Genomic DNA, 57671 nt, shown 5'->3' on the forward strand with positions numbered 1-57671 from the left:
GACGCTTGGCGAGGATGACGACCTCTACACGCTGCTGCCCTGGCGCTGGAAAGATACTCTACCGGCCTGATTCAGGCCGGAACAGATGGGGTTAGTGGACCGTTTACCGAGCAGGTGCTGATGGCGGCATTGTCGGCCCTCTGTGACTGCGGCCTGCTGCGCGAGGAGGTGAACGAGCGCGGGGTCAGGCTCTGGTCGCTCACCCCGGAAAGCCTGACGATTACCACGGTGGTGGAGGCGGTGGAGTGCCAGGGCTATCGACCCATGCATGTGCCCGCTGCCCACGCCGAAGCCTGGCTGGGGCTCCCGCTGATCAGCGCGGCGCGCCCTGAGCTGGTGTATGAAAACGTGGTGCCGGTGCGAGATTCGCTCTATGGCAACCTTTACCGCCACGGTGAGATTCATCGGGTGATTGCCCACGAACACACCGGCTTACTGGCCGCCAGCGAGCGCATCCGGGTAGAAAACAGCTTCATCAAGGGCGAAAAGCCCTGGGAATATAACCTGCTCTCCGCCACGCCGACCCTTGAGATGGGTATCGATATAGGGGATCTCTCCAGTGTGCTGCTCTGTTCGGTGCCGCCGGCCCAGGCCAACTATCTGCAACGGGTCGGGCGAGGCGGCCGTCGGGATGGCAACTCCTTTGTGCTGACGGTGGCCAACGGCCGGCCCCATGACCTGGTGTTCTATGCGGATCCCAGCCGTATGCTGGATACCCCGGTGGAGCCGCCGGCGGTGTTCTTGAAAGCTCGCCATGTGCTTCGCCGGCAGCTGCTGGCCTATGCCATGGACTGCTGGACCCGCAAGGCCCGGGGCGATAACCAGATTCCCCAGGCCATGCAGCCGGTGCTGGATGCGGTGGAGAAGACCCAGGAGGATCGGTTCCCCTACACGCTTTTGAATTTCCTGAAGCATGGCATGCAGGAGATCTGGGACGGCTTCGCCAGCCATGTGGCCACTGAGCTCCGTGGCGAGGACCTGGAGCTACTGCGCCAGTACCTGTTTGGCGGGCCGCAGCATCAGGACGATCATCTGCAGCTCTATGTGCTGGGGCGACTGAAACTGGTGGCGGATGAGCGCCAGCGGATGGCCGCCACCGTCAAGGAGCTGGACAGGCAGTTGGAGAAGATGCGAAAGCGGCCTCAGGATGAACACACCCAGGCGGAGCTCGTCGAGCTCGAGCGGGAGGTGGCCGGCTACCGCAGCCTGCGCATTCGGCTGAACAAGCGCGAAACCCTGAACTTCTTTACCGACGAGGGGCTATTGCCCAACTACGCCTTTCCGGAGGAGGGCGCGACCCTGCGTTCAGTGATCTTTCGCTCCGAGAAGGGCGCCGGTGGCGATGGTGCCGAGCGGGAGTTCGTCAAGCGGGAATACGAATACCAGCGGCCGGCTCAGGCGGCGCTCACAGAGCTGGCGCCGGAGGCCGTCTTCTATGCCGGCAACCGCAAGGTGAAGGTCTCCCGGGTAGAGACGGCCAAGGGGCGCAATATTCAACCGTGGCGCTTCTGTCCGCGCTGCCACTACTCGGCGCCGGCCGATGACCCCAAGGCAGGCTTCAGCGACAAGACCTGCCCGCGCTGTCATACCAATCGATGGGGCGATGAGAGCGCCCGCACCAGCATGTTGAAGATGACCCAGGTGTATGCGTTTACCAATGCCAGAGATGCCCAGTTGGACGACCGCTCCGATGACCGCGAGCCGGTGTTCTTCAACAAGCAGATGTTGATCGACTTCAATCCCGCCGATATCTCCATCACCTGGGTACTGGACGACAAGGAGCGACCGTTCGGATTCGAGTTCATCCGCAGCGCCCGCTTTCTTGAGGTGAACTTCGGCCGTCGGGAAGGCGACGAGATGTTCTTCGATGTGGCCGGTGAGCATATCCAGCGGGCCGGCTTCCCGATCTGCCGCGAGTGCGGCTCGGTGCAGTCCCGTGCGGCGGCTGCCGGCAAGGAAGAGGCAGCACACCTGAAGTCGTGCAGTTATTCCCGCGGGCCGAAGACGCTTGCCAGCGGCAAGCAGGGCGATTTACATCAGGACAGCGGCATCGAGAACTGCCTCTATCTCTACCGCCAGTTTGCCTCGGAGGCGCTGCGCATCCTGCTGCCCCGGCTCTCCAGCGGCGGCACCGAGGAGCAGGTGAACTCCTTTGTGGCGGCGCTGCAGCTTGGCCTGAAGCGCCGTTTCGGCGGCAAGGTAGACCACCTGCGGGTGGCCTATCAGAGCGAGCCGATCGGAGAGACCGACGAGCGACGCCACTTCATCGTGCTCTACGACTCGGTACCCGGCGGCACTGGCTACCTGCATGAGCTGCTCAGCCGCGCAGAGAACATGCAGGAGGTGTTCCGCCAGGCCTATGAGGTGATGCAGGCCTGCGACTGCTATGACCACACCATGGATGGCTGCTACCGCTGCCTGCTGGAGTATCGCAACGCCTACGGCATGGAGAGCACCAGCAAGTCGCTGGCGCTGGAGATGCTCAAGGACGTGGTCGAGGGCGAGCATGAGTGGGTGCAGGACGATCAGGGGCTGAGTGCGCTCGGCGGCAACCCCTGGATCGATAGCGAGCTGGAGGCCCGCTTCCCGGAAGCGCTGGCCCGCTTCTCCGGTCACGAGTGCGTGGGTAAACAGAAGGTGCGGGTCTCCCAGGATGTGATTCGTGGCAAGCACGGCTATCGGCTGACGATCGGCGAGCTGGCCTACGAGATGGAGCCTCAGGCGGACCTGGGGATGGCCCAGGGCGTGCAGTTCGCCAGTCGCCCGGATTTCGTGCTGTGGCCTGTGCGCAATGGTCTGAAGCCCGTGGCCGTATTTCTGGACGGCTACAAGTTCCATGCGGAGAAGGCCAGCGACGACCTGCTCAAGCGTCAGGCGCTGATGCACGCCGGCTTCGTGGTGTGGAGCCTGAACTGGTATGACGTCAACAAGGTGATGGGCGACAAGGCGATGGACGTGCCGTTACCGGCAGGCATGACCTCGCCCGAGCAGAACCACGCTGCCATTGCCGGCCTGGCTAAGCTCGCCGGGGTGGCCAATCCGGCGCTGCACCACAACAAGACCCCCTTCGAGCTGCTGGTGGCCTTCCTGACCCAGCAGCAGCCCGACGAGCTCGAGAAGCAGGTGCTGCTGTTCGTGCTGCAGTGCCTGCCTGCCGGCTCAATGGCCGACCCCGCGGTGAAACAGCAGGGGGCCGAAGCGCTGCACGGCCTGCCTGCGGCCTTTACCGATCGCACACCGGAACCGGTGGCGTTGGCCGGCGCTGTGGCGCTGAACGACGATCAGGGTGCGGCGGGCATCATCCTGCGGCTGTTGGCGGCCCCGGGGCTGCTCAAGACCTTCGACCTCGACGATGCCATGGTCTCGGTCTGCTACGAGCTGCGCCAGGGCAGCGAAGAGGCTGCCCGCTACCAGTGGCAGCGCTTCTGGGGGACCATCAACTTCCTGCAGTTCCTGCCACTGATGTACGCCTGGACCCCCGACTCACGAAACAGCGGGATAGCCGCCGGCCTGCTTTGGCCCGAGAAGCGCAGTGCGTCCGCGGGGCCGGCGCAACAGGCGAAAGAGCCGACGTGGTATGCGCTGCTCGACGGCGTGCTTGCCGAGGCCCTGCGGGCGTTTGAGGTCAGCTGGCCGGAGCCCCCCCTGGTGGGTGATGACGTGGTGAATGCCGATGAGGAGATCATCGGTCAGGCGGAGCTTATCTTCGAAGCGCACCGGCTGGCCTTCTTGCTGCCAGACGACGAGGAGCAGATGGCCATCAGGCCACAGCTGGAGGCCGAGGGCTGGCGCGTGGTGACGGACGTGGATGAGCTGGTAGCAGTAATCAACGGATTGGACTCAGGAGCCTGATATGGTCAGCGTGGCATTCTCGGACAAGTATTTCGACAGCTTGTTGAAGCTCACCCCGAACGAGCAGAGCCAAGCCAACAAGGCGGTAATGCTCTTCCAGCAGGACCCTCAGCATGGCGGCCTGCACTACGAGAAACTGACAGCCTTCAAGGACAGCAAGCTGCGTTCGATTCGGGCCAACCAGGATGTGCGCATCATTCTGGCCGCGGCAGAGAAGGAAGATCTTTACCTGATGCTCTATGTGGCTCACCACGAGCCAGCCTATACCTGGGCGGCCAAGCGCAAGTTGGAGATCAACCCCAATACCGGCAGCCTGCAGGTGTTTACCGTCGAGGAGCGCCGAGAGGAAGCAACGCCGGCACCGCCGTCTGCACCGGAGCGGCCGGGGCTCTTCGATACCATTCGCGACCGCCAGCTACTGCAGTTGGGAGTGCCGGAGGAGGCACTGGGGTTAGTCCGCAGCATGAGGATCGAGGCCGATCTGGAAACCGCTCACCTCAACGAGCAGATTCCTGCGGATGCCTACGAGGGGCTATTCATGCTGATGGCCGGGGCCAGCTTCGAGGAGGCCTACGGCGAAGTAGTGCCTGCGGCCCCCGAAGCGGTGGATACCGAGGACTTCGGTTCAGCACTGGCGCGCCCGGAGTCCCGCGCCCACTTCACCGTGGCCGACAATGAACAGGCACTGCAGGACGTTCTCAATCAGTCCATCGAAAAGTGGCGGGTCTTCCTGCACCCTGCGCAGCGGCGCCTGGCCGAGGGCAGGAAGAATGGCCCAGTGCGAGTGCTGGGCGGCGCCGGCACCGGCAAGACGGTGGTGGCCATGCACCGGGCAAAGTGGCTAGCCGAGCAGGTAGCCGGCTCTTCGACGCCAGGGCAGGAACAAAAGGTGCTGTTCACCACCTTTACCCGCAACCTGGCGGCGGATATCAAGCAGAACCTCCATAAGATCTGCTCGAGCCAGGCGCTCGAGCGTATCGACGTGATGAACCTGGATGCCTGGGTGGTCAGCTTCCTGAAAAAGCAGGGCTACGATTACGGTCTGCTGATGGATGCCCAGCAGCAGAAGCGGCTGTGGGAAGAGGCCTACTCGGAAAAGCCGGCCGCTATCGATCTGGGGCTGGCCTTCTTCCAGGAGGAGTGGGCCAGGGTCATCCAGCCCCAGTCCATTGGTAGCCTCGACGACTACAAGAAGGCCTCGCGAATCGGCCGGGGCACACGCCTGAACCGCCAGCAGCGCGTGGAGATCTGGCCGGTGTTCGAGCGCTTTCGCCATATTCTGGCCAGCAACTACCTCAAGGAGACCGATGACGCCTATCGCGATGCGCGACAGCTGCTCGAGACCAACCCCGAGCTGCGTCCCAACCTCTGTTCGGTGATCGTGGACGAGGCTCAGGATATGGGCTCCCAGGCCTTCATGCTGCTGCGTGCGCTGGTGCCACCAGGCCCCAACGATCTGTTTATCGTGGGGGATGGGCACCAGCGCATTTACGGAAAGAACAAGGTGGTGCTGGGTCAGTGCGGCATCGATATTCGCGGTCGGAGTGCCCGGCTGAAGGTGAACTATCGCACCACCGATGAGACCCGCAAACTGGCGGTCAGCATCCTGGAGGGTGTGGAGGTAGATGACCTGGACGGGGGACAGGACTCGCAGCAGTTCTACCACTCCCTGATGCACGGCCCGGTCCCTGAGGTGCGCTGTTTCGATTCACTGGACGAGCAGGCGCAGGCCATTCTGGAGGCCATGCAAGGCAACGGCCTGGCGCCCGAAGCCTGCTGCGTGATCGCCCGTACTCGCCGCGAGGTGGGGGAGTTGAAGGCCGCCCTGGAGAGCCGCCAGCAGCCCTGTCATCAGTTGGATGGTCGCAGCGCCGCCACCCCGGACGGTGAGTTGAACCTGGCGACCATGCATCGGGTGAAGGGCCTGGAGTTCGATGCGGTGTTCGTGGCCTCGGTGAACCGCGGCCTGGTGCCACTGGCGCCGGTGATTCAGTCCGCCGCGGATGCCGTGACCCGCCGCCAGCGCGAGAACGAGGAGAGAGCATTGCTCTACGTCAGCCTTACCCGCGCCAGGAAGCTGGCGTTTGTCTATGGTTACGGGCAGATGAGCGAATGGTTTTGACACCTGCACGCCGGCCATAAGCTGACTGACTTTCTCACCAACCGGTGACCATTGAACTGTGGTCACCGGGCCAAGAGGGTGCGTCTGACGACAACCCCGCCTCCTCGCTGTACAATGTGGCCAACCTTTATTCTCGCGCTCGCTTGGGTACCTGCCCAGCCTTGTAACTGGGTGCGTACATGAACCGGATCTTGATGCATGTCTAATAGCGAAAGCCGTAGTAAAATCAGTCATATACGGAATTTCTCGATCATCGCCCACATCGACCATGGCAAGTCGACCCTGGCCGACCGCCTGATCCAGAGCTGTGGTGGGCTTTCCGAGCGCGAGCAGAAGGAGCAGGTGCTCGATTCCATGGACCTCGAGCGCGAGCGCGGCATCACCATCAAGGCCCAGTCGGTGACCCTGGACTACCACGCCCAAAACGGCAACACCTACCAGCTCAACTTCATCGACACCCCCGGCCACGTGGACTTCTCCTACGAGGTCTCGCGCTCGCTGTATGCCTGCGAGGGTGCGCTGCTGGTGGTGGATGCCGCCCAGGGCGTCGAGGCCCAGTCGGTGGCCAACTGCTACACCGCCATCGAGCAGGGGCTCGAGGTGCTGCCGGTGCTCAACAAGATGGACCTGCCTCAGGCGGATCCGGACAAGGTGGCCCACGAGATCGAGGAGATCATCGGCCTCGACGCCACCGATGCCTGCCAGGTCTCCGCCAAGAGCGGCCAGGGCATCGATGCTCTGCTCGAGCGTCTGGTGCGTGATATTCCGCCGCCCCAGGGCGACCCCGATGGCCCGCTGCAGGCGCTGATCATCGATTCCTGGTTCGACAACTACCTTGGGGTGGTCTCCCTGGTGCGCATCTTCGACGGCACCCTCAAGAAGGGCGAGAAGATCCGCATCAAGTCCACCGGCCGCGACTGGGGCGCCAACGAGGTGGGCATCTTCACGCCGACCCGCAAGGAGACCGGCGTGCTGCGCGCCGGCGAGGTGGGTTTCATCGTGGCCGGCATCAAGGAGATCCAGGGCGCGCCGGTGGGGGACACCATCACCCACGCCAAGACCCCGAACGTCGAGCGTCTGCCGGGCTTCAAGAAGGTCAAGCCTCAGGTCTATGCCGGCATGTTCCCGGTCAGCGCCGACGACTACGAGGACTTCCGCGACGCCCTGGAGAAGCTGGCGCTCAACGACGCCTCCCTGGCCTACGAGCCGGAAAACTCCGACGCCCTCGGCTTCGGTTTCCGGGTCGGCTTCCTCGGCACCCTGCACATGGAGATCGTCCAGGAGCGTCTCGAGCGCGAGTACAACCTGGACCTGCTGACCACGGCGCCGACGGTGGTCTATGAACTGGCGCTCAAGAACGGCGAGGTCGCCTATGTCTCCAATCCCTCCAAGCTGCCCGACATGGCGGACGTTGAGGAGATGCGCGAGCCGATCGTGCGGGCCAGCATTCTCGTGCCTCAGGAGTTCGTCGGCAACGTGATCACCGAGTGCGAGAACCGTCGCGGCACCCAGAAGGACATGCAGTTCCTCGGCAGCCAGATTCAGTTGGTCTACGAGCTGCCGATGTCCGAGGTGGTGATGGACTTCTTCGACCGCCTGAAGTCGATCTCCAAGGGCTATGCTTCCCTGGATTACGGCTTCGAGCGTTTCCAGGAGGCCAAGCTGTCACGCCTCGACGTGCTGATCAACGGCGAGAAGGTCGACGCGCTGGCGGTGATCATCCATCGCGACCACGCCCACGGTCGCGGCCGGCTGCTGGTCGAGAAGATGAAGGAGCTGATTCCGCGCCAGATGTTCGACGTGGCCATCCAGGCGGCCATCGGCGGCCAGGTGGTGGCGCGCTCCACCGTCAAGGCGCTGCGCAAGAACGTCACCGCCAAGTGCTACGGCGGTGACGTCAGCCGCAAGAAGAAGCTGCTGGAGAAGCAGAAGGCGGGCAAGAAACGCATGAAGCAGGTCGGCCGGGTGGAGATCCCCCAGGATGCCTTCCTTGCGGTACTCAGGGTCAACGACTGATTTCAAACGCTAGGAACACATAACCCCATGGACTTCTCCCTACTGCTGGTGGTGGCCGTTGCCATCACCGGTTTCATCTGGCTGCTGGACCTCCTCTGGTGGCGCCCCGCCCGCCGCCGTGCCGCTGCCACCGCCGAGGCCGGCACCACCGAAGGGCTCGACCCCGCCGCCCGCGAGAAGGTGCTCAAGGAGCCCTGGCCGGTGGACTACTCGCGCTCCTTCTTTCCGGTGCTGCTGGTGGTGCTGGTGCTGCGCAGCTTCGTGGTGGAGCCCTTCCAGATCCCGTCGGGCTCCATGCGCCCGACCCTGGAGGTGGGCGACTTCATCCTGGTCAACAAGTTTACCTACGGCCTGCGCCTGCCGGTGGTTCATACCCGCATCGTCGACTTCAACGAGCCGGAGCGTGGTGACGTCATGGTGTTCCGCTTTCCCAACGAGCCCGCGGTGAACTTCATCAAGCGGGTGGTGGGCCTGCCCGGCGACACCCTGAGCTATGAGGGCAAGCAGCTCTACGTCAACGGTGAGGCGGTTCCCAAGCGGCTGCTGGAGGAGGGCCCGGCCGCCGCCCCCGGCGAGCTGCTGCTGGCCGAGCAGCTGGGCGGGCTCGAGCACCGGATCTACAATAATCCCCGAGACCCGGGCCCGCAGATGCGCGAGGTGGTGGTGCCCGAGGGGCACTACTTCACCATGGGCGACAACCGCGACCACTCCAATGACAGCCGCTACTGGGGCTTCGTGCCGGAGGAGAACATCGTCGGACGTGCCTTCGCCGTGTGGATGAGCTGGGATGGCGGCCTGCCCAGCTTCACCAGCGTACGACGCATCCAGTGAGCCGCCGGGCCCCAGGCGGCTATGATCGCCCCCCGCGGCCCACCTCGGCGCCGACAAGCTATCAGACAACAGGATATCCGTGAGCAACTCCCTTAACGCCTTCAGCCGACGCCTCGGCCATGCCTTCAGGGATCCCGCCCTGCTGGAGCTGGCCATGACCCATCGCAGCGTCGGCGGGCAGAACAACGAACGCCTCGAGTTCCTCGGCGACTCCATCGTCAACTTCGTGATCGCCGAGGCGCTGTTCCGGCGCTTTCCCGACGCCCGGGAAGGGCAGCTCTCCCGGCTTCGCGCGCGCATGGTCAAGGGCCAGACCCTGGCCGAGCTGGCCCGCGAGATGGAGTTTGGCGAGCACCTGCGCCTCGGCTCCGGCGAGATGAAGAGCGGCGGGCATCGCCGCGAATCGATCCTGGCCGACGCCGTGGAGGCGGTGATCGGCGCCATCTACCTGGATGCCGGCATGGAGCCGGTGCGCGTTCGCGTGCTCTCGTGGTACGCGGCGCGGCTGGAAGATACCAGCCTGCAGGACACCCAGAAGGATCCCAAGACCCGCCTGCAGGAGTTCCTGCAGTCGCGCCAGCTTCCGCTGCCCCGCTATGACGTGGTCAACGTGGAGGGCGAGGCCCACGCCCAGGTCTTCACCGTGGATTGCCACGTGGAAATGCTCGACCAGCACACCACCGGCGAGGGCGCCAGCCGGCGCCACGCCGAGCAGCAGGCCGCCGAGAAGGCCCTGGCCCTGCTTGAACCCGTCAGGGCCAACGCACAGGGAGCACGACCATGACACAGACCTGCGGCTTCGTGGCCATTGTCGGTCGTCCCAACGTCGGCAAGTCGACGCTGATGAACCGTATCCTCGGCCAGAAGATCTCCATCACCTCGCGGCGTCCCCAGACCACGCGCCATCAGGTGAGGGGCATCAAGACCGAGGGGGAGGCGCAGTTCATCTACGTCGATACCCCCGGCATGCATATCATGGCCAAGGATCGTAACAAGGCGATCAACCGCTTCATGAATCAGGCGGCGACTCAGGCTCTGCGTGATGTGGACTGCGTGGTGTTCATCATCGACCGCACCCGCTGGAGCGAAGAGGATCAGATCGTCCTTGCGCGCCTGGAACACGTGACGGCACCAGTGATCCTGGCGGTCAACAAGGTCGACCGCCTCCAGGACAAGGCGAGCCTGCTGCCCTGGCTGGAGGAGGTCGGCGCCCGACGCGAGTTCGCCGCCATCGTGCCGATCTCCGCCAAGCACGGTACCAACGTGCCGGAGCTGGAGGCCGAGGTGGCCAAGCACCTGCCCGAGAGCGTGCACTTCTTCCCGGAGGAGCAGATAACCGACAAAAGCCAGCGCTTCCTGGCCGCGGAACTGGTGCGCGAGAAGGTGACGCGTCAGCTCGGCGACGAGCTGCCCTACCAGATGACCGTGGAGATCGAGGAATTCCGCGACGAGGGCAGGGTGGTGCACATCAGCGCCCTGATCCTGGTGGAGCGTCAGGGCCAGAAGAAGATCCTGATCGGCGAGAACGGCGAGCGCATCAAGAGCATCGGCCGCGAGGCGCGCCTGGACATGGAGCGTGCCTTCGACGCCAAGGTGATGCTAAATCTCTGGGTCAAGGTCAAGCGCGGCTGGTCCGACGATGAGCGGGCCCTGAAGAGCCTGGGCTATAACCTCGACTGAGGCGCCATGACGCCCGAACCCGCTTTCCTGCTGCATAAGCGCCCCTATCGCGAGACCAGCGCACTGGTCGAATTGCTGACGCTCAACCATGGCCGGGTGAGGGCGGTGGCCCAGGGCGTGCAGCGCCCGGGCTCTCGCTCGCGGGGGCGGCTGCAGCCCTTCGCGCCGCTGCATGTCACCTGGGTGGGCAAGGGCGAGCTCAAGCGCCTGCGGCTGATGGAGAGCCGCGGGGCTACGGCGCTGTTGGCTGGTGAAGGGCTGTTGTGCGGGCTCTATGCCAATGAGCTGCTCACCCGCACCCTGCCGGTGGAGCTACCGGTGACCGAGGTGTTCGCCTTCTATACCGCGATGCTCGAGGCGCTGCCGCGCCCCGATGCCCGCGGCGGTGGCCTGCGCCGCCTGGAGGTGGCGCTGCTCGAGGGCCTGGATGCCATGCCGCGCTTTGTCACCGATGACGGCGGCGAGCTGGATCCCCAGGCGCGCTATGTGCTGGACGCGTCCACGCGGGCCTTTCGTCCAGGGCAGCCTGGCCTCGATGGCCGCACCCTGCGCCTGCTGGGTGCCGGCGACTGGGATGCCCCCGGGCTCGCCGGCCCGGCCAAGGCGGTCACCCGGGCGGCGCTGGCCCCGCTGCTGGGTAGCCGCCCGCTGCGCTCCCGGGAGCTGATGGCCCAGCTTGCCGAGCGCCGCAGGGCCGGGTCACACTGAACGCCTTTCACCTCTTGCACTGGCCATCTCGCCTACTCCTGATCTCTCGACTCTCGGAGACCCTCATGCATCCCCCCCGTATCCTGCTCGGCGTCAATATCGATCATATCGCCACCCTGCGTCAGGCCCGTGGCACCCGCTACCCGGACCCCGTCCAGGCGGCGCTGTTGGCCGAGGAGGCCGGCGCCGACGGTATCACCGTGCACCTGCGCGAGGATCGTCGGCATATCCAGGAGCGCGACGTGCGCCTGCTCGTCGAGGTGCTCAACACCCGGATGAACCTGGAGATGGCGGTCACCGAGGAGATGATCCGCCTGGCCGAGGAGCTGCGTCCCGCCCACGTCTGCCTGGTGCCGGAGAAGCGCGAGGAGTTGACCACTGAGGGTGGCCTGGACGTGGCGGGGGGCTTCGAGGCGATCCACATCGCCTGTCAACGCCTCGCGGCGGTTGGCTGCGAGGTGTCGCTGTTCATCGACCCCGAGCCGTCACAGATCGAGGCCGCGGTGAAGACCGGGGCCCCGGTGATCGAGCTGCATACCGGTGCCTACGCCGAGGCCGCGGGGCCAGGGGCCGCCCACGAGCACGCGCGGCTCAGTGCTGCCACCGAGATGGCGCTGGAGCTTGGGCTCACCGTCAACGCCGGCCACGGCCTCAACTACCATAACGTGGAGGCCATCGCCGCCATTCCTGGCCTGCATGAGCTCAATATCGGCCATGCGATCATCGCCCGGGCGTTCTTCGTGGGGCTCAAGGAGGCGGTGGCCGAGATGAAGCGGCTGGCCATCGCCGGACAGGAGGCAGGCTTCGTCGCCTCCCTGGAGGAGCATGACCATGATCATCACCACTGACCCATGATCCTCGGCATCGGCACCGATATCGCCCGGGTCGAGCGCTTCGAGCGGGCGCTGGCGCGTCACGGCGAGCGACTGGCGCTGAGGCTTCTGGGCGAGCTGGAGCGTGAGCGCCTGGCGGGCCATCCGGTGCCGGCGGCCTTCCTGGCCAAGCGTTTCGCCGCCAAGGAGGCCTTCGTCAAGGCGCTGGGAACCGGCCTGCGGCTGGGCATGCGCTGGACCGAGGTCCAGGTCACCAACGATGCCCTAGGCCGGCCTTCGCTGCTGCTGTCGGGCCAGGCCCACGAGCTGGCGATGGCCGCCGGGGTGCGCTCGACTCACCTGTCGATCAGCGACGAGACGACCCTGGCGGTGGCCTTCGTGGTTCTGGAGGGCTAGGTGATGGTGGTCTGAGTCTCCCCCTGCGCCCAGGCGCGCAGGTCCGCCATGGCATCGAAGAGGTCGTTCATCAGCGGCGTCACCGCGTCCCGGCCGCGGGTGCGCAGGCGGGTCTCCAGGGATTCGGCAATCAGCCCCAGTCGCGGCGCCCCACAGTAGCGGCAGGCACCGTTGAGGCCGTGAATGCCATCCAGCAGCGCCTCGTCGTCGCCCTCGGCCAGGGCGCGGCGCAGCTCGGCTTCATTCTCTTCGAGCCCCGCCGCCAGGCGCTCCAGCAGTTCCCTGGCCAGCGACGCCCTCCCGCCCGCCAGCCGTGCACCGAGTTCCAGGTCCACGGTGGGGAGCTCACCGTCATCGGCGGTCAATGTGGGCGCAACTTCCAGCAGCGGTGACGGCGTCTCGTTCTCCTCCGTCAGCATCACGCCCAGGTGACGATGCAGGGTGTCGCGCAGCTGGTCGCCATCCACCGGCTTCACCAGCACGTCATCCAGTCCGTTGGCCAGCAGCCGGCGGCGCTCCTTCTCGAGCACGTGGGCGGTCACCGCCACCACCGGCGTGGTGCGCCAGCGGCCTCCCAGGCGTCGCAGCGCCCGAGTGGCAGCGACGCCGTCCATGCCGGGCATACGAATATCCATCAGCACCAGATCGAAGGCCTGCTCTTGCGCCAGGACCAGGGCTTCCTCGCCGCTGGCAGCCAGGCTGACCTCGATCCCGGGACCGACGATCAGCTCGCCCAGCAGCAGACGATTTGATTCGGTGTCATCCACTGCCATCAGGCGTAAAGGCGGCGGCGCCCCCGTCTGGTTCGTCGGTGACGGGCACGCGCTCTGGCCCAGGACCCTCGTCACGGCGGCGGTCAGGGTGGTACGAGCCACCGGCTTGGCAAGGATCTCGCCGCCATGGGGCAGCGCCAGACTGGGCAGGTCCATGGGGTTGGCGTTGGCCAGCAGCAGCGCCGGGCAGGCCAGCTCGGCCAGACGCTGCTGCCAGCTCCCGGCTTCGTCCGCGGTCAGGGGCGTGTGCGGCAGGCTGGCGACCAGCAGGGCAGGTGGGCCGCTCTGGAGAGGGGGGGCAACGGCCTCCACCGGCCGGGCGCCCCAGCGGGTGAAGAGATGGCGAAGGGCCCGTCGGGTGGCGGGGTGGGGCTCCTCGATCAGCACCGTCTGTCCGGCCAGGCGCAGCTCGGGTGGCCGCTCGGTGGTCTCGCTACCCTCCAGGGGAAGGGTGAAGGAGAAGGTGGTGCCCAGGCCGGGCTCGCTCTGCACGCTGATCTGGCCGCCCATCTGCTCGACCAGCTGTCGGCAGATGGTCAGGCCCAGCCCGGTGCCGCCAAACTCCCGGGAGTGGCTGGGCGCGGCCTGCTGGTAGGCCTGAAAGAGGTGGCGCTGGTGCTCCGGGGAGAGGCCGATGCCGGTATCGGTGACGCTGATGCGCAGGGTCACCCGGCCGGGGTCGGCCTGTTCCATCATTACCCGGACCACTACCTCGCCCTGGCGAGTGAACTTCACCGCATTGTGCACCAGGTTGGTGAGCACCTGCTGGATGCGCATCGGGTCGCCGTTGAGCACGCCGGGCACGTCGTCATACACCAGGCCCAGCAGCTGCAGTTCCTTCTGGTGGGCCAGGGGCGCCTGCAGGCCCAGCACCTCGTCCACCAGGAAGACCATGTCCAGCGGCAGGCGCTCCAGCTCCAGGTGGCCGGCTTCGAGCTTGGAGAAATCGAGCACGTCGTTGACCAGCATCAGCAGGTTGCTGGAGGCACGCTGGACGTGCTCGAGCCACTCCCGCTGACGGGGCTCCAACCGCGAGCGGTCGAGCAGGCGGCAGAAGCCGATGATGCCGTTCAGCGGGGTGCGGATCTCGTGGCTCATGTTGGCCAGGAATTCCGACTTGATGCGGTTTGCTTCCACGGCGCGGCGATGGGCGATATCCAGGTCGATGTTCTGGATCTCGATGGTCTCCATGGACTCCTGGAGCTCGGCAGTGGCCTGCTCGATCTGACGTTGCGTCTCGAGTCGGGCCTCGGTCAGATGATCGCCCAGGGCGTTGACCCGTTCGGTCAGGCCGGCCAGCTCGCCCCGGGAGGGGGGGAGAGGGAGAGGGCTCTCGCCTGTGGCCAGTCGGGACAGGGCATCATCCACGGCGGCCAGAGGGGGGTGCAGGCGCCGGTAGGCGCTGAAGGTCAGGCCACCCAGCAGCAGGGCAGCAATGCCCAGCAGCAGCGCGGTGAAGCCGATCTGGCGATAGTGGGCCAGCACCAGGGGGCTCGCGTCCACGTCGAGCACCAGCCAGGCCGGTTCGGCGCCCGGCAATGGCGTCTGGAGCCGCCATTCGGTGCCCTGCTGCTCGAGGTGCAGGCCCTCGTTACGCGGCGCGCTGGGCGGCGAGCGCAGCCGGCCCAGCTGCAGCAATGTCTCGCCCTGGGCATCCATGACGCCCAGGGCGCGGACCTCATCGAGCTCCAGCAGGCGCGCCGCGGTAGCCTCCCGGGAGATGGCGTCATCGGCTTCACCCAGCAGGGGCGTGATAAGGTCGACGGCCTGCTCCAGGCGGGCCTGAAGCTGCTCGGCGTGCTGTGAGCGGTGCAGCGACAGGGTCGTCGCGGCAAGCAGCAGCATCAACAGCCAGGGCACGATCAGACCGGTCAGCAGCAGGCGGAACTTCAAGGACATCGGCAAGCTCTTTGCAGGTAGCAGCCTCCAGTATGACACAGCGGGAGGGGATGCCTGTCCACCCCGCGGTGGCATGGATATAATGGCTGAAAACCCGTTTCCACAAGGAAGGTTGCATGCATTTTCCCACCCTCGAGGAGGTCGTCGGCCACACGCCGCTGGTCCGCCTCAAGCGCATCACCGCCGGGCGCAACAACATTCTCCTGGCCAAGCTGGAGGGCAACAATCCCGCCGGCTCGGTGAAGGATCGCCCGGCCCTCTCGATGCTCGAACAGGCCGAGGCGCGCGGCGAGATCACTCCCGGCGACACTCTGGTGGAGGCGACGTCCGGCAATACCGGCATCGCGCTGGCCATGGCGGCGGCCATCAAGGGCTACCGCATGGTGCTGATCATGCCCGAGAACGCCTCGGAGGAGCGCAAGCAGGCCATGGCAGCCTTCGGCGCCGAGCTGATCACCGTCAGCAAGGCGGGCGGCATGGAGGAGGCCCGCGATGTCGCCGAGGCCATGCTGGCCCGCGGCGAGGGCAAGCGCCTGGACCAGTTCGCCAACCCCGACAACCCGCTCTCCCACTACCTTGGCACCGGCCCCGAGATTTGGGAGCAGACCGGTGGAACGGTCACCCACTTCATCAGCTCCATGGGGACCACCGGCACCATCATGGGGGTCTCGAAGGCGCTCAAGGAGCGCAACCCCGAGGTGCAGATCATCGGCCTGCAGCCCGAGGATGGCGCCAGCATCGCCGGCATCCGCCGCTGGCCGGCGGAGTACCTGCCCAGCATCTTCGATGCCAGCCGGGTCGACCGGGTGCTGGACATCGGCCAGCACGAGGCCGAGGTGCACATGCGCCGCCTGGCCCGGGAGGAGGGCATCCTCGCCGGGGTCAGCTCCGGCGGCGCCCTGGCCGGCGCCCTGCGCGTCGCCGAGGAGGTGGAGAACGCGGTGATCGTGTTCATCGTCTGTGATCGCGGCGACCGCTACCTCTCCACCGGCCTGTTCGCCCCGGAGACTTGAGATGGCGATGCTGGGCAAGCGGCGGCCGACCCGCGAGCGTTCGGGGGTGTCGGGTTTGCAGGGGCGTCAGGCGCCTCGAGAAGCGCCCGACGACCGTGGTGCCGGCGAGAATGAGCCCCGAGGCATCACCATCGAGCGGCTGACCCACGATGGCCGCGGGCTGGCCCATGACGCCTTGGGCAAGACGCTGTTCGTGGAGGGGGCGCTGCCCGGGGAGCGGGTCGAGGCGGCGGTGCATCTCACCCGCAAGCGCTTCGACGAGGCCCACGTCCGCGAGCTGCTCGAGGCCTCGCCGGAGCGGGTCACGCCCCCCTGCGCCCATGTCGACCGCTGCGGCGGCTGTGACCTCCAGCACCTGGCCGTGCCCGCCCAGCGCCGCCACAAGCAGGTGGTACTTCTCGACCTGCTGGCCCGCCAGGGCATCGAGACGCCTGGCGAGCCGCAACTGCTGGCCGGGGCCGATCACGGCTATCGCCGCCGGGCGCGCCTGGGCGTCAAGGTGGGCGCCGAGGGCCAGCTGCATCTCGGCTTCCGTGCTCGCCACAGCCACCGCCTGGTGGATATCGATCACTGCACTATCCTGGTGCCACAGCTCGACGCCCTGCTGGCGCCGCTGCACCGTCAGGTGGCATCACTCGACGCCCCCCGCCTGGTGGGCCATCTGGAACTGCTCGACAGCGACCAGGGTGCGGTGCTGCTGGTACGCCAGCTCAAGGAACATGCCGCCGACTGCGCACGCTGGCTCGCCTTCGCCGAGGAACATCGGCTGCACCTGGCCTGGCTGGCGGGGCGCGAGTCACCGGCGTTGCAGTGGCTGACCCCGACGCCGTCGCTGAGCTGTCGAGTGCCATCGGCCCCTGACGCATCGGGCGCCGCGGGGGAGCTGACCCTGGGCTTCGCCCCGGGGGACTTCCTGCAGGCCAATGCCGAGGTCAACCGGCTGATGGTAACTACCATCCTGACCTGGCTCCATGGGCTGGAAGGGACGGCGCTGCTGGACCTGTTCGCCGGGGTGGGCAACTTCAGCCTGCCGCTGGCGTCCGCCGGGGCCAGGGTGACGGCGGTGGAGGGCAGCCCGGCCATGGTCGAGCGACTGGCAGACAATGCCCGGGCCAATTCACCGGGGGAGCACCTGGCGGTGACGCCCCGCCAGGCCGACCTCAACGATGCCGCAGCGGTGAAGGCCCTGCTGACCGAGGTAGCGCCGGATACCCTGCTGCTGGACCCGCCACGCGATGGCGCCGACGTCGTCTGCGCGGCGCTGGCGGTATCGCCGGTGCGAAGGGTGCTCTACGTCTCCTGCGACCCGGCCACCCTGGCGCGGGATGCGGCACGCCTTGTGCATGGCGGTTATCGGCTGACGCGGATCGCCGTGGCCGACATGTTCGCGCATACCTCACACCTGGAATCGATGCTGCTGTTCGAGCACCCGCGGACAGAACAGCGGCGGCAAGGAGCAACTCCCGATGGTTAAAGTGCGTGAGGACCAGCCCCTGACCGAGACGGGGCGCGTCGATATCGAACGCTGGATCGAGCGGCTTCAGGAGGACGTCAAGCTGCGCGACCCGGGCCAGCTGCGCGAGGCCTGCCTGCTGGCGGAGCGCCTGGATCGCGACGCTGACAAGCCTCATCGCCGCTGGCTGGCCGATGGCTCCAGCTTCCGCATGGGCCTGGAGATGGCCGATATCCTCGGTGAGCTGAGGCTCGACCAGGCCACCCTGGAGGCCGCGGTGCTCTACCGAGCCGTACGCGAGGGGCTGGTCGACCTGGAAGCGATCGCCAGGCAGTTCGGGCGCGAGGTCACCACGCTGATCGACGGCGTGTTGCACATGGCGGCGATCAGCGCCTCCCAGACGCCCAGCCACGAGATGGGCCAGCACGACCAGCAGGACAACTTGCGCAAGATGCTGGTGACCATGATCGACGACGTACGCGTGGCACTGATCAAGATCAGTGAGCGCACCTGCGCCGTGCGTCAGGTGAAGGACGCCCCCCGCGAGAAGCAGCTGCGTGTGGCCCAGGAGGTGTTCGACATTTACGCGCCCCTGGCCCACCGGCTGGGCATCGGCCACCTCAAGTGGGAATTGGAGGACCTCTCCTTCCGCTATCTCCACGAGGATGACTACAAGGCGATCGCCCGCCAGCTGGCCGAGAAGCGCGTCCACCGTGACCGCTACATTGCCGAGGTGGTCGGTGCCCTCAAGGAGATGCTCAAGAGTCAGGGCATCACCCGGTACGACGTCGACGGCCGCGCCAAGCACATCTATTCCATCTGGCGGAAGATGAAGCGCAAGCGCATCGACTTCTCCCAGGTGCATGACATCCGCGCGGTGCGCATCCTGGTGCCCGAGGTGGCCGACTGCTACACCGTGCTGGGGCTGGTGCACTCGCGCTGGCACCACGTGCCCAACGAGTTCGACGACTACATTGCCAACCCCAAGAAGAACGGCTATCAGTCGCTGCACACGGCGGTGCTCGGCCCCGAGAGCAAGGTGCTGGAGATCCAGATCCGCACCTTCGCCATGCACGAGGAGGCCGAACTCGGCGTCTGCGCCCACTGGCGCTACAAGGGCCATGACACCAAGGCCAAGAGCACCAGCTACGAGGAGAAGATCGCCTGGCTGCGCCAGGTCCTCGAGTGGCAGGAGGAGGTCGGGGACTTTGGCGACCTGCGCGAGGGGCTCAACAGCGACGTGGCCCCGGATCGCATCTATGTCTTCACCCCCGATGGCCACGTCATCGACCTGCCGCGGGTGGCCACGCCCATCGACTTCGCCTACCGGGTCCATACCGAAGTGGGCCACCGCTGCCGGGGCGCCAAGGTCAACGGGCGCATCGTGCCGCTGACCTTCAAGCTCAAGACCGGCCAGCAGGTGGAAATCCTCACTGCCAGCAAGGGCGGGCCGAGCCGCGACTGGCTCAATCCCAGCCTCGGCTATGTGCGCACCAGTCGGGCCCGGGCCAAGATTCAGGCCTGGTTCAAGCACCAGGCCCGCGACCAGAACCTCGAGGAGGGGCGCGCGCTCTTCGAACGCGAGATGAAGCGCCTTGACCTGGAGGACATGGACCTCGAGGCCCTGGCCCGCAAGGTCAATTACCAGAGCCCGGACGACATGTACGCCGCGCTGGGGGCCGGCGACCTGCGCATCGGCCAGGTGCTGCACCAGGCCCAGCAGTTGTTTGGCGAGCACGACGACCAGGAGCAGCTCGACCGCCTGCTGGCCAAGCCCAAGCGCTCGCCGGACAAGGGCGGGCAGAGCGATATCACCGTGCTGGGGGTGGGCAACCTCAAGACCAGCATGGCCAACTGCTGCCATCCGGTGCCGGGGGAGCCCATCGTCGGCTTCATCACCCAGGGGCGGGGGGTCACCGTGCACCGTCAGGACTGCCCCAACATCCTGCAGCTGCGACTCGAGGAGCCCCAGCGTATCATCGAGGTGGAGTGGGGCGAGCGTGCCCGCACTCAGTATCCGGTGGACATCGAGGTGCAGGCCTGGGACCGCTCCGGCCTGCTACGCGACGTCACCGGCGTACTCGGCAACGAGAAGGTCAACGTGCTGTCGGTCAATACCCAGACCGATACCGACGACGGCATCGCCCGCATGGCGATCACCCTGGAGGTGGACGGCCTGGAGACCCTGGGTCGGCTCTTCTCGCGTATCCAGCAGCTCTCCAATGTCATCGAGGTGCGCCGTCTGCGCAGCGGCGGCAAGGCGGGCAAGCGCAAGGGGAAGGGCAAATGAACCGACGTCACGACCTCGACGACCTGCTGACCCTGATGGCGGTGCTGCGCGACGCCGAGCAGGGCTGCCCCTGGGATCTCCAGCAGGATTGGGATTCGATCGTGCCGCATACCCTGGAGGAGGCCTACGAGGTCGCCGACGCCATCGAGCGGCGCGCCTGGCATGAATTGCCCAGTGAGCTGGGCGACCTGCTCTTTCAGGTGGTCTACTATGCCCGGTTCGGTGCCGAGGAGGGGCGCTTCGACTTTCACGATGTGATCCACGCGCTCACCGCCAAGATGTTGCGCCGTCACCCCCATGTCTTTCCCGAGGGCACCCTGGGGTCGCGTCGCCCGCCGGGCGTTTCCGCTGAGGAGATCGAGTCGGCCCAGGCTGAGCGTGACAACGTAAGCAGCCGCTGGGAGAGCCTCAAGGCCGAGGAGCGGGCCCAGCGTGCCAGCGCGGACCCCGCTTCAGTGGGAGAGGGCGCCTCGGCGTCGGTGATGGATCGCGCTGCGGCGTCGGTGTTGGATGACGTCCCGCGCACCCTGCCGGCGCTCTCCCGGGCCGCCAAGCTCTCCAGGCGCGCCGCTCGGGTCGGCTTCGACTGGCCCGATGCCCGCGGCGTGATCGCCAAGATCCGCGAGGAGCTCTCGGAGGTCGAGGAGGCGCTGGCCGTAGGCGACCGCGACCACGCCGCCGAGGAGGTGGGCGACCTGCTGTTCGCGGTGACCAACCTGGCGCGCACCCTCAAGGCCGACCCCGAACAGTGCCTGCGCGCGACCAATGCCAAGTTCGAGCGCCGCTTCCGCTATCTGGAGGCGGCCCTGGCCGCCGATGGGGTGGCGCCCGAGGAGGCCGGCCTCGCCCTGATGGAGCGCCACTGGCAGGCCGCCAAGACCATCGAACGCGCCGTTACTGAATCCGCCACCACATCCGTACATCCCGCCGCGGCGGGAGAGCCTCCGGGAGACTCTGGGCCATGAGCCACGACCTGCACGAATCGCTGCGTGACAACGTTCGTATCCTGGGCGACAGCCTCGGTCGCACCATCGCCGATGACCTGGGGGGTGGCTTCGTCGACAAGATCGAGGCCATCCGCGGCTTCGCCAAGGGTGGCCGCCAGGGCGACGACCAGGCCCAGCGCGAGCTGATTGACTACCTGCGCCGCCTGCCCGACCGCGACCTGCTGCCGGTGACCCGCGCCTTCAACCAGTTCCTCAACCTCGCCAACATCGCCGAGCAGCACTACCGGGCGCGCTTTCGTCGCGTGGAGGACTACCGCCCCGGCAGCCAGCCGGTGCTCAGCGAACTGCTGGCCCGCGCCCGGGAGGCCGGCAACACGCCGCGCAAGCTGGTGGAGACCCTGGCCGCCATGCGTGTGGAACTGGTGCTGACGGCCCACCCCACCGAGGTCATTCGGCGTACCCTGATCAAGAAGTATGACGCCATCGACGACTGCCTCACCGCCATCGAGTCCTCCGGCGACTATCCCGAGCGCGGCATTCGGGCCAAGGGGCGCCTGGAGGAGTTGATCGGCCAGGCCTGGCACACCGACGAGATCCGCCACGAGCGTCCGACCCCGGTGGACGAGGCCAAGTGGGGCTTCGCGGTGATCGAGAACTCGCTGTGGCAGGCGGTACCCGACTTCCACCGGGACCTGGATAACCTGCTGCTGGAGACCGCCGGCGAGCGCCTGCCGCTGGACGCCGCGCCGATCCGCTACGCCTCCTGGATGGGCGGAGACCGCGATGGCAACCCCAACGTGACCTCGCGGGTCACCCGGGAAGTGCTGCTGCTGGGGCGCTGGATGGCCGCCGACCTCTACGTGCGCGACCTCGAACAACTCAAGTCCGAGCTCTCCATGTGGAAGGCCAACAGCGCCTTGAAGGCCGAGGTGGGGGATGCTGGCGAACCCTATCGCGAACTGCTGCGCCGGCTGCTGACCCGAATGGAGGCGACCCGCGACTGGGCCAAGGCAAGCCTGGACGGCAAGCCCTTCGACGAGGGGCCGGTCATCGAGAGCCGTGACCAACTCTTCGCCCCGCTGCTGACCTGTTACCGCTCGCTGTGCGACGTGGGCCTGGATACCATCGCCAACGGCGCGCTGCTCGACACCCTGCGAAGGGTGGCGGTATTCGGCGTGACCCTGACCAAGCTCGACATCCGCCAGGAGGCGGGTCGCCATGCCCAGGTGATGGAGGAGCTCACCGATGGGCTGGGGATCGGCCACTATCGCGACTGGAGCGAAGAGCAGCGCCAGACCTTCCTGCTCGAGGAGCTCGCCTCGCGGCGTCCGTTGATTCCGCGGCGCTGGGAGTGCTCGTCGGAGTCCCGTGAGGTGATCGATACCTTCCGGGTGGTCGCCAGCGAGCAGGCCGAGTCGCTGGGGACCTATGTCATCTCCATGGCGGGGCAGCCCTCCGATGTGCTGGCCGTGGCCCTGCTGATGAAGGAGGTGGGCGGCGAGGTCAAGCTGCCCATTGCCCCGCTGTTCGAGACACTGGACGACCTCAACAACGCCGGCGACGTCATCGACCGATTGCTGTCACTGCCCGGCTATCGCTCCCTCACCGGCGACCGCCAGGAGGTGATGATCGGCTACTCCGATTCCGCCAAGGATGCCGGCCAGCTGGCCGCCGCCTGGGCCCAGTATCGCGCCCAGGAAACCCTGGTGGAGGTGTGCGAGCGACAAGGCGTCGACCTGACCCTGTTCCACGGTCGCGGCGGCACCGTGGGTCGCGGCGGCGGTCCGGCCCATGCGGCGATCCTCTCCCAGCCGCCGGGCTCGGTGAACGGCAGCCTGAGGGTGACCGAGCAGGGCGAGATGATCCGCTTCAAGTTTGGCCAGCCGGAGATCGCCCTGCGCTCCATGGAGATCTACGCCTGTGCGGTGCTGGAGGCGACCCTGCTGCCGCCGCCGGATCCCCAGCCCCACTGGCGCGAGGAGATGGATCGACTGGCCGAGGTGGCCCACCGCGCCTATGTGGGCGTGGTGCGCGAGGATCCGGATTTCGTGCCCTATTTCCGGGCGGTGACGCCGGAGGGCTCGCTGGGCCGCCTGCCGCTGGGTTCGCGGCCCACCAAGCGCCGCCAGGATGGCGGCGTCGAGACCCTGCGAGCGATCCCGTGGATCTTCGCCTGGACCCAGATCCGCCTGATGCTGCCCGCCTGGCTGGGCAGCGGCGAGGCGTTCGCCCGGCGCCTGGAGCAGGAGGGCGGTCTCGAGGTGCTGCAGGAGATGCGCGACAGCTGGCCTTTCTTCGGCACCTACCTGGACATGCTGGAGATGCTGCTGGCCAAGGCCGACGTAGGCATCGCCGCCTACTATGAACACCGCCTGGTGGACGAGCCCACGCTCAAGGCGCTGGGTGAGCGTCTTCGTGAACGCTTCGGACGCCTCAACGAGGTGCTGCTCAAGGTTCTCGAACAGCAGGAACTGCTGGAGAAGACCCCGCTGATCCACCAGGCCATCGAGGTGCGTAACCCCTACATCGACCCGCTCCACGGCCTGCAGGCCGAACTGCTGCAGCGTAACCGGGACGCGGACGGCGCCATCAGCGCCGACCTGTCGCGGGCGCTGATGGTGACCATGGCCGGCATCGCCGCGGGGCTGCGCAATACCGGCTAGGGACGGGGAACAATGTGGGCGCGCAGCTTGCTGCGCGAATGGGTGGTGTGGATTTTTCGCGATCTGAAGATCGCTCCCACAGGGGGGGCTTCCCAAGGAGAAGGATTCCATCCTGGGTGGAAGCGGATGATGACGGTGGGAGTGAAGCTTGCGGCCCGAAGACCGCGTGAATTGGACCGTTAGAACGGATAGTGCAGCGAGGCGGTGAACAGGTTGAGGTGGGACATGTCCGAGGCATCGAACTCCTCGAACTCCAGGCGGCTGACCAGCTGGTTGAACTCCATACGGGCGCCTAGGCCGGTGACCCGGGTGGTGCCAGCGGTATTGAGGGCATCCCGTGGTATCACCGCGTCGCCCTCCCAGCCCGCCACGCCGGACTTGGCGTAGAGGCCGAGCCGGCCGATACGCACGCCAGCCATGAGGCTGCCACCCAGGCTGACCGAGTTGACCAGCAGGCTGTTGTCACCCATCCGGGTAGGCACCTCGTCACTTTCGCGATAGCTGAATTCGGCGGCCAAGTCGAGGCGGGGCAGGCGCAGCGGGCTGAAGCCGGCGATTAGCCGGAACCCGGAGGTGTAGCCGTCCGGCGTTTCGATGTCGCGGCCCTCGATCACCATGCCGTTGTCCAGGCGCATCAGGTCGCTGTCCTTGCCGGCAAACGAGGGGGCGTCATCGGCAAGCGCCAGGGGAGTGGCGGCGGTGGCCAGGCAGGCCAGCAGGCAGGCGGTAAGAGAACTCGTTCTCATGATCCCGGTCCTTGCGCTGGGGCCCGGCCGGGGGTCGGCGAGAGCTCCAAGGCGAGTCATTGGTGTCAAGGTAGCCTAGCAACTGTCTGCCGAGCCCGCCAGTTCGCGCGCCTTGAGCCAGTCGGCCAGCTCGGCCAGGCGGGTGGCAGCGAGGTGGTGGGCCCGAGCGGCGGCCAGCAGCGGGCCGAGGATCGCTTCGTGCTCGGTGGGGCGCCCGGCCAGCACGTCCTGGAGCATGGAGGCACGGTTGTCGGCGGTTCCCTCGACGACACGCCACACCAGCGTTCGCCAACCCTCCCGCCCATCCCCGGCGGGCGGGGCGATGCCCTGGGCGGCGAGGATCGCGGCCACCTCGGTGATGATCGCCTCCACCATGGGCCGGAAGGGGCGGTCGCGCAGTTGGCCGTTGCGGATGCGAAAGCGTGCCACCAGGGGGTTGATGGCGGCGTTGACGGCGAGCTTCTGCCACAGCCGCTGGCGGATGTCGCTCACCACGCAGGCGGGCAGGCCGGCGGCGGTGAGGGTGGTAGCAAGCGCATTGGCCAGCTCGTTGGTGATCGAGTGTGGACGTCCGTCCATGAGGGTGTTGTTCAGCGCCCCGATCAGGGTCTCGCCCTGTCCGGCGTGGACCACCCGGCTATCACTTGCCATGTCCTCGAGATAGGCACCCTCGGTGGTCGTGGCGCACAGCATCGGGCCGTCATGGCGCTGGCTGAGCCGCGGCTGGCAGCCGAAGCCGTTCTGCCATAGCACCAGCGGCGTGCCGGCAGGCAGGTGCGGTGCCAGCGCGGCATGGGCCGCCTCGGCGGCATAGGCCTTGGTGGTCAGGTGCACGACGTCAGGGGGCTGGGCCGGGAGGCTATCCAGGGTGGCGGTGGCCACGCTTACGCTCAGGGTGTCGCCCCGGGGGGTGACGAGTGCCTGCTCGGTGGGCAGCCGGCGGCGTCCGATCAGAGTCACTGCGATGGGGGGCCGCCGGGTGGCCAGGCTCAGGCCGATCAGCCGGCCCAGGGCGCCGGGGCCGACGATCCAGTGGGCGTCTCGCGCCGTCATGAGCCGCCCCGCTTGCGGCTCGTCCGACGGGTGCCACTCCTGGTGCTGGAGCCCGCCCCGCTGCGGCGTCTCGAGGCCGTGCCTCGCCGCCTGGCCGGGGTGCGGCCACCGGCAGGGGGCTCCTCGCCGCCGGCCGTGGCCAGCGCCTGGCGCAGTCGGCCGGCGTCGGCGCTGGCCAACAGGCCGTGCAGGTCGCTGATCAGGTCACCGAGGAAGGGAGCGGGGTCGACACCCTCCTCGGCGATGGCTGAGAGACGCTGTTCCCACAGGGCAGTGCGTTCCGGGCGGCTGGCCGCTTCGGGCAGTGAGGCGATCAGGGCGCTGCCCAGCCGGGTGGCGCGCAGGGCCTTGGCGCGACGCACCAGGTAACCGCGCTCCACCAGGGTCTCGATGATGCCGGCGCGGGTGGCCTCGGTGCCCAGGCCGTCATGTTCGCGCAGGGTGCGTCGCACCGCCGGGTCCTCCACATAGCGGGCGATGTTCATCATCGCCTTGATCAGGCTGGCGTCGTTGAAGGGCTCCGGGGGGCGCGTTTCGCGATCCTCGACGCCCGCCTCGTCGACCCGGCATGCCTCGCCCTCGGTGAGCGGCGGTAGCGGCGGCGCCTCATCCCGGGTGGTGAACAGCGGCTTCCAGCCCGCCTCGAGAAGCTCCTGTCCGCGGGCGCGGAAGGCTTCGTCGAGAATCATGAATTCCGCCTTCACCTCCCGGGTGGCGAGCGGTGGGTAGAACTGGGCCAGCACGTTGCGGGCGATCAGCCTGAAGACGTTGGCCTCGGTGGCCGACAGCCGGGCCGGGTCCATGGGTCGGCCGGTGGGGGCCAGGGCATGGTGGGCGCCCACCTGCTTGTCGTTCCAGGCCCGGGAGCGGCGCGTGAAGTCGGCCCCGGCCAGCCACTGGCGCAGGGTGTCGTCCGCCCGGCAAGCGTCCTCCAGAGTGCCCCGGGCGGCGCTGAAGTGCTCCTCGGGCAGGTAGCGGCAGTCGGAGCGCGGGTAGGTGATCAGCTGGTGGCGCTCGTAGAGGGCCTGGCAGGTATCCAGTACTCCCTTGGCGGAGAGCCCGTAGCGGCGGGCGGCGTCCACCTGCAGCGCCGACAGCGAGTAGGGCAGCGGCGCGGCCTGACGCTTGTTCTGGGTCTCGAGCTTGACCAGCCTCCCTGCGGCACCGGGCAGCCGCTCGGCCAGGGCGGCGGCGGGCTCTCGAGCCAGCAGCCGGCCCTGGTCGTCCAGCGTCTCGCCCTCGTCGGGTGCCCACCAGGCACGCAGGGTGCCATGCTCCATGGCGAGATCCGCCCACAGCACGAAGAAGGGGTGGGGGGTGAAGTCCCGGATCTCGCCGTCGCGGCGCACTACCAGGCCCAGCACCGGAGTCTGCACCCGGCCCACCGAGAGCACGCCGTCGTGACCCGCCTGGCGGCCGGTGAGGGTCCAGGCCCGGGTCAGGTTGATGCCGAAGAGCCAGTCGGCTCGGGAGCGGGACTCGGCGGCGCGGTAGAGTGGCTGGTAGCGGGCGTTGTCCTCCAGGCGGGCCAGCGCGCGCTGAACCGCCGGGCGGTTGAGGTCGCTGACAAGCAGCCGCGATACCGCCCCCTTCCAGCCCAGATGCTCGATTACCTCCTGCACCAGCAGTTGGCCCTCCCGGTCCGGGTCGCCGGCGTGGACTACCTCGCGAGCGGCCTTGAGCAGGCCACGGATCACCGAGAGCTGGCCGCGGGACTTCGGGCGGGGTGTGAGCTTCCAGCGGCCGGGCAGGATCGGCAGGGTATCGAGACGCCACTGCTTGAGGGCCGGGTCGTAGGCGTCCGGTGGGGCCTGTTCCAGCAGATGGCCAAGGCACCAGGTCACGGTGGTGTCGCCCACGGCAATGGCCCCCTCCTGCTTGCGGGGAGCACCGGGCAGGGCGTCGGCGATGGCGCGGGCGAGGCTGGGCTTCTCGGCGATGATCAGGCGCATGGCGGGCTCTTCGGCAGTGTTCTGGATATTCTTCCAGTAAGCGGCGCCCCTTGCCAGGTGTCATCAAGTGAATTTGATGTACAATTCTTGTATCGATATTTCGTATCCAACAAGCGGAGCGGTGGCATGCGCGAACGAGGCAGGACGAGACGACTGCTGGGGCTGGGCGCCAGGACCGGCGGCGCCCTGATCCGCACCCGGCTGGGCGGCCAGGCGGACTGGCGGGCGCTGGGTGAGGCGCTGTTCGAGGGGCTCTCAGAGCTCAAGGGCCCGGCCATGAAGCTGGCCCAGATCATGTCCCAGTGGGATGACCTGTTGCCCCCCGATCTGGCCGAGGAGCTCGCCCGGCTGCAACGCCAGGCCGAGCCCATGCCCTGGCCGCGCATCCGCGAGAGCCTGGTGGCCCAGTACGGTGAGCTGGAGGCGGTGTTCCGCGAGATCGAGGAGCGCCCCTTCGCCAGCGCCTCCATGGGCCAGGTGCACCGCGCCGTGACCCTCGATGGCGAGACCCTGGTGCTCAAGGTGCAGTATCCCGGGCTCGCCGATGTGCTGGAGAGCGATCTAGCCCAGGTGCGACGGATGATGCGCCTGGGCCGCTGGTTCAAGGTGCCCCAGGCGCGCCTCGATGCGCTCTTCGAGGAGCTCGCCGCCAGCCTGCGCGGCGAACTGGACTATCGTGCCGAGGCCGAGGCGCTGGCCCGCTATCAGGCGCGCTACGCCCACCTGGAGAACCTGGTGATTCCCGAGCCGCTGCCCGAGCTCTGCGGTGAGCGGGTGCTGGCCATGCGCTATGCGCCGGGCACCCCGCTGCGTGACCTGGAGTCGTGCGACGACGCCCTGCGTCAGGGCGTGGCGGTGACCCTGGCTGACTGGCTCACGGAGGAGCTCTTCACCCATGGCGAGCTGCACGCCGACCCCCACGCCGGCAACTTCGCCGTCGACGACCAGGGACGGCTGGTGATCTATGACCTGGGCGCGGTGATCCTGGTGCCCGAGCCGCGGCTGAGTGCCATGATGCACCTTCTCGAGGCCACCCTGGCGGGCGACCCCATGGCCATGGACGAGGCGCTGCTCAGGCTCGGCGGACGCCAGGGGCAGGGGGCTCCGCTGGCGCTCTATCGGGAATCCGCCGAGGCCGTGGGGCCGCTGTTCGCCCCCGGCGAGCAGGACTTCTCCGATGTCCGCGTGCATCGCCGGCTGCGCGACCTGACCCCCAAGGTATGGGACGCCATGGACCGCCTGCAGCCGCCGGCGGACACCCTGCTGCTGTCGCGTACCCTCAACGGCCACTACTGGAACCTGGTGCGTCTGGGCGCTCGGCTGGACATGCACGCCCGCACCCGGCCGCTGCTGGCATGGGCGAGGCGATGAACGGGAAAGGCCACGATGCCAAGCCCCTGGCAGACTGGTAGACTGTGCCGTTTTCCGGACGGTGGAGAGTGCGATGCTGGCGGTATGGGTCGAACAGCTGCTGGGGTTTGCCTCGGGGGCGCTCAAGGCGATTCGTCAGGACGAGCGCTATCCGACGCTGATGACCTGGGCCCGCGAGGAGGGCCCGGCGCTGGTCGGGGGTAACCTGCCCATGGCCCAGGCGCTGGCGCCGGAGCTGTGGTCCCAGACGCCGCTTGAACGTCTCGGCTTCGCCACCGAACCTCTGGCGCCCCCTGGCCGCAACGAGCCCTGCTGGTGCGATTCCGGGCGCAAGACCAAGCAGTGCTGTGGCACCGTGAGTCTGCCGGGTCCGGTGCCCGGTCACCTGATGTGGATGCTCTCGCTTCGCGAGTGGAAGGGCGACACCCTCAAGGCGGCGCTGGCCAGCGGCCGCGCCCCGGCCCAGGGGCTGTTGGAGGCGGGTCTGATTGCCGCCGAGACCGGCCAGCGGGGTCGCGCCCAGCAGATCCTCGAGTCGCTGTTCGAGCGCGGCGACTGGTCGAAGCTGCCGGAGCAGGCCGAACCCGCCTTCGAGATCCTCATCGACCTCTACCAGGAACGCGGTTTCCATCGCAAGCGTGAGGCGCTGCTCGATGCGGTGCTCGAGCATGGCCCGCTGTTCTTGAGGGGCGTGGCCCTGGAGCGCCTCTGCCTGATGCACCTCGATGCCGACGACCTGGACAGCGCCCGGGCCGCCTTCGTGCGCGCCCAGCAGGCCCTGCCGGACTCGCCCACCCTGGCCTACATCGAGGCGATGCTGCTGCTCCACGAGGGACACGAGGAGGAGGCCGCCGAGCGGGCGCGCTTCTGGTTCCGCCGCCTCGCCCGGCAGGGCGAGCTCGACCCCGACCAGCTCGAATTCCTGGCCGATCTTGCCGATAACCCGGGGGCGACACTGGCCGAGCAGCTGCTCAACGCCGAGGAGGACCTGGCCGGGCCGCTCGCCTCCCTGCAGGCCCTTCTGGAGGTGCTGCCCACCGCTCCCCGGCTGAAGGTGACCCGCACCGATGAAGGCCGCCTGGAGTACCGCCAGAGCGAGCGCGAGCAGGCCCTGACCGAAGCCTGGCTCGCCTGCTTTCCGGCGGAGGCGGTCAGCGAGTCGCCGCTGGGGCTGGAAGATGACCCCTGGCCTGCGGCCGGAGAGTGGCTGACAGAGCTCTGTGCTCACCCCGAGTGGCTCGATGCCCCGGCGGTGCTCCAGGGGCTGACCCTGGCGCTCACCACCCGGTTCGGCAGCCTGCCGTGGATGGCGCCGAGCCTGTTCGTGCCGCTTGCCGAACGGCTGGAGCGCTGGCTCGAGCAGGCGGCTGCCGAGGGGCCCGGCACCCTGGTCTGGGAGGATGGCGACAACGCCCTGCTGCTGCGCACCGGGCTGGCGCTGGTGGTGGGCATGGAGCGCGGCGCCCGGCAGCGCTCCCGGCAGCTCGCCGAGCGCCTGCTAGCGCTGGATGACCACGACAGCCTGGGACTGCGGGAGCTGGTGCTCGACCAGTTGCTGCGCGACGGGCGTGACGGTGAGGCGCTGGCCGTCAGCTATCCGCCGGAGGGCGAGGAGCTGGGCGAGGCGGCACTGGGTCTGCTGCTGGGTCGTGCGCTGGCGCTGTTTCGGCTCGAGCGCCTGGACGAAGCCGCTGAGGCGCTCGAGGAGGCGCACCGACACAATGTCCATGCCCTGGCCCTGCTGTGTGCCGAGAAGCCCCGCCAGGCGCCCGCCGCTGGCGGCGACGGGGTGGCCGAGCCCGGTTCTCGGGCGGAGGCGTGGCAGTACCGCACCCTGATGCGCGACCAGTGGCGGGCCCCCCCGGGGGCACTGGCTTGGCTGCAGGGCTGGCTCGATATTCGCTAGTCCCCCTGGAGGGCGCCGCCCGCTGCACCGCTCCTGGCGCAAGTCGGGGCCTGGCCGTCAGGCCCCGCGCGGCATCGGTGCCGGTACCAGCTCCCGGTCGCGGCTGATCCAGATCGCCAGGGCGATGGCCGGCAGGCCGAGCGCGGTGGCGATCACGAAGAAGGTGGCATAGCCTTCGGTGGCCACCACCAGCCCGCCAAAGCCGCTGAGGAACTTGCCCGGCAGGGTCATCAGCGACGAGAACAGCGCGTACTGGGTCGCCGTGTAGGCCCGCGAGGTCAGGCTGGAGAGGAAGGCGATGAACACCGCGCTGGCCAGGCCGTTGGCCAGGTTGTCGCCGACGATCGCCATCACCAGCATCGGCAGGCTCTGGCCGGCCAGGGCCAGGGCGGCGAACAGCAGGTTGGTCAGGGTGGCGGCCGCCGCCCCCAGCACCAGGATCGGCCCGATGCCATAGCGGGCCACCAGCAGCCCTCCCAGGATGCCCCCGGTCACGCTCATGGCGATGCCGAAGACGTTGGTGACGTTGGCGATGGTGGCCAGGGTGAAGCCCATGTCGATATAGAGGGGATTGGCCATGGAGGCCATGGCCAGGTCGCTGATTCGGAACACCGCGATGAACACCAGCAGCCACAGGGCCTTGCGGCGGTGGCGGCTGAAGAAATCGGTGAAGGGGCAGACGATGGCGCCGATCACCCAGGCCCCCAGGCGGCGCAGCTGGCGCGGCTTGCCGCGGCTGGCGCGCAGGAAGGCGCGCACCTTCGGCTCGTGGATCAGCTGGGTGGTGAGCGACAGCCGTTCGGGCTCCGGGCGCACCAGCACGGTGATCACCCCGATGCCCACCAGGGCCGCCATGGTCAGGTAGGCCGCCTCCCAGGAGAGCCAGGAGGCCACGTACATGGCCCCGGCGCCGGCGGCCAGCAGCCCCCCGCGGTAGCCGATGATGTAGGTGGAGGCCATGGCCGCCTGGATATCGTCCGGCGCCGATTCGATGCGAAAGGCGTCGATGGCGATGTCCTGGGTGGCGGAACCGAAGGCCACCAGCAGCGCAAAGCCGGCCACCATCGCCAGGTTCCGGGTAGGGTCGAGGCTGGCCAGACCGATCAGGCCGGCGGCGATCATCGCCTGGGCGAGCAGCATCCAGCCGCGGCGCTGGCCCAGGGTGCGGGTGAGAAGCGGCAGGGCCAGGCGATCCACCACCGGCGCCCAAAAGAACTTGATCGAGTAGAGGATGCCGATCCAGGAGAAGAAGCCGATGGCGGCCACCTCGACCCCGTCGCTGCGTAGCCAGGCCGAGAGCGTCGAGAACACCAGCAGGAAGGGCAGGCCGGCCGAGAAGCCGAGAAACAGCATGGTGATCACCGGTGCGCGCAGGTAGATCGCCAGGGCATCGCGCCAGCTGCGATGGGGCGTTGGGCTGGGCAGGGGGCTTGACATCGGGCAGGGCACTCCTTGCGAGCCACCCGGACGTCGGGCCGTCACAGGCGGTCACCATCGATGGTAGAATCCGGATATCGGTTGCCGAGCCAGCGGCCCGGACATCGCGGCGATTGTTGCAGAGCATCAGCGTCGATACCAGCACCCAGTCATCCCCGACAGGAGTCCCATGAACGAGAACGACGCGACCCTCGAACCCGGCGACGAGGCCGTTCCACGCTGGTATGTGATCCAGTGCAAGGGCGGTGAGTCGTTCCGTGCTGCCGCGCACCTGGCCAACCAGGGCTACGAGGTGTTCCACCCGGTGCTCGAGGTGCAGAAGAAGCGCCGCGGCAAGCTCGAATGGATCAGCGAGCCGCTGTTTCCCTACTATCTGTTCATCCGCCTCGACCGGCTGGTCAGCAACTGGCGCCCGATCCGCTCCACCCGCGGCGTGCTCAAGCTGGTCGGCTTCGGCGACATGCCCGTGGCGGTGAATGATGACCTGATCACCACCCTGCGCGAGCACGGCAGCGAACGCGACGACGCCACCGCCAACCTCTATTTCCGCACCGGCGACGCGGTCACCATCACCGAGGGGCCCTTCAAGGAGCTGCAGGCGGTCTTCGCCGGCCACAAGGGCGAGGAGCGCGCCATCGTGCTGCTCAACCTGCTGCATCGCCAGCAGCGGCTCGAGGTACCGGTCGACCAGCTTCGACGCAGCTGAGCCTCGCCACGCCCCCCCCCCCCCCCTTTCACTCCAAGGAGACTGCCATGACGATCTCTCCCCAGCGGGTCGTGACCCTTCACTATGTCCTGACCGATACCGCCGCCGGCGAGGTGCTGGATAACTCCCGTGCCCGAGAGCAGCCGCTGGAGTACCTCCACGGCCACCACAACATCGTCGAGGGGCTTGAGCGCGCCCTGGACGGCCAGTCCGAGGGCGCCGAACTCAGCGTGACCCTGATGCCGGCCGAGGCCTACGGGCTTCGCAACGAGGCGCTTGTTCGTGAAGTAGGCCGCGGCGCCTTCCCCGTGGACGACCTGTCACCGGGCATGCGCTTCCAGACCCCCGGTGAGGCCGGCCCCCAGGTGGTCACGGTGCTGGAGGTGCGCGACGACAGCGTGCTGATCGACACCAACCATCCGCTCGCCGGCAGGACCCTGCGCTACCGGCTGGAGGTGCTCGAGGTGCGCGATGCCACCCGCGCCGAACTCGCCAAGGGCCATCCGCTGCCTCCCGGCACCGACCCTGCCAGCGTGGAAGACAAGAAGGTGCTGTAAAAACTGACCTGCATCAAGATTCGACCCGCCCCCGTGGGATGCCGGAATCGAAATTGATGCAGGTCAGGTTTTGTCCCGCCACTCCGGGCTAAAGTCCTCCCAACAGATCGAGACGGGAGGACAAACACATGTATCTAGATGACGCCGTAATCTTCGGGTTGGTCACCGTCGCGATGATGATCGCTTTCATGGGTGGCTGGATCGCCTTCATCGTGCGAGATAATCGCAAGAAGAAGCACTGAATCAGTCATCGCAAAAAGTCGTCAGGGGAGGGGGGAGTCATCCCCCCAGTAGCCGACCCGCTTGGGTCGGCTTTTTTTCGTTTGTTAGATCAGCGCTGGACGGTGGCCCGTCCGCTCTCCGATGGCCCGCGCCAGTGGCGCTGCCAGGCGCGCATCACGCGCTCCGGGTACCAGGTCTGTCCCAGGCTGCCGTTGTAGCGGGCCAGCGCGCGGGTAAAGTCACCGCGCTCCACCGCCAGGTAGTGGGCGAGTATCGTGGTGCCATAGCGCAGGTTGCGCCATGGATCCTTGAGGTCGTCGGCGGGCAGGCCCAATTCGCGGATCCAGAACGGCATGATCTGCATCAGGCCCACCGCCCCGGCGGAGGAGATGGCATCGGCCCGGAAGGCGCTCTCCACCTGGATCACCGCCAGGACCATCTCCGGTGGCAGCCTGGCCAGGCGGGCCTCCAGGAAGACCCGCTGCAGCAGCTCGCCGCGCAGGGCCTCATCCTTGACGAAGCGGGCCATCGACGGCTCCATGGCATTTTGCCACTGGCGTGCCGCCCAGATCTCGGCCGGGTCGCGGGGGAGGGAGAGGCTGTCGTCGAGGGTGGTGCGCAGGGAGGCGGGCGCGGCCGGCAGTGCCTGGACCACCAGCGGTCGACGATCGGCCTCCAGGGAGGCCAGGAAGGTGTCATCGCTGGCCGCCGCCGTGGAGACGGCGGCCAGGCAGAACCACCCAAGGCCGGCGGCGAGGCGTTTCACGCTTGGGCGCGCGTCAGCGGCTGATGCGTTCGCCGAGGAAGTCGAGGAGCTGCTCTGCCGGTAGCATGGTGGCGTCACTGTCACGGCGTCCCTTGTATTCCAGTTCTCCCTTGTCCAGGCCGCGGTCGCCGACCACGAGGCGATGGGGCAGACCCATCAGTTCATGGTCGGCAAACTTGGCGCCCGGGCGCAGGTCGCGATCATCCAGCAGCACCTCGAAGCCGGCCTCGGTCAGCTCGGCGTAGAGCTTCTCGGACTCCTCGCGCACCCGCTGCGACTTGTGGGCATTCATCGGTACCAGCGCAATATGGAAGGGCGCGATGGCATCGGGCCAGATGATGCCGGCCTCATCGTGGTTCTGCTCGATGGCGGCGGCCACGACCCGGGTCACCCCGATACCATAGCAGCCCATCCAGGGGTGGATGGCGCGACCTTCGGCGCCCAGCACCGTGGCGTTCATCGCCTCGCTGTACTTGCAGCCCAACTGGAAGACGTGGCCCACCTCGATGCCGCGCTTGATGCCCAGCGTGCCGCGGCCGTCCGGGGAGGGGTCGCCCTCGACCGCCTTGCGGATATCATGGATCTCGGGCAGCGCTACATCGCGCTCCCAGTTGATGCCGAAGTAATGCTTGCCGTCGACGTTGGCGCCGGCGCCGAAATCGCTCATCAGTGCCACGCTGCGGTCGACGATGATCGGCATCTCCAGGCCTACCGGGCCCAGCGAGCCGGGGCCGGCGCCCACCGCGGCGCGGATTTCCTCTTCGCTGGCCATGGTCAGCGGCGCAGCCACCTGGGGCAGGTTCTCGGCCTTCACCTCGTTGAGCTCGTGGTCGCCGCGCACCAGCAGGGCGATCAGGCCGCCCTCGGCCCCGTGCACCATCAGGGTCTTGAGGGTCTTCTCGATGGGCAGGCCGTGCTGCTCCACCAGGGCGGCGATGGTCCTGGCGTCGGGGGTGTCGACCAGACGCAGCTCCTCGTCGGGGGCGGGACGCTCGGGGTGGCTGCCCAGGGGCGCCGGCAGCGCCTCGGCCTTCTCCATGTTGGCGGCATAGTCGGACTCGGTGGAAAAGACGATGTCGTCCTCGCCGGAGTCGGCCAGCACGTGGAACTCGTGGGAGCCGGTGCCCCCGATGGCGCCGTTGTCGGCGATCACCGGGCGGAAGTCCAGCCCCAGGCGGGTGAAGATTCGGGTGTAGGCATCGTACATCGCCTGGTAGGTCTCCTTGAGGGAGGCCTCGTCGACGTGGAAGGAGTAGGCGTCCTTCATGATGAACTCGCGGGAGCGCATCACCCCGAAGCGCGGACGGATCTCGTCGCGGAACTTGGTCTGGATCTGGTAGAAGTTGACCGGCAGCTGCTTGTAGCTGGCAATCTCCTTGCGTACCAGGTCGGTGATCACCTCCTCGTGGGTGGGGCCGACGCAGTAGTCGCGGTCGTGGCGATCCTTGAGACGCAGCAGCTCGGGGCCGTACTGCTCCCAGCGGCCGGACTCCTGCCACAGCTCAGCGGGCTGCACCGCCGGCATCAGCACCTCCTGGGCGCCGGCGCGGTCCATCTCCTCGCGGACGATGCGCTCGACCTTGCGCAAAGTCTTCAACCCCAGCGGCAGCCAGGTATAGAGGCCGGAGGTGAGGCGGCGGATCATCCCCGAACGCAGCATCAGCTGATGGCTGATGACCTCGGCGTCGGCGGGGGTTTCCTTGAGGGTGGCGATCAACAGTTGAGTGGCGCGCATGGGTCCGGCGTTTCCTCGGGCTCGTCAAAGGGGGCGGTCCGCCAGGACGGCGGCAGTGGGCGCATTGTACGGCCAAGCGCCAGGCGCGGCAAAAGTCGTCCGCGAAAGCTCCTTCGCCCTCTGAGCCTGGCGCCACCCCCCCCCTGGCGCCGGGTGGGGTGGGCGCTCTCCGGGGCTGTGGTAGACTCATTTCGATGTTGCCCAGCGGTGCCAGCCCGGAATGCGTGGGAGCGGCACCGATTCCGGATGCCATGGAGATTTCCGCATGACCCCAGCGTTGCGTCGCGGCCTGACCGGCCTTGTTCTCGGTGTCTCGATCACCGCCCTGTCGGGCTGCGGCACCGTCTTCCACCCCGAGCGCAAGGGCCAGCTGAGCGGCCGCATCGACCCGGTGGTGGCCATCGCCAACGGCGTCGGCCTGCTGTTCTTCATCGTCCCCGGGGTGATCGCCTATGCTGTGGACTTTTCCAATGGCACCATCTACCTCCCCAGCGGCCACACCTCTTCCGGCGTGGATGCCATGAAGCTGGAGGGGAACATGGACGTCGCCTCGCTGGAGCGGCTGCTCTCCGAGATGAGCGGCAAGCCGGTCAGCCTGGACAGCGAACTGCTGAGGGTCGAGGCGGTGGAGAGTCTGGACGAGGCCCTGGCGCTGCTGCGCATGGCCGGCACCGATGATGAGGCGCGCCTCGCCCTGGCCAACGACGAGCGCGCCTGAGCCGGTTGGCAACCGCGTGTCGGTAATCGCGCCTCCCAGGGCTCGATTGGTGACAGGGTCGCCAGGGCCGGGGCGCATGGCGAACTCTCCCGAAACGTGAGGCGTCAGAGCTCCATGACCATCAGGCGCAGCGTGAAGCCGAGTATCAGGGTCGAGGCGACGCTGAGCAGGGTCCCCAGCAGCACGTACTCGGTGAGCTTGCGGTCGCGGGAGTCGCGCAGGTCGCCGTAGCGCAGCACTGATTTCGCCGCCAGCAGGAAGCCTACCGCGGTGAGCTGGTCGAGCAGCACCAGGGTGAGCACTACCACCCGCTCCAGCATGCCGATGCGGGCGCCGGCCCGGGCCAGGGTACCCTTGTCCTCGATCTCGTGGCTCCAGCGCCGCATCATCATGGCGATGGCAAAGGAGAAGGGGCGGGTCACCGTCAGGTAGGCCACCGCCACGCCGAGCACCTGAGGCGAGACCAGCCAGGCGGCGAGTTCCTGCAGCGGCGCCAGACTGCCAATCCACCCCAGCCATAGCCCCCCCAGCACCAGCAGGTGCAGTGCCTGGTCGAGCAGGAACCAGCGCAGTTCGCCGGCCGGCAGCCGTGTCTTGGCCAGGTCGATCAGCCAGTGGCTGGCCGCCACTATCAGGGTGGCGAGCAGGGCGATCGCGTAGCCCCGGGTCGGGTCCATGGCGGCGACCACGCCCAGTACGCCGGCGACCAGGGTCGCATGGATCAGCGTATGCATCAGCAGGGCCGTGGAGCGATGCTTCAGGCGATAGCGCTCCTCGACCCAGGCGCGCGGTTGGAGCAGGAAGTCGCCGATCAGGTGGACGAGCACCAGGGCCATGAGCAGCGACAGGGCATCGGCGCTCATGGCGTGTGTTCCTCGTCGGCGAGGCGCTGTCCCAAGTAGTCGAGGGTGTCGGAAAGCAGGGCCCAGCGGGCGGCACGAAGGCGCTTGTGCACGCTGGGCTGGCGGATGCCGAGACGCTCGGCCAGGACCTGCTGAGAGGCGTCATGGCGCAGGCTCAGGCCGATGACCTCGGCGGAGTAGGGTGACCAGCCGTCGAGCAGGTCGTCGATGAAGCGAACCAGCAGGACTAGCCCGGGGTCCTCGGGCGTGTTCAGCCGGGTCAGCGACAGGTGGGCGGCGGTCTCGGCCAGGGCATCCAGGGCGCGACCCGAGGCGACGAAGGTGGCGCCGTCGGCCTCCGCAAGGCCCCGCTCCGCCGGCCCGACTGCCACGGCGATACGGGCATCCCAGCGTTGGCCGGGCTCGGAGTGTTCGATCAGTGCCGCTCGCAGGGCCACGGCCGCCTCCATGGCCGGGGCCGCCCGGGGCAGGGCGAGCTGGAAGCCGTCGCCACGGAAGCGATCGCCGTGGCCGCCATGCAGGGAGGCCAGTTCGGCCAGGTTGTCATCCAGCAGCCGATAGAGACCAGTGCGATCGTCGACCTTGCGCGAGTCGATCACGTCGCCGGTCAGGACGGCGATTCGCTGTGACATGGAAGGCCCTCCGGGGCGCTTGCCTCAAGGATAGCCTTTCAGCGCTATTCATTAATTTAATAGCCCATTAAGGCTATAATATCAATAAATAGCCTAAAAAGGCTATTGGTGCTTACCGCGCCAGCTCGCGCATGGCGCTTTCCAGCCCCTCCAGCGTCATGGGGTACATGCGCTCATCGATCAGCCGGCGGATCAGCTGGGTGGAGTGGGTGAACTCCCAGGCGCGCGGCGGCATGGGGTTGAGCCAGACCAGGCGCGGGAACTTATCCACCAGGCGCTCCAGCCACACCGCGCCGGCCTCGTCATTGAAGTGTTCGACGCTGCCGCCAGGATGGGTCACTTCGTACGGCGACATGGCGGCGTCGCCGACGATCACCACCTGGTAGTCGGAACCGTAGGTGTGCAGCACGTCCAGGGTCGGGATATGCTCGGTGTGGCGACGAGCTTGGCTCTGGGAATTGCTGCGCCACAGCCCCTCGTAGACACAGTTGTGGAAGTAGTAGGCCTCCAGGTGCTTGAACTCCGAGCGCGCTGCCGAGAAGAGCTCCTCGCAGGTGCGGATGTGGTCGTCCATGGAGCCGCCCACGTCGAGCAGCAGCAGCACCTTCACCGCGTTGTGGCGCTCCGGGCGCATCTGCACGTTGAGCAGGCCGGCATCCCGGGCCGTCTCGCGGATGGTGGCATCCACGTCGAACTCCTCCGCGGCCCCCTGGCGGGCGAACTTGCGTAGCCTTCTCAGCGCCATCTTGATGTTGCGGGTGCCCAGTTCCAGGGAGTCGTCGTAGTCGCGGAAGCGACGCTCGTCCCACACCTTCACCGCGCGGCGATGGCGCGAGCCGTCCTGGCCGATGCGGATGCCCTCGGGGTTGTAGCCGTAGGCGCCGAAGGGGCTGGTGCCGCCGGTGCCGATCCACTTGTTACCGCCGGCGTGGCGCTCCTGCTGCTCCTCCAGACGCTGCTTGAAAGTCTCGATCAGCGCCTCGAGCCCGCCCAGGGACTCGATCTGTGCCTTCTCCTCATCAGAGAGTTGCTTTTCGAATTCCCGGCGCAGCCAGTCATCGGGAATCAGCGCCTCGATGGCGGCGTCAAGGTTCTCGAGCCCCTCGAACCAGGCGGCGAAGGCACGATCGAAGCGGTCGAAGTGGCGCTCGTCCTTGACCATCACCGTGCGTGCGATCCGGTAGAAGGCCTCCATGTCGGCGAAGACCACGCCGCGCTCCACCACCGCGTGGAGATCGAGTAGCTCGCGTAGCGACACCGGGACGCCGGCGCGCTTCAGGGTCTCGAACAGGCCGATGAACATGACTCAGCGCCTCTGGTTGCCCTGGCGGCGCATCATGAACGCCAGCCGCTCCAGGAGATGGGTGTCCTGCTCGTTCTTGACGAGTGCCCCTGCCAGCGGCGGGATCGCCTTGACCGGGTCGCGGTGGTAGAGCGCCTCCCGGGCCAGCTCATCACTCATCAGGAGCTTCAGCCAGTCCACCAGCTCCGAGGTGGAGGGCTTCTTCTTGAGTCCCGGCGCCTGGCGCAGATCGAAGAACACCTCCAGCGCCTCGCCCACCAGCCTGGGTGCGATCTGGGGGAAATGTACATCCACGATGGCCTGCATGGTCTCGCGGTCGGGGAACTCGATGTAGTGGAAGAAGCAGCGGCGCAGAAAGGCGTCGGGCAGCTCCTTCTCGTTGTTGGAGGTGATGACGATGATCGGGCGGTGGTGGGCGCGAATGGTCTCCCCGGTCTCGTAGACATGGAACTCCATGCGATCGAGCTCCTGGAGCAGGTCGTTGGGGAATTCGATGTCCGCCTTGTCGATCTCGTCGATCAGCAGGACCACCCGCTCGCCCGCGGTGAAGGCCTCCCACAGCTTGCCGGGCTTGATGTAGTGGGCGACGTTCTCCACGCCCTCAACGCCCAGCTGGGAGTCGCGCAGGCGGCTCACCGCATCGTACTCGTAGAGCCCCTGGGCGGCCTTGGTGGAGGACTTGATATGCCAGGTGATCAGTCGCGTGTCCAGCGAGGCCGCGAGCTCCTCGGCCAGCAGGGTCTTGCCCGTGCCCGGCTCGCCCTTGATCAGCAGCGGGCGCTGAAGGGTCACGGCGGCGTTGACCGCCTGTTTCAGGGCCTCGGTGGCCACGTAGGTGGAAGTGGAATCAAACGCCATGGGGATCGTGCCTCGGCAGGTCGTCGGGAGTTGGAATTAATCAAACGAGTGTACGGAAGGGCGGCGATGGCGACAAACCCCCCCCTCGGAAAGCTGGCGTAGATACCTTCCATCACTCGGGCCTGATCTGTCGGCAAGCCTGCGAGGAGGCGCTGTGAATACCCCCATGTACGCTACCGGCGCCATCCCTGGCGCAGGACCTCCTCTTCGGCTTTCCCCCAGCGCCCCTAGCTGTTCGTAACTACATCAGCTCTGATTTCTAACAGCAGCGCGGATTATCTGCCTCGATACGCCTCCACCAGGATCGCCGGGTCATGCTCGGCGTGGCCGCGGCCAGCGTGGGCCCGCATCAGCTGGGCGGCCAGGCCACTCATGGGGGTGGCGCGGCCCGACCGCTGGCTCTGGGCCACCGCCATGTCCAGGTCCTTGAGCAAGGTGCGCAGGTGCCACGGCGGGTCGGCGAAGTCGCTCTGTGCCATGCGCGGGGTGAGGATACGGAAGGGCGTCGAATCGGCGAAGCCGCCGGCCAGCGCCTCGACGAGGCGGGTGGCCTCCACGCCGCAGGCCTCGGCCAGCGCCACCATCTCGGCGAGCACCGCCGCCTGGCAGCCGACGACCATCTGGTTGCATACCTTGGTGACCTGGCCGGCGCCCACCGGCCCCATATGGGTGACCCGGGCGGAGAGCGGCGCGAGCAGGGGGCGGATGGTGTCGATCTTCGATGCCTCGCCACCGGCCATCATCACCAGGCTGCCCGCCTCAGCGCCGGCCACGCCACCGGAGACCGGGCAGTCGATCCAGGTCATACCGCAGCGCTCAGATAGTCGCGCGGCGAAGTCGCGGGTGGCCGCGGGATCGCTGCTGGAGAAGTCGATCAGGGTCTGGCCGCGACGGCCGTGCTCCGCCACGCCGCCCTCGCCGAACACCACGGCCTCCACCACCTCGGTGTTGGCCAGGCAGAGCATCACCACGTCCACGCCCGCCACCAACTCGGCAATGGTGCCGGCCACCCGGGCGCCGGCCTCACGGAGCGGCTCGGCCTTGGCCGCGGTGCGGTTCCACAGAGTCACGTCGACGCCGGCGCCGAGCAGCCGGCGGGTCATGGGGTCGCCCATCAGGCCGATGCCGATGAAGCCTGCACGCAGCTGGGTCATGGGGGGTCTCCTGGCGAGTGTAAGCAAGGGCAGCATGCGCGATGGAAGGCTCTATCAGCAACTCGTCCTGGGCGTGCTGGCCTTTTCCTGCCTCGCCATGGCGCATGTCGGTCCTGCGGAGCGCCCACATGGTGCAGTGCGGTAATCGGCAAGCCGGTCGGGATGCCTGCCTGAGTCCGCGAATAACCCTATAATGTTGTATTAAAACATCTATCCATTTTTTGGTGCGGTCTTCGCAAGGTTAAAGACATGATCACCGCACCACCTGGTGATCACCTCTGAGCTGGCGTGCTCCACCTGGTCCCCTTCGGGGGGCCTTTTTTATGCTTGGCAGGGCGATGCTATTAGTCTACATTTGTGTAAAATGTAGATATTAACCATCGCCAATCTTACGTTTTCCACCCAGAAGTTCCTATGGAGCCCACGCCATGAGCCAGATCACCCCCGTTAGCTGGGAAGACCCCTTTCGCCTGATCGACCAGCTCTCCGAAGACGAGCGCATGGTCTACCAGACCGCCCACGACTACTGCCAGGAGAAGCTGCTGCCGCGGGTTCTGGAGGCCAACCGCCACGAGATCTTCCACCGCGAGATCATGAACGAGATGGGCGAGCTCGGCCTGCTGGGCGCCACCATCGACGGCTATGGCTGCGCCGGGCTCAACTACGTCAGCTACGGCCTGGTCGCCCGCGAGGTGGAGCGTGTCGACTCCGGCTATCGCAGCGCCATGAGCGTGCAATCGAGCCTGGTGATGTACCCCATCCACGCCTTCGGCAGCGAGACCCAGCGCGAGAAGTACCTGCCGAAGCTGGCCACCGGCGAGTGGGTGGGCTGCTTCGGTCTGACCGAGCCGGACCACGGCTCCGACCCCGGAGGCATGATCACTCGCGCCACCCGTACCGAAGGCGGCTGGCGCCTCAACGGCACCAAGACCTGGATCACCAACTCGCCCATCGCCGATGTCTTCGTGGTCTGGGCCAAGGACGACGAGGGCGTGATCAACGGCTTCATCCTCGAGAAGGGCATGCCGGGGCTTACCGCGCCCAAGATCGAGGGCAAGTTCAGCCTTCGCGCCTCCATCACCGGCCAGATCGCCATGCAGGACGTGGAGATTTCCGACGAGCAGCGCCTGCCCAACGTGACCGGCCTCAAGGGCCCGTTCTCCTGCCTCAACCGCGCTCGCTACGGCATCGCCTGGGGCGCCATGGGGGCCGCCGAGGCGTGCTGGCATGCCGGGCGTGACTACACCATGGAGCGCAAGCAGTTCGGCCGCCCGCTGGCCGCCAACCAGCTGATCCAGAAGAAGCTGGCCGACATGCAGACCGAGATCACCCTGGGCCTGCAGGCCGCCCTGCGCGTGGGCCGCATGATCGATGATGGCCAGTTGGTGCCCGAGGCGATCTCGCTCATCAAGCGCAACAATTGCGGCAAGGCGCTGGATATCGCCCGCGTGGCGCGCGACATGCACGGCGGCAACGGCATCAGCGACGAGTATCACGTGATCCGCCACGTGATGAACCTCGAGGCGGTCAACACCTATGAGGGCACTCACGACGTCCACGCCCTGATCCTTGGCCGTTCCCAGACCGGCCTCCAGGCGTTTACCGGTTGAGATGGTTGTAAGAAGCCAGATGACCATAACGAGGGGCGCCGGGAATAAGCTGAAGGGGAGGTCCTGCGCCAGGGATGGCGTCGGTAGCGTGCAGGGAAGTATTCACGGCGCCTCCCCGGAAGCTTGTTGCCGGATCAGCCCCGTGTGAGCAAGGAGTTCGAGATGAGCGGACCACTGGACGGTATCACGGTACTCGACATGTCGCGGGTGCTGGCCGGCCCCTGGGCCGGCCAGCTGCTCGCCGACCTGGGCGCACGGGTGATCAAGATCGAACACCCCGAACGTGGCGATGACACCCGCGGCTGGGGGCCACCCTGGCTCGCAGACGATCTTGAAAGTGGACAGGACGACCGTGAGAAGGTCGCCGCCTACTATCTCTGCGCCAACCGCGGCAAGCAGTCGCTGGCCCTCGATATCGCCTCCGAGGAGGGCCAGGCGCTGATCAAACGGCTGGCCGAAGGCGCCGATATCCTGCTGGAGAACTTCAAGGTAGGCGGCCTGGCTCGCTACGGGCTCGACTACGCGAGCCTTCGGGCTCTCAATCCGCGGCTGATCGGTTGCTCCATCACCGGCTTCGGCCAGGATGGCCCATACGCCCATCGCGCCGGCTACGATTTCATGATCCAGGCCATGGGCGGGCTGATGAGCCTGGGCGGAGAACCCGACGGCATGCCGATGAAGACCGGTGTGGCGATCACCGACGTGATGACCGGCCTCTACGCCTGCGTGGGGGCACTGGCGGCGCTGCAGGAGAGGGCGCGCACCGGTGTGGGGCGCCATGTGGACGTGGCGCTGCTCGACGTCCAGGTGGCGACCCTGGCCAACCAGGCGCTCAACGCCCTGGTCAGCGGAGAGAACCCGGAGCGCCACGGCAATGCCCATCCCAACATCGTGCCCTACCAGGCCTTCGCCTGCGCCGATGGCTACCTGGTGCTGACCGTGGGCAACGACGCCCAGTTCGTGCGTTTCGCCAAGCTGCTCGGCCACCCGGAATGGGCCGAGGACATGGCCTATGCCAGCAACGCGGCCCGGGTCGGCAACCGCCAGGTGCTGGTGCCGATGATCCAGGCGATCCTCATGACCCGCGATCGGGACGACTGGCTCGCCGAACTCGAGGTCCGCGGCATACCCGCCGGCCCCATCAACACGCTCACCGAGGTGTTCGACGACCCCCAGGTGCAGCACCGTGGGCTGCACCGCACCCTGAGGCGGGGTGAGCTCGAGGTGCCCCAGGTAGCGAACCCCCTGCGCTTCGACGGCGACTGTGCCACCAGCGAGGTCGCACCGCCGCGGCTCGGCCAGGACAGCGATGCGATACTCGCCGAGATGGGCCTCAAGCCGGACGATATTGCCCGGCTCAGAAGGGCAGGGGTGGTGCGTTAGCGGGGCGAGAAGCGCCGGGTCAGCCCCATCTCGGCGATCATTCGCGTGGAGATCTCCTCCACCGAGAAGCGGGTGGTGTCGATGAAGGGGATATGCAGTTGGCGGTAGATCCCCTCGGCCTGGCCCACCTCCTGCACGCACTGGTCCATGGAGCTGTATCGGCTGTTGGGGCGGCGCTCGTGGCGGATCGCCGCCAGCCGGCGCGGGTCGATGGTCAGGCCGAAGAGCTTGTGGCGGTGGGGCGAGAGCACCGTGGGCAGCTTGAGCGTGCCATCCTCGTCGAGATCGTCCTCGGTGAGTGGATAGTTGGCCGCCCGAATGCCGAACTGCAGCGCCAGGTAGAGCGATGTGGGAGTCTTGCCGCAGCGCGAGACGCCTACCAGGATCACGTCGGCCTTGTCGTACTGGTGGGTGCGGGCGCCGTCATCGTTGTCCAGGGCGAAGTGCACCGAGTGGATGCGGTCCATGTAGACCTCATCCTTGCCGATGGAGTGGGTGCGGCCCACGGTGTAGCTGGAGTGGGTGTCGAGTTCCTGCTCCAGGGGCTTGAGGAAGGTCGAGAAGATGTCGATCTTGAAGCCATCGGCTTCGCGGATCACGTCGCGGATCTCCTCATCGACGATGGTGTCGATGATGATTGGCTTCTCGCCGTCGTGCACCGCGGTGCCGTTGATGACCTCCACCAGATTCTGGGCCTTCTCCACCGAATCGATGTAGGGCTTGGTGACCATGCGAATCTCGACGTTCTCGAACTGCGCCAGCAGGCTGCGGCCCAGGCTCTCGGCGGTGATGCCGGTGCCGTCGGAGATGAAGAAGGCGGTACGGGTCATGGTGTCGTCATCGCAAGTTGAGTGAATTCAGGGAAGGCGAAATCGTCCCTATTGTCGGTGCCGTGGCCGCCCCTCACAAGCGTCGGCCGCTGGGGCTCATCGTTAGTTGACTACAGGAATCCTTGAAATCGGCCTGCTGTTGTAAAAATCCTCCACTCCCTACCCGTTTAGACCAATGGCGAATATGGCCCCCGCTTGATAGAGTGCCGACCATCTCATCATGCCTTGCCGGCATGATCACCTGTCGTCGTAAGCCAAGGGGGTCCCGTGGACGATTACATTCTGTGGTTCGATGTACTGGGCATGGACGATGTGGAGCGAGTCGGGGGCAAGAACGCGTCCCTTGGCGAGATGATCTCCAATTTGGCCGGTGCCGGGGTGACCGTCCCCGGCGGCTTTGCCACCACCGCCCATGCGTACCGCGAATTCCTCTCCCACAAGGGCCTAAACGAGCGCATCAACGCCGCGCTGGCCACCCTGGACGTGGATGATGTCTCTGCCCTGGCCAGGACCGGCGCCGAGATCCGCCAGTGGATCATCGATACGCCGCTGCCGCCGACCTTCGAGCAGCACCTGCGCAGCGCCTACGAGACGCTACTCGCCCAGCATGCCAACCTCAAGGTCGCCGTGCGCTCATCGGCCACCGCCGAGGATCTGCCGGACGCCTCCTTCGCCGGCCAGCAGGAGACCTTCCTCAACATCGAGGGGTTCGACAACATCAAGCGTGCCGTGCACGAGGTGTTCGCCTCGCTGTTCAACGACCGCGCCATCTCCTACCGCGTCCACCGTGGCTACGCCCACGAGAACGTGGCGCTCTCCGCCGGGGTGCAGAAGATGGTGCGCTCCGAGACAGGTGCCTCCGGTGTCATGTTCACCCTGGATACCGAGTCCGGCTACCGCGACGCGGTCTTCGTCACCGCCTCCTGGGGCCTGGGCGAGACGGTGGTGCAGGGTGCGGTGAACCCCGACGAGTTCTACGTCCACAAGCCGACCCTCGCCGCCGGTCGCCCCGCCGTGCTGCGCCGCAACCTGGGTTCCAAGCTGATCAAGATGGTCTATGGCAAGGAGGCCAGCGCCGGCAAGTCCGTGGAAACGGTCGACGTGCCGCTCAAGGAGCGTGGGCGCTTCTGCCTCAATGATGAGCAGGTGATGGCCCTGGCCCGCCAGGCGGTGACCATCGAGCAGCACTACCAGCGCCCCATGGATATCGAGTGGGCGCTGGACGGCGACGACGGCGAGCTCTATATCGTCCAGGCCCGTCCAGAGACCGTGGTCTCCCAGCAGGAGGGCGGCAAGCTCGAGCGCTTCCAGCTCAAGGAGAAGGGGCGCAACCTGATCTCCGGCCGCGCCATCGGCCAGCGTATCGGCCAGGGCGCCGTCAAGGTGGTGGCCTCGCCAGAAGACATGGACAAGGTCCAGGCTGGCGATGTGCTGGTCACCGACATGACCGACCCCGACTGGGAGCCGATCATGAAGCGCGCCTCGGCCATCGTCACCAATCGCGGCGGACGCACCTGTCATGCGGCGATCATCGCCCGTGAGCTCGGCATTCCCGCCGTGGTGGGCTGCGGCGATGCCACCCAGGTGCTCGCCGATGGCCGCGACGTCACCGTCTCCTGCTCCGAGGGTGACACCGGCCATGTCTATGAGGGGCTGCTGGCCTTCGATCGCAGCGTGACCAGCGTCGATGCCATGCCCGAGATCCCCTTCAAGATCATGATGAACGTGGGCAACCCCGACCGTGCCTTCGGCTTTGCCAGCCTGCCCAATGCCGGTGTCGGCCTGGCGCGCCTGGAGTTCATCATCAACCGCATGATCGGCGTGCACCCCAAGGCACTGCTCGACTACGACACCCTGCCCGCCGACCTGCAGCAGACCATCGACCTGCGCACCGCCGGCTACGCCAGCCCGGTGGATTTCTACGTCGACAAGCTGGTCGAGGGCATCTCCACCCTGGCCGCCGCCTTCTACCCCCAGCGGGTCATCGTTCGCCTCTCCGACTTCAAGTCCAACGAGTATGAGAACCTGATCGGGGGCAAGCTCTACGAGCCCGGTGAGGAGAATCCGATGCTCGGTTTCCGCGGTGCCGCCCGCTACATCTCCGAGACCTTCCGGCCCTGCTTCGAGCTGGAGTGCCGGGCGCTGAAGCGGGTCCGCGAGGTGATGGGCCTGGACAACGTCGAGGTCATGGTGCCCTTCGTGCGCACCACCGACGAGGCCCGCCAGGTGGTCGAGCTGCTGGCGGCCAATGGCCTGAAGCGGGGCGACAACGGCCTCAAGGTGATCATGATGTGCGAGCTGCCGGCCAACGCACTGCTCGCCGATGACTTCCTCGAGCACTTCGACGGCTTCTCCATCGGCTCCAACGACCTGACCCAGCTAACCCTGGGCCTGGACCGCGACTCCGGCATCGTCGCCCACCTGTTCGACGAGCGTAACCCGGCGGTCAAGAAGCTGCTGGCCATGGCCATTCAGGCCTGCAAGGCCAAGGGCAAGTACGTGGGCATCTGCGGTCAGGGGCCGTCGGACCATCCCGATCTCGCCAAGTGGCTGATGGAGCAGGGCATCGATTCCGTGTCGCTCAATCCCGATGCGGTACTGGAGACCTGGTTCATGCTCGCCGGCGAAACGCTGGGCTAAGCCGCCAACGGTGGTAAAGACGCCCGGTCGACCCCCGTCGGCCGGGCGTCTTTCGTCTATGCTGACAGACTCCCTTGCGGGAATTTCTAGCGACAAGGAGCTTGTCCTCATGACATTGACCGCCATTCCCTTCCGCCGCCGCCTGCTGGTGCCGGTGACTGCCGCGCTGGTGCTCGGCCTGCCGCTTGCGGCCCAGGCCGAGGTCGCCTTCCAGTATGACCTGCCGGCCATCGCCCCGGAGGTCGCCTCCGAGACCGAGGAGAAGCCCGGCTGGGCCACCGAGCGCTTCGCCGTGGCCGCCGCCAACCCGCTGGCCACCGACGCCGGTTATCAGGTACTCCAGGCCGGTGGCAGCGCCGTCGATGCCGCCATCGCCGTGCAGATGGTGCTCACCCTGGTGGAGCCACAGTCCAGCGGGATCGGCGGCGGCGCCTTCCTGATGCATTACGATGGCGACACGGTCAAGGCCTTCGACGGGCGCGAGACGGCACCCTCGGACGTGGATGGCACGCTCTTCCTGGACGAAGAGGGCAATCCCCTGGATTTCATGGAGGCGGCGGCCAGCGGCCTCTCGGTCGGGGTGCCAGGCACGGTGCGCATGCTGGAGCTGGCCCACCGTGAACATGGCAAGCTCCCCTGGGCCGAGCTATTCGGCCCGGCGATCACCCTGGCCGAGCAGGGGTTTCCGGTCAGCCGGCGCCTGCATACCAGTCTGGCGGCGGAGGAGCACCTGCGCGACGACCCGCTGGGTGGCGTTTTCTACTACACCGAAGAGGGCGAGCCGCTTGCCGAAGGCCATGAGCTCAAGAACCCGGCGCTGGGGGCGATACTGCGCGAGATCGCCGAGAACGGTAGCACTGCGCTGCACACCGGGGATATCGCCCGGGATCTGGTGGATCGGGTGCAGGACCATGACGTGCGGGCCGGGTCTCTCAGCCGGGAGGATATGGCGAGCTACGCCGCCAAGGAGCGTGAGCCCATCTGTACGGACTGGAAGTTCTGGAGCATCTGCGGTTTTCCGCCGCCTTCCTCCGGGCATCTGACCCTCATGCAGATCGTGGGTATCCTCGATCATTTGACTGACATCGAGACGCCGGTGGAAGAGGGCGTGCCCACCGAACCCTGGCTGCACCAGTTCCTGGAAGCCTCGCGCCTGGCCTTCGCCGACCGCGGCAAGTTCATCGCCGACCCGGACTTCGTCGAGGCCCCCGGCCGCGACTGGACGAGCCTGCTCAACCCCGATTACCTGAAGCTGCGCGCTGAGCTGATCGGCGACGAGAGCATGGGCACCGACGGTGCCGAGCCGGGGAACCCCGGCGAACTCGCAACTGCCTGGGCGGTCCAGCCAACGCAGCCTGAATTTGGCACCAGCCATATCAGCATCATCGACGAGCACGGCAACGGCCTCGCCATGACCACCACCATCGAAGCTGCCTTCGGCGCGCGAATTATGGCCAACGGGGGCACCGGCCTGCCCGGCGGCTACCTGCTCAACAACGAGCTCACCGATTTCTCCTTCCAACCCGAGGATGAGGCTGGCCGCCCCATCGCCAACCGGGTAGAAGCCGGCAAGCGGCCACGCTCCAGCATGAGCCCTACCCTGGTGTTCAGTCGCGACAGCGGCGACCTGGTGGCCAGCCTCGGTTCACCGGGTGGGGCCGCCATCATCCACTACACCGCCAAGGCGCTGGTGGCGATGCTCGAATGGGGCCTCGATGCCCAGGAGGCCCTGGACCTGCCACACGCCATCACCCTGGGCGGTCCGGTGTTCCTGGAGGAGGGGCGCTTCCCGGCCGCGACCCTGGAAGCGCTCAATGCCCGTGGCCATGAGGCCAGCGAGCGCGAGCTGGTCAGTGGCCTGCAGGCCATCCAGCGCACCGAGTCCGGCTTCTTCGGTGGCGCCGACTCGCGCCGGGAAGGGATGGTGATGGGGGACTGACAGGAGGTCAGTGCCTCAGCCAGTTGCGCAACTTGACCAGCAGCAGGGCGCCGTCGCTGAGCTCGCGGCGGTCGTCCAGCAGCTCGGCGAGCAGTTCCGGGCGGTCGGTGATGATGGCGTCCACGTCCAGATCGATCAGCTGGGACATGCGTGCCCGATCGTTGATCGTCCAGGCATGGACCTCATAACCGTAGTGCCGGGCCAGGCGAATCTCGCTCTCGGTGATGCGGTTGTGGCGCAGCCCCAGGGCGTCGAAGCCGCGACGGTCCAGGGTGCCGGGGAGGATCAGCTGGGCCAGCAGAGTCACCCTGAGCGCTGGCTCCCGGGCGCGAATCTCCTCGATCAATGCCGCCGACATGGTCGCCAGGCGCATCTCGCCGATCACTTCCACATCGCCGCAGGCCGTGGTCGCCTCGTCATCCGGGGCCTCGTCGTGGCAGGTCTGCCGCGCCTGCGCCTCGGCGTGGAGGGAGGCGATCACCCCCTCCACCAGCGCCACCTCCCGCCCGGGATCCGGCTTCATGTCGATCATCAGGGCGCCTCGGCCGCGCACCGCGGCCAGGGCCTCGTCGAGGCCGGGGATCGGCTCGCCCTGGAAGGCGTCGCCGAACCAGCTGCCCACGTCGAAGGCCGCCAGCTCCTCCCGCGTCACCTCACCCAGATCACGCGGATCGCCGGTGAGACGGGTCAGGCTGCGGTCGTGGAACAGCACCACCTCGCCGTCGGCGGTGAGGCGCGCGTCGATCTCCACGTAGTCGGCGCCATCGGCCAGCGCCTGCTTCACCGCGGCCAGGGTGTTCTCCGGCGCGGCCATGGAACTGCCGCGATGGGCGATGATGGCGACCTCGTCGCGCAGCTCGAAGCTGTTGACGATCAGCCACGCCTGGGACAGGGCAAAGGCGATCACCCCCAGCTCCAGCGCCCATGCCAGGCGGCCGGGGTGGGCGTTGCCGGGGGGTGGGGCCGGGCGAGGTTCGCGGTGGGCCAGGCGCAGGGTGAGACAGGCGGAGAGCAGGGCGTTGGCGGCGATGCCGACGAAGGTGATGGCCAGGGTCAGCAGCACATAGGTGGTGAGGTAGGCCAGCGTGGCCGGGACCAGCACGGCGTTGCGTTCCGGCAACCACCACAGCATCGGCGTGAACAGCCGGTCGAAGAGCAGGGTGGCCAGCAGGGGCAGGGCGATGATCACCAGCAGCAGGGTGATCACCGCCACGGCGATGGGGCCCTTGCGTCCGTGGGTCAGGCGATGGCTGCGCCCCAGCGCCTGGCGGGGCCACAGCCCCTCCACGGCCACCAGCGGCAGGGCCAGGATCCACCGGAAGTAGAGGGTGGCGGCGATGGCCGCCCAGGTGACCACCAGCGGCAGGCCGATGGCCAGGAACTGCCACAGCGCCGGTGGGCGTACCCGCTGGATATAATAGGGGTCGAGCCCGCCCAGGAAGGCGCCATAGAGCCAGGCGATGGCGAAGACGACTGGGATCGCCAGCAGCAGGTGGGCGCCCACCTGCACCACCACCAGCGCGGCCAGCTGGGGCAGCCGGCGCAGGGTCCACCACAGCGCCTCGAAAGCCAGGTGCACGTGGTTGTCGCGGGGGCGCACCGCCACCAGGATCATCCCCGCCTGCTGGAGGTAGAGCACCAGGAAGGTGAGGCCAACGGCGGCCAGCAGCCACAGCGCACCGCCGACGCTCATCAGAATGTCGATGAGCTCGGCATTGGTGATCACCGGGCGGCCGAAGCGGGCGAGCAGCCTGGTCAGGCTCCAGGCCACTGCCGGGAGCAGCAGCAGCGAGGCCAGCAGGGTGAAGAACAGATGATAGACAATCAGCGGCCGCAGGTGCTCGCGCAGGGTGCGCAGCACATCGCGGCTCAGTTGGGAGAGGGCCAGCATGGCGCGTTCGCTGTGAGGATCATGGGCTCAGGGTGACACCCGCCTGTACCGGGCTGCAAGGGGCTGCCCGGTGCCGCCGATGGCGGCTCAGCCCTCCAGGGGCAGGCGCTCATTGGCCACCACGATGCCGTTGTTGTCGGCGTAGAGCCACTCGCCGGGGGTGAGCGTCACACCGGCGAAGGTCACCGGGATATCACGCTGCCCCTCGCCGCGCTTCTCACTCTTGCGCGGATGGGCGCCCAGGGCCTGTACGCCCAGCTCGGTTTCGGCCAGCACATCCACGTCACGCACACAGCCGTACAGGACCACCCCGCTCCAGCCGTTGTCGGCGGCCTGCTCGGCCACCATGTCACCGAGCAGGGCGCAGCGCTGCGAGCCCCCGCCGTCCACCACCAGCACCGCACCCTCGCCGGGCTCGGCCACGGCCTGCTTGACCAGGGAGTTGTCCTCGAAGCACTTCACGGTACGGATCTGCCCGCAGAAGGCCTCGCGGCCGCCGAAGTTGACGAACAACGGGTCAAGTACCTGCACCTCGGGATGGGCATCGCAGATATCGGGGGTAATGATATGGCTCATGTCGGGGCTCCTTGCACCGGGTATCGAGCTTCGATGATGCCATAGCCGGACCGATCAGACAGGACGGCTTTGGAGGAAACGAACGCTCACGCAGGACGCCGCAACGAAAAAAGCGCCCCCAAACGGGGGCGCTTCTACCGTCGGCTCAGGCCGCCACGAGGGCGGCCATTCGATGTTGCGAGCATCGGAGTCGAAGCTGAGGATATCAGAAAACGGGGCTATCAGGCTTCCTGGGTGACGGGAATCACGTTGGAAGCGGCGTTCTGATACTCCTCGATCTCGTGGAAGTTCATGTAACGATAGATCTCGCCGGCCATGGCGTCGAACTCGCCCATGTAGCGGCGGTACTCGTCGACGGTGGGCAGGCGACCTTCCACGGCGGCCACGGCCGCCAGCTCCGCAGAGGCGAGGTACACGTTGGCACCGTCGCCGAGACGGTTCGGGAAGTTGCGGGTCGAGGTGGAGACCACGGTGCTCTTGGCGGCGACGCGGGCCTGGTTGCCCATGCACAGCGAGCAGCCGGGCATCTCCATGCGCGCACCGGCGCGACCGTAGATGCCGTAGTAGCCTTCCTCGGTCAGCTGGTGCTGGTCCATCTTGGTCGGCGGGGCGAGCCACAGGCGGGTCTTCAGGCTGCCGGCCGGCTGCTTCTCGAGCAGTTTGCCCGCGGCGCGGAAGTGGCCGATGTTGGTCATGCACGAACCGATGAACACCTCGTCGATCTTCTCGCCGGCCACGTCGGAGAGCAGGCGGGCGTCGTCGGGATCGTTCGGGGCGCAGAGGACCGGCTCCTTGAGCTCCGCCAGGTCGATCTCGATGATCTCGGCGTATTCGGCGTCCTTGTCGGCGCGCATCAGGCTCGGATTGGCCAGCCACTCTTCCATGCCCTGGATGCGACGCTCGATGGTACGGCGGTCGCCGTAACCGTTGGCGATCATCCACTTGAGCAGAGTGATGTTGGAGTTCAGGTACTGGCTCACGCTATCTTCGGACAGGGTGATGGTACAGCCCGCGGCGGAACGCTCGGCGGAGGCGTCGGAGAGCTCGAAGGCCTGCTCGACGGTGAGGTCCTCAAGACCCTCGATCTCCAGCACGCGACCGGAGAAGGCGTTCTTCTTGCCGGACTTCTCGACGGTCAGCAGGCCTTCCTTGATGGCGTAGTAGGGAATGGCGTGGACCAGGTCACGCAGGGTGACGCCCGGCTGACGCTCGCCCTTGAAACGCACCAGCACCGATTCCGGCATGTCCAGCGGCATCACGCCAGTGGCGGCGGCGAAGGCTACCAGGCCAGAGCCTGCCGGGAAGGAGATGCCCAGCGGGAAGCGGGTGTGGGAGTCGCCGCCGGTGCCGACGGTGTCGGGCAGCAGCATGCGGTTCAGCCAGCTGTGGATGATGCCGTCGCCCGGACGCAGGGAGACGCCGCCGCGGTTCATGATGAAGTCGGGCAGGGTGTGGTGGGTGTCCACGTCGACGGGCTTGGGGTAGGCGGCGGTGTGACAGAAGGACTGCATCACCAGATCGGCCTGGAAGCCGAGGCACGCCAGGTCCTTGAGCTCATCGCGGGTCATGGGGCCGGTGGTGTCCTGGGAGCCCACGGTAGACATGGCCGGCTCGCAGTACATGCCCGGGCGCACGCCGTCCAGGCCGCAGGCCTTGCCGACCATCTTCTGGGCCAGGGTGAAGCCCTTGCCGGTGTCGGCGGGCTGCTCGGGCAGGCGGAAGACATCGGAGGGGGCCAGGCCCAGGGACTCGCGCGCCTTGGTGGTCAGGCCGCGGCCGATGATCAGCGGGATACGGCCCCCGGCGCGAACCTCATCGAGGATCAGCTGGGTCTTCAGCTCGAAGGTGGTGAGTACCTCGTCGGTGCCGTGCTTGCACACCTTGCCCTCATAGGGGTAGACGTCGATGACGTCGCCCATCTCGAGCTTGGCGACGTCCATCTCCACGGGCAGGGCACCGGAATCTTCCATGGTGTTGAAGAAGATCGGAGCGATCTTGCTGCCGAAGCAGAAGCCGCCGGCGCGCTTGTTGGGCACGTAGGGAATGTCGTCGCCGAAGAACCAGAGCACCGAGTTGGTGGCGGACTTGCGGGAGGAGCCGGTGCCGACCACGTCGCCGACGTAGGCGACCGGGAAGCCCTTGGCCTTGACGGCCTCGATCTGCTTCAGCGGGCCGGTGGTGCCGGGCACCTCTGGCTCGATGCCGTCGCGCTCGTTCTTGAGCATGGCATTGGCGTGCACCGGGATATCGGGACGCGACCAGGCGTCAGGCGCGGGGGAGAGATCGTCGGTGTTGGTCTCGCCGGTGACCTTGAAGACGGTGAGGGTGATCTTCTCCTCCAAGGCGGGCTTGGAGAGGAACCACTCGGCCTCGGCCCAGGACTGGATGACGTCCTTGGCCACGGCGTTGCCGGCGCGGGCACGCTCTTCCACGTCGTGGAAGGCATCGAACATCAGCAGGGTGTGCTTGAGCTGCTCGCCCACTTCCTTGGCCAGCTCGGCGTCGTCCAGCAGCTCGACCAGGGAGACGATGTTGTAGCCGCCCTGCATGGTGCCCAGCAGTTTCACCGCGTGGATCTTGTCGATCAGCGGAGACTCGGCTTCGCCCTTGGCGATGGCGGTGAGGAAACCGGCCTTAACGTAGGCGGCCTCGTCAACACCGGGGGGAACGCGGTTAGTGATCAGGTCGAGGATGACCTCTTCCTCGCCGGCCGGCGGGGTCTTCAGCAGCTCGACCAGTGCGGCGACCTGTTCTGCGTTCAGCGGCTTCGGCGGCACGCCTTCCGCGGCGCGCTCCTCGACATGTTGGCGATAGGCTTCAAGCACGTTAGGGCCCTCATTGCTAGTGGAGCCAGAGTGGCGCGGCTCGGCAGAATCCTTGCCGAAACAGGCTTCTGGCACGGGAGTCAGGGGTGCAGGATCCCCCGTCCTGAATGGCCGCGATTCTACGCGAGACTGTCGACAATGTTAAGTAAGCCCCGTCCCGCGGGGCCTAGCACTTTGGTCGGCGGGGTGTGGGTCTGGCTACACGCCGAGGAAAAGTAGTGCTCGGCCCGGCCGTATAGGACAATGCCGCCTTCACGCTCAGCCGGTCATGGGGTTAGCAATGCGCATGATGCCGAACCAAGAAAGGATCTGGCACCAGCCAAGTTCATCGGCACCTGAAGGCGAGGTGGCCGCTACATGCTGCTGATGGGCATCTACCTGCTGGCGAGCCTGGCGGCGGTGGTCCTCTATCGCATCGACAAGGCGGCGGCTCGACAGGACAGGCGGCGTATCCGCGAGTCGATGTTGCACCTTGTCGCCGTCATGGGCGGTTGGCCGGGAGCCCTGCTGGCTCGGCGCTGGTTCCGCCACAAGACCCGCAAGCAGCCCTTCGGGAATATTCTATGGGGTTGTGTGGCGGTGAATACCGGACTGGTGGCCTGGCTGGTCATGGCGGACGGCGCTGCGGGCCTGCGGCAGCTGGCGGGTCTGGAGTAGGACACTTGACGAACCATGGCTCCGCACAGGGGGAAGTCATCTCCCGGCGCGGCTTTATCCTCACCCGCCACTGGGAGGAGACCCCCCAGGGCACCGAGGTCACTCTCTGGCTGGCCACCGACCAGGGCCCCCTCAGGGTGCGCCTGCCGGCACAGCCCTCGGTGGCCTTCCTGCCTGTGCGGCAGCGTGCGCGGGCCGAGGTGCTGCTGGCCGGCGAGCCGGGCGTCAGGCTGCGCGAGCTCGCACTTCACGACTTCCACCGGCGCCCGGTACTAGGCCTCTACTGTGGCCACTACCGCCAGCTGACCCAGCTTGACCGGCGCCTGCGCGAGGCCGGGGTCGAGCTTTACGAGGCGGATATCCGTCCCCCGGAGCGCTACCTGATGGAGCGCTTCATTACCGCGCCGGTGGAGGTGATCGGAAAGCCAGACGGGCAGGGCGGCCTGGTGGAGGCGCGCCTGAGGCCGGAGCCAGACTACCGCCCGCGGCTGCGCACGGTGTCGCTGGACATCGAGACCAGCGCCCGGGGTGAGCTCTACTCGATCGCCCTGGAGGGCTGCGGGCAGCGCCAGGTCTATATGCTGGGGCTGGCCAACGGCAGGGAAGGCGAACTCGATTTCTCGCTCGACTATTGCGCGAGCCGCGTCAAGCTTCTCGAGCGCCTCAATGCCTGGTTCGCCGAGCATGACCCCGACGCCATCATCGGCTGGAACCTGGTGCAGTTCGACCTGCGCGTGCTGCGCGAGCACGCCGAGCGGCTCGGCGTACCGCTGCGGCTGGGGCGCGGAGGCACCGAGCTGGAGTGGCGCCCCCACGGCCACCAGCCCAACCACTTCTTCGCCTCCGCCGCCGGGCGGTTGATCATCGACGGCATCGAGGCGCTGCGCTCGGCCACCTGGCGCTTCCCCTCCTTCAGCCTTGAGTCCGTCGCCCGGGCGCTGCTCGGCGAGGGCAAGGCGATCGACAACCCCTACCAACGCCTCGACGACATCCTGCGCATGTTCGCCGAGGACAAGCCGGCGCTGGCCCGCTACAACCTCAAGGACTGCGAGCTGGTCACGCGGCTCTTCGCAAAGACCGAACTGCTGACCTTCCTGCTCGAGCGGGCCACGGTGACTGGCCTGCCCGCCGACCGCAGCGGCGGCTCGGTGGCGGCCTTCACCCACCTCTATCTGCCGCGGCTGCATCGGCTGGGTCTCGTGGCGCCCAGCCTCGGCGCGGGGGAGGGCGCCGAGAGTCCCGGCGGCTTCGTCATGGATTCGCGTCCCGGCCTCTATGAGTCGGTGCTGGTGCTCGACTTCAAGAGCCTCTACCCCGCGATCATCCGCAGCTTCCTGATCGACCCTGCGGGGTTGGTGGAGGGGCTCGCCGACCCGACAGACGTCGCCTCGGTGCCGGGCTTTCGTGGTGCCCGCTTCTCGCGTACCCGCCACGCCCTGCCGGCCATCGTCGAGCGGGTGTGGGCCGGGCGCGAGGCCGCCAAGCGCGCCGGCAATGCGCCGCTCTCCCAGGCGCTCAAGATCATCATGAACAGCTTCTACGGGGTGCTGGGCTCGAAGGGCTGCCGCTTCTTCGATGCGCGGCTCGCCTCGTCGATCACCCTGCGCGGCCACGCAATCATGCGGCGCACCCGGGAACTGATCGAGGCCGAAAAATATACCGTTATCTACGGCGACACCGATTCCACCTTCGTCTGGCTGGGCCGGGCCTTCGACGAGGCCGACGCCGTGGCCATCGGCCACGAGCTGGTGGCCCGGGTCAATGCCTGGTGGAGAGAGCAGCTGGCGAAGGAGTATGGCCTGGAGAGCGCCCTGGAACTGCAGTTCGAGACCCACTACCGGCGATTCCTGATGCCCACCATCCGC

General features: G+C 67.2%; 42 protein-coding genes (1 of these 42 running past the window's edge). 26 read left to right on the plus strand and 16 right to left on the minus strand.

Annotation, left to right across the window (positions count from 1 at the left end; all coding sequences use genetic code 11):
- The first annotated feature begins 120 nt into the window (after positions 1-120).
- From ACR80S_RS09950 to acpS, 9 genes are all read left to right on the plus strand, one after another.
- Entirely contained in the window at positions 121-3852 is a 3732-nt protein-coding gene (locus ACR80S_RS09950; protein ID WP_435403105.1) for a DUF1998 domain-containing protein, read from the plus strand.
- A gap of 1 nt (position 3853) precedes the next feature.
- The gene (locus ACR80S_RS09955; RefSeq protein WP_435403106.1) at positions 3854-5974 is read left to right on the plus strand and encodes a UvrD-helicase domain-containing protein; all 2121 of its coding nucleotides are present in this window, start codon (positions 3854-3856) and stop codon (positions 5972-5974) included.
- Positions 5975-6172: 198 nt separating this feature from the next.
- On the plus strand, positions 6173-7990 hold the full coding sequence (lepA, locus tag ACR80S_RS09960; protein ID WP_435403107.1) for a translation elongation factor 4: 1818 nt from the start codon (positions 6173-6175) through the stop codon (positions 7988-7990).
- Positions 7991-8017: 27 nt separating this feature from the next.
- Positions 8018-8821, plus strand: coding sequence for a signal peptidase I (gene lepB, locus ACR80S_RS09965; RefSeq protein ID WP_435403108.1), 804 nt, complete (start codon positions 8018-8020; stop codon positions 8819-8821).
- Positions 8822-8900: 79 nt separating this feature from the next.
- On the plus strand, positions 8901-9605 hold the full coding sequence (gene rnc, locus ACR80S_RS09970; protein WP_435403109.1) for a ribonuclease III: 705 nt from the start codon (positions 8901-8903) through the stop codon (positions 9603-9605).
- A complete protein-coding gene (gene era, locus ACR80S_RS09975) occupies positions 9602-10501 on the plus strand; it encodes a GTPase Era (RefSeq protein WP_435399200.1) in 900 nt (299 codons plus the stop codon). The genes rnc and era overlap by 4 nt, the downstream gene beginning before the upstream one ends.
- Before the next feature lie 6 nt (positions 10502-10507).
- On the plus strand, positions 10508-11209 hold the full coding sequence (recO, locus tag ACR80S_RS09980; protein WP_435403110.1) for a DNA repair protein RecO: 702 nt from the start codon (positions 10508-10510) through the stop codon (positions 11207-11209).
- Positions 11210-11274: 65 nt separating this feature from the next.
- Positions 11275-12057 carry a pyridoxine 5'-phosphate synthase gene (pdxJ, locus tag ACR80S_RS09985; RefSeq protein ID WP_435399198.1) on the plus strand — a complete coding sequence of 261 codons (783 nt, stop codon included), beginning with the start codon at positions 11275-11277 and terminating at the stop codon, positions 12055-12057.
- 3 nt (positions 12058-12060) lie between these two features.
- A complete protein-coding gene (gene acpS / locus ACR80S_RS09990; protein ID WP_435403111.1) occupies positions 12061-12438 on the plus strand; it encodes a holo-ACP synthase in 378 nt (125 codons plus the stop codon).
- Here acpS and ACR80S_RS09995 read toward each other — a convergent pair.
- Positions 12435-15110 carry an ATP-binding protein gene (locus tag ACR80S_RS09995; RefSeq protein WP_435403112.1) on the minus strand — a complete coding sequence of 892 codons (2676 nt, stop codon included), beginning with the start codon at positions 15108-15110 and terminating at the stop codon, positions 12435-12437. The genes acpS and ACR80S_RS09995 overlap by 4 nt on opposite strands.
- Before the next feature lie 116 nt (positions 15111-15226).
- Here ACR80S_RS09995 and cysM point away from each other — a divergent pair, with 116 nt between their 5' ends.
- The 5 genes from cysM to ppc are packed head-to-tail and all read left to right on the plus strand — an operon-like array spanning position 15227 to position 23476.
- Positions 15227-16123, plus strand: a complete 897-nt coding sequence (gene cysM / locus ACR80S_RS10000) for a cysteine synthase CysM (protein ID WP_435399195.1) — start codon at positions 15227-15229, stop codon at positions 16121-16123.
- Position 16124: 1 nt separating this feature from the next.
- Positions 16125-17597 (plus strand): 23S rRNA (uracil(1939)-C(5))-methyltransferase RlmD, encoded by a 1473-nt coding sequence (gene rlmD, locus ACR80S_RS10005; protein ID WP_435399194.1) that lies wholly within the window; start codon positions 16125-16127, stop codon positions 17595-17597.
- A complete protein-coding gene (relA, locus tag ACR80S_RS10010) occupies positions 17590-19866 on the plus strand; it encodes a GTP diphosphokinase (protein ID WP_435399193.1) in 2277 nt (758 codons plus the stop codon). The genes rlmD and relA overlap by 8 nt, the downstream gene beginning before the upstream one ends.
- Complete coding sequence (gene mazG / locus ACR80S_RS10015) at positions 19863-20831, plus strand: nucleoside triphosphate pyrophosphohydrolase (protein ID WP_435403113.1); 969 nt, start codon at positions 19863-19865, stop codon at positions 20829-20831. The genes relA and mazG overlap by 4 nt, the downstream gene beginning before the upstream one ends.
- Complete coding sequence (gene ppc, locus ACR80S_RS10020; protein ID WP_435403114.1) at positions 20828-23476, plus strand: phosphoenolpyruvate carboxylase; 2649 nt, start codon at positions 20828-20830, stop codon at positions 23474-23476. Before mazG ends, ppc begins: the two co-directional genes overlap by 4 nt.
- Before the next feature lie 179 nt (positions 23477-23655).
- Here ppc and ACR80S_RS10025 read toward each other — a convergent pair whose 3' ends face one another.
- The 3 genes from ACR80S_RS10025 to ACR80S_RS10035 form a co-directional block, all read right to left on the minus strand.
- Entirely contained in the window at positions 23656-24222 is a 567-nt protein-coding gene (locus ACR80S_RS10025; protein WP_435399190.1) for a hypothetical protein, read from the minus strand.
- A gap of 75 nt (positions 24223-24297) precedes the next feature.
- Positions 24298-25275, minus strand: a complete 978-nt coding sequence (locus ACR80S_RS10030) for a ketopantoate reductase family protein (RefSeq protein ID WP_435403115.1) — start codon at positions 25273-25275, stop codon at positions 24298-24300.
- Entirely contained in the window at positions 25272-27227 is a 1956-nt protein-coding gene (locus ACR80S_RS10035) for a DNA topoisomerase III (protein ID WP_435399188.1), read from the minus strand. Before ACR80S_RS10035 ends, ACR80S_RS10030 begins: the two co-directional genes overlap by 4 nt.
- A 126-nt stretch (positions 27228-27353) precedes the next feature.
- Between ACR80S_RS10035 and ACR80S_RS10040 the strand changes: the two genes are divergently transcribed.
- Complete coding sequence (locus tag ACR80S_RS10040; protein ID WP_435399187.1) at positions 27354-28598, plus strand: ABC1 kinase family protein; 1245 nt, start codon at positions 27354-27356, stop codon at positions 28596-28598.
- 73 nt (positions 28599-28671) lie between these two features.
- Positions 28672-30504 carry an SEC-C metal-binding domain-containing protein gene (locus ACR80S_RS10045; protein ID WP_435399186.1) on the plus strand — a complete coding sequence of 611 codons (1833 nt, stop codon included), beginning with the start codon at positions 28672-28674 and terminating at the stop codon, positions 30502-30504.
- 57 nt (positions 30505-30561) lie between these two features.
- Here the strand turns inward: ACR80S_RS10045 and ACR80S_RS10050 are convergent, their stop codons facing one another.
- A complete protein-coding gene (locus ACR80S_RS10050; protein ID WP_435399539.1) occupies positions 30562-31929 on the minus strand; it encodes an AmpG family muropeptide MFS transporter in 1368 nt (455 codons plus the stop codon).
- Positions 31930-32110: 181 nt separating this feature from the next.
- On the opposite strand from ACR80S_RS10050, the gene rfaH reads away from it, so the two are divergent.
- The 3 genes from rfaH to ccoM all read left to right on the plus strand — a co-directional run bounded on the left by rfaH (position 32111) and on the right by ccoM (position 33446).
- Positions 32111-32647: a transcription/translation regulatory transformer protein RfaH gene (gene rfaH / locus ACR80S_RS10055; protein WP_435399185.1), complete on the plus strand. Its 537-nt coding sequence runs from the start codon at positions 32111-32113 to the stop codon at positions 32645-32647.
- 47 nt (positions 32648-32694) lie between these two features.
- A complete protein-coding gene (locus ACR80S_RS10060) occupies positions 32695-33204 on the plus strand; it encodes an FKBP-type peptidyl-prolyl cis-trans isomerase (protein WP_435399184.1) in 510 nt (169 codons plus the stop codon).
- Between the two features lie 128 nt (positions 33205-33332).
- Positions 33333-33446: a cytochrome c oxidase subunit CcoM gene (gene ccoM / locus ACR80S_RS10065; protein ID WP_435399183.1), complete on the plus strand. Its 114-nt coding sequence runs from the start codon at positions 33333-33335 to the stop codon at positions 33444-33446.
- 89 nt (positions 33447-33535) lie between these two features.
- Here the strand turns inward: ccoM and ACR80S_RS10070 are convergent, their stop codons facing one another.
- Complete coding sequence (locus tag ACR80S_RS10070; RefSeq protein WP_435403116.1) at positions 33536-34192, minus strand: lytic transglycosylase domain-containing protein; 657 nt, start codon at positions 34190-34192, stop codon at positions 33536-33538.
- 13 nt (positions 34193-34205) lie between these two features.
- On the minus strand, positions 34206-35927 hold the full coding sequence (locus ACR80S_RS10075; RefSeq protein WP_435399181.1) for a proline--tRNA ligase: 1722 nt from the start codon (positions 35925-35927) through the stop codon (positions 34206-34208).
- 265 nt (positions 35928-36192) lie between these two features.
- Between ACR80S_RS10075 and ACR80S_RS10080 the strand changes: the two genes are divergently transcribed.
- Positions 36193-36645: a hypothetical protein gene (locus tag ACR80S_RS10080; RefSeq protein ID WP_435399180.1), complete on the plus strand. Its 453-nt coding sequence runs from the start codon at positions 36193-36195 to the stop codon at positions 36643-36645.
- A gap of 104 nt (positions 36646-36749) precedes the next feature.
- Here ACR80S_RS10080 and ACR80S_RS10085 read toward each other — a convergent pair whose 3' ends face one another.
- The 5 genes from ACR80S_RS10085 to ACR80S_RS10105 all read right to left on the minus strand — a co-directional run bounded on the left by ACR80S_RS10085 (position 36750) and on the right by ACR80S_RS10105 (position 41455).
- Positions 36750-37508 (minus strand): DUF3307 domain-containing protein, encoded by a 759-nt coding sequence (locus tag ACR80S_RS10085; RefSeq protein WP_435399179.1) that lies wholly within the window; start codon positions 37506-37508, stop codon positions 36750-36752.
- Positions 37505-38140, minus strand: a complete 636-nt coding sequence (locus tag ACR80S_RS10090) for a hypothetical protein (RefSeq protein WP_435399178.1) — start codon at positions 38138-38140, stop codon at positions 37505-37507. Before ACR80S_RS10090 ends, ACR80S_RS10085 begins: the two co-directional genes overlap by 4 nt.
- Positions 38141-38252: 112 nt before the next feature.
- Positions 38253-39443: a vWA domain-containing protein gene (locus tag ACR80S_RS10095; protein WP_435403117.1), complete on the minus strand. Its 1191-nt coding sequence runs from the start codon at positions 39441-39443 to the stop codon at positions 38253-38255.
- 3 nt (positions 39444-39446) lie between these two features.
- The gene (locus tag ACR80S_RS10100; protein ID WP_435399176.1) at positions 39447-40301 is read right to left on the minus strand and encodes an AAA family ATPase; all 855 of its coding nucleotides are present in this window, start codon (positions 40299-40301) and stop codon (positions 39447-39449) included.
- 275 nt (positions 40302-40576) lie between these two features.
- The gene (locus ACR80S_RS10105) at positions 40577-41455 is read right to left on the minus strand and encodes an NAD(P)-dependent oxidoreductase (RefSeq protein WP_435399175.1); all 879 of its coding nucleotides are present in this window, start codon (positions 41453-41455) and stop codon (positions 40577-40579) included.
- Positions 41456-41883: 428 nt separating this feature from the next.
- On the opposite strand from ACR80S_RS10105, the gene ACR80S_RS10110 reads away from it, so the two are divergent.
- Complete coding sequence (locus ACR80S_RS10110; protein ID WP_435399174.1) at positions 41884-43065, plus strand: acyl-CoA dehydrogenase; 1182 nt, start codon at positions 41884-41886, stop codon at positions 43063-43065.
- Positions 43066-43227: 162 nt separating this feature from the next.
- Complete coding sequence (locus ACR80S_RS10115; RefSeq protein ID WP_435403118.1) at positions 43228-44448, plus strand: CaiB/BaiF CoA transferase family protein; 1221 nt, start codon at positions 43228-43230, stop codon at positions 44446-44448.
- Here the strand turns inward: ACR80S_RS10115 and ppsR are convergent.
- The gene (gene ppsR, locus ACR80S_RS10120) at positions 44445-45278 is read right to left on the minus strand and encodes a posphoenolpyruvate synthetase regulatory kinase/phosphorylase PpsR (protein WP_435399172.1); all 834 of its coding nucleotides are present in this window, start codon (positions 45276-45278) and stop codon (positions 44445-44447) included. The genes ACR80S_RS10115 and ppsR overlap by 4 nt on opposite strands.
- Positions 45279-45545: 267 nt before the next feature.
- Between ppsR and ppsA the strand changes: the two genes are divergently transcribed.
- A complete protein-coding gene (ppsA, locus tag ACR80S_RS10125; protein WP_435399171.1) occupies positions 45546-47918 on the plus strand; it encodes a phosphoenolpyruvate synthase in 2373 nt (790 codons plus the stop codon).
- 109 nt (positions 47919-48027) lie between these two features.
- Positions 48028-49857: a gamma-glutamyltransferase gene (gene ggt / locus ACR80S_RS10130; protein WP_435399170.1), complete on the plus strand. Its 1830-nt coding sequence runs from the start codon at positions 48028-48030 to the stop codon at positions 49855-49857.
- 7 nt (positions 49858-49864) lie between these two features.
- Here ggt and ACR80S_RS10135 read toward each other — a convergent pair whose 3' ends face one another.
- The 3 genes from ACR80S_RS10135 to acnB form a co-directional block, all read right to left on the minus strand.
- On the minus strand, positions 49865-51748 hold the full coding sequence (locus ACR80S_RS10135; RefSeq protein WP_435403119.1) for a glycerophosphodiester phosphodiesterase family protein: 1884 nt from the start codon (positions 51746-51748) through the stop codon (positions 49865-49867).
- An 87-nt stretch (positions 51749-51835) separates the two neighbouring features.
- Positions 51836-52324 (minus strand): ribonuclease E activity regulator RraA, encoded by a 489-nt coding sequence (rraA, locus tag ACR80S_RS10140; protein WP_435399168.1) that lies wholly within the window; start codon positions 52322-52324, stop codon positions 51836-51838.
- Between the two features lie 221 nt (positions 52325-52545).
- Positions 52546-55149, minus strand: a complete 2604-nt coding sequence (acnB, locus tag ACR80S_RS10145; RefSeq protein WP_435399167.1) for a bifunctional aconitate hydratase 2/2-methylisocitrate dehydratase — start codon at positions 55147-55149, stop codon at positions 52546-52548.
- Positions 55150-55506: 357 nt separating this feature from the next.
- Between acnB and ACR80S_RS10150 the strand changes: the two genes are divergently transcribed.
- Together ACR80S_RS10150 and ACR80S_RS10155 are read left to right on the plus strand one after the other, a co-directional pair.
- The gene (locus tag ACR80S_RS10150; RefSeq protein WP_435399166.1) at positions 55507-55806 is read left to right on the plus strand and encodes a DUF1294 domain-containing protein; all 300 of its coding nucleotides are present in this window, start codon (positions 55507-55509) and stop codon (positions 55804-55806) included.
- 5 nt (positions 55807-55811) lie between these two features.
- Positions 55812-57671, plus strand: the 5' portion of a protein-coding gene (locus tag ACR80S_RS10155) for a DNA polymerase II (RefSeq protein WP_435399165.1). 546 nt of this gene lie beyond the right edge of the window; 1860 of the gene's 2406 nt are visible here — the first part of the coding sequence; the start codon lies at positions 55812-55814; the stop codon falls past the right edge of the window.

Origin of the sequence: Halomonas salsilacus (genome assembly GCF_051216275.1) — a bacterium.
In the GTDB taxonomy this organism is placed as follows: domain Bacteria; phylum Pseudomonadota; class Gammaproteobacteria; order Pseudomonadales; family Halomonadaceae; genus Halomonas.

Excerpts from the sequence above, each read along its gene's own strand:
- pdxJ (WP_435399198.1), top strand. The coding sequence starts at position 11,275 with ATGCATCCCCCCCGTATCCTGCTCGGCGTCAATATCGATCATATCGCC.
- ACR80S_RS10100 (WP_435399176.1), bottom strand. The coding sequence starts at position 40,301 with ATGGCGTTTGATTCCACTTCCACCTACGTGGCCACCGAGGCCCTGAAA.
- lepA (WP_435403107.1), top strand. The coding sequence starts at position 6,173 with ATGTCTAATAGCGAAAGCCGTAGTAAAATCAGTCATATACGGAATTTC.
- cysM (WP_435399195.1), top strand. The coding sequence starts at position 15,227 with ATGCATTTTCCCACCCTCGAGGAGGTCGTCGGCCACACGCCGCTGGTC.
- ACR80S_RS10060 (WP_435399184.1), top strand. The coding sequence starts at position 32,695 with ATGACGATCTCTCCCCAGCGGGTCGTGACCCTTCACTATGTCCTGACC.
- ACR80S_RS09950 (WP_435403105.1), top strand. The coding sequence starts at position 121 with ATGGCGGCATTGTCGGCCCTCTGTGACTGCGGCCTGCTGCGCGAGGAG.
- ACR80S_RS10085 (WP_435399179.1), bottom strand. The coding sequence starts at position 37,508 with ATGAGCGCCGATGCCCTGTCGCTGCTCATGGCCCTGGTGCTCGTCCAC.
- ACR80S_RS10080 (WP_435399180.1), top strand. The coding sequence starts at position 36,193 with ATGACCCCAGCGTTGCGTCGCGGCCTGACCGGCCTTGTTCTCGGTGTC.
- ACR80S_RS10110 (WP_435399174.1), top strand. The coding sequence starts at position 41,884 with ATGAGCCAGATCACCCCCGTTAGCTGGGAAGACCCCTTTCGCCTGATC.
- ppsR (WP_435399172.1), bottom strand. The coding sequence starts at position 45,278 with ATGACCCGTACCGCCTTCTTCATCTCCGACGGCACCGGCATCACCGCC.
- ACR80S_RS10045 (WP_435399186.1), top strand. The coding sequence starts at position 28,672 with ATGCTGGCGGTATGGGTCGAACAGCTGCTGGGGTTTGCCTCGGGGGCG.
- lepB (WP_435403108.1), top strand. The coding sequence starts at position 8,018 with ATGGACTTCTCCCTACTGCTGGTGGTGGCCGTTGCCATCACCGGTTTC.
- ACR80S_RS10095 (WP_435403117.1), bottom strand. The coding sequence starts at position 39,443 with ATGTTCATCGGCCTGTTCGAGACCCTGAAGCGCGCCGGCGTCCCGGTG.
- era (WP_435399200.1), top strand. The coding sequence starts at position 9,602 with ATGACACAGACCTGCGGCTTCGTGGCCATTGTCGGTCGTCCCAACGTC.
- rlmD (WP_435399194.1), top strand. The coding sequence starts at position 16,125 with ATGGCGATGCTGGGCAAGCGGCGGCCGACCCGCGAGCGTTCGGGGGTG.
- ACR80S_RS10035 (WP_435399188.1), bottom strand. The coding sequence starts at position 27,227 with ATGCGCCTGATCATCGCCGAGAAGCCCAGCCTCGCCCGCGCCATCGCC.
- ACR80S_RS10150 (WP_435399166.1), top strand. The coding sequence starts at position 55,507 with ATGCTGCTGATGGGCATCTACCTGCTGGCGAGCCTGGCGGCGGTGGTC.
- recO (WP_435403110.1), top strand. The coding sequence starts at position 10,508 with ATGACGCCCGAACCCGCTTTCCTGCTGCATAAGCGCCCCTATCGCGAG.
- ppc (WP_435403114.1), top strand. The coding sequence starts at position 20,828 with ATGAGCCACGACCTGCACGAATCGCTGCGTGACAACGTTCGTATCCTG.
- ACR80S_RS10040 (WP_435399187.1), top strand. The coding sequence starts at position 27,354 with ATGCGCGAACGAGGCAGGACGAGACGACTGCTGGGGCTGGGCGCCAGG.
- ACR80S_RS10115 (WP_435403118.1), top strand. The coding sequence starts at position 43,228 with ATGAGCGGACCACTGGACGGTATCACGGTACTCGACATGTCGCGGGTG.
- ACR80S_RS10090 (WP_435399178.1), bottom strand. The coding sequence starts at position 38,140 with ATGTCACAGCGAATCGCCGTCCTGACCGGCGACGTGATCGACTCGCGC.
- relA (WP_435399193.1), top strand. The coding sequence starts at position 17,590 with ATGGTTAAAGTGCGTGAGGACCAGCCCCTGACCGAGACGGGGCGCGTC.
- rfaH (WP_435399185.1), top strand. The coding sequence starts at position 32,111 with ATGAACGAGAACGACGCGACCCTCGAACCCGGCGACGAGGCCGTTCCA.
- ACR80S_RS09955 (WP_435403106.1), top strand. The coding sequence starts at position 3,854 with ATGGTCAGCGTGGCATTCTCGGACAAGTATTTCGACAGCTTGTTGAAG.
- ccoM (WP_435399183.1), top strand. The coding sequence starts at position 33,333 with ATGTATCTAGATGACGCCGTAATCTTCGGGTTGGTCACCGTCGCGATG.
- ACR80S_RS10030 (WP_435403115.1), bottom strand. The coding sequence starts at position 25,275 with ATGACGGCGCGAGACGCCCACTGGATCGTCGGCCCCGGCGCCCTGGGC.
- ACR80S_RS10105 (WP_435399175.1), bottom strand. The coding sequence starts at position 41,455 with ATGACCCAGCTGCGTGCAGGCTTCATCGGCATCGGCCTGATGGGCGAC.
- ACR80S_RS10075 (WP_435399181.1), bottom strand. The coding sequence starts at position 35,927 with ATGCGCGCCACTCAACTGTTGATCGCCACCCTCAAGGAAACCCCCGCC.
- rraA (WP_435399168.1), bottom strand. The coding sequence starts at position 52,324 with ATGAGCCATATCATTACCCCCGATATCTGCGATGCCCATCCCGAGGTG.
- ggt (WP_435399170.1), top strand. The coding sequence starts at position 48,028 with ATGACATTGACCGCCATTCCCTTCCGCCGCCGCCTGCTGGTGCCGGTG.
- ACR80S_RS09995 (WP_435403112.1), bottom strand. The coding sequence starts at position 15,110 with ATGTCCTTGAAGTTCCGCCTGCTGCTGACCGGTCTGATCGTGCCCTGG.
- ACR80S_RS10135 (WP_435403119.1), bottom strand. The coding sequence starts at position 51,748 with ATGCTGGCCCTCTCCCAACTGAGCCGCGATGTGCTGCGCACCCTGCGC.
- ACR80S_RS10025 (WP_435399190.1), bottom strand. The coding sequence starts at position 24,222 with ATGAGAACGAGTTCTCTTACCGCCTGCCTGCTGGCCTGCCTGGCCACC.
- mazG (WP_435403113.1), top strand. The coding sequence starts at position 19,863 with ATGAACCGACGTCACGACCTCGACGACCTGCTGACCCTGATGGCGGTG.
- acpS (WP_435403111.1), top strand. The coding sequence starts at position 12,061 with ATGATCCTCGGCATCGGCACCGATATCGCCCGGGTCGAGCGCTTCGAG.